The organism is Actinomadura sp. KC345, from assembly GCF_004348515.1.
Lineage (GTDB): Bacteria > Actinomycetota > Actinomycetes > Streptosporangiales > Streptosporangiaceae > Spirillospora.
Genome location: NZ_SMKH01000016.1, coordinates 1 through 50589, shown reverse-complemented (window position 1 = coordinate 50589; position 50589 = coordinate 1). Strand labels below are relative to the sequence as shown.

The 50589-nt window shown below is 73.1% G+C and carries 44 protein-coding genes; 21 read left to right on the top strand and 23 right to left on the bottom strand.

The annotated features are described in order from the left end of the window. Positions 1-1250: hypothetical protein (locus E1281_RS04770; protein ID WP_131875895.1), on the bottom strand; the 1250-nt coding region annotated here is incomplete at its 3' end. 22 nt (positions 1251-1272) lie between these two features. On the opposite strand from E1281_RS04770, the gene E1281_RS04765 reads away from it, so the two are divergent. Beyond that, entirely contained in the window at positions 1273-1851 is a 579-nt protein-coding gene (locus E1281_RS04765) for a hypothetical protein (protein WP_131875894.1), read from the top strand. A gap of 8 nt (positions 1852-1859) precedes the next feature. On the opposite strand, the gene E1281_RS04760 is transcribed toward E1281_RS04765, so the two are convergent. The 5 genes from E1281_RS04760 to E1281_RS42790 all read right to left on the bottom strand — a co-directional run bounded on the left by E1281_RS04760 (position 1860) and on the right by E1281_RS42790 (position 8029). Beyond that, complete coding sequence (locus E1281_RS04760; RefSeq protein WP_207943100.1) at positions 1860-3551, bottom strand: phospholipid carrier-dependent glycosyltransferase; 1692 nt, start codon at positions 3549-3551, stop codon at positions 1860-1862. 93 nt (positions 3552-3644) lie between these two features. Then, complete coding sequence (locus E1281_RS04755; protein ID WP_207943099.1) at positions 3645-4832, bottom strand: beta-1,3-glucanase family protein; 1188 nt, start codon at positions 4830-4832, stop codon at positions 3645-3647. A gap of 2 nt (positions 4833-4834) precedes the next feature. After that, positions 4835-5833, bottom strand: a complete 999-nt coding sequence (locus tag E1281_RS04750) for a glycoside hydrolase family 16 protein (protein WP_131875892.1) — start codon at positions 5831-5833, stop codon at positions 4835-4837. Between the two features lie 114 nt (positions 5834-5947). Then, positions 5948-7651, bottom strand: a complete 1704-nt coding sequence (locus tag E1281_RS04745) for a sulfatase (RefSeq protein WP_243716587.1) — start codon at positions 7649-7651, stop codon at positions 5948-5950. A 102-nt stretch (positions 7652-7753) separates the two neighbouring features. Next, a complete protein-coding gene (locus E1281_RS42790) occupies positions 7754-8029 on the bottom strand; it encodes a hypothetical protein (RefSeq protein ID WP_207943098.1) in 276 nt (91 codons plus the stop codon). A 98-nt stretch (positions 8030-8127) separates the two neighbouring features. Between E1281_RS42790 and E1281_RS04735 the strand changes: the two genes are divergently transcribed. After that, on the top strand, positions 8128-9216 hold the full coding sequence (locus E1281_RS04735) for a C45 family peptidase (RefSeq protein ID WP_207943097.1): 1089 nt from the start codon (positions 8128-8130) through the stop codon (positions 9214-9216). Between the two features lie 10 nt (positions 9217-9226). Here the strand turns inward: E1281_RS04735 and E1281_RS04730 are convergent, their stop codons facing one another. After that, on the bottom strand, positions 9227-9655 hold the full coding sequence (locus tag E1281_RS04730; RefSeq protein ID WP_131875890.1) for a hypothetical protein: 429 nt from the start codon (positions 9653-9655) through the stop codon (positions 9227-9229). A 146-nt stretch (positions 9656-9801) separates the two neighbouring features. On the opposite strand from E1281_RS04730, the gene pucL reads away from it, so the two are divergent. From pucL to alc, 4 genes are read left to right on the top strand one after another with little or no spacing between them, the layout of a single operon-like run. Continuing rightward, a complete protein-coding gene (gene pucL / locus E1281_RS04725) occupies positions 9802-10704 on the top strand; it encodes a factor-independent urate hydroxylase (RefSeq protein ID WP_131875889.1) in 903 nt (300 codons plus the stop codon). Between the two features lie 16 nt (positions 10705-10720). Next, positions 10721-11857: a glycerate kinase gene (locus E1281_RS04720; RefSeq protein WP_207943096.1), complete on the top strand. Its 1137-nt coding sequence runs from the start codon at positions 10721-10723 to the stop codon at positions 11855-11857. Continuing rightward, complete coding sequence (gene allB, locus E1281_RS04715; protein WP_131875887.1) at positions 11854-13194, top strand: allantoinase AllB; 1341 nt, start codon at positions 11854-11856, stop codon at positions 13192-13194. The genes E1281_RS04720 and allB overlap by 4 nt, the downstream gene beginning before the upstream one ends. Next, entirely contained in the window at positions 13191-14330 is a 1140-nt protein-coding gene (gene alc / locus E1281_RS04710; RefSeq protein WP_131875886.1) for an allantoicase, read from the top strand. The genes allB and alc overlap by 4 nt, the downstream gene beginning before the upstream one ends. Before the next feature lie 17 nt (positions 14331-14347). Here the strand turns inward: alc and sigJ are convergent, their stop codons facing one another. After that, positions 14348-15247, bottom strand: a complete 900-nt coding sequence (gene sigJ / locus E1281_RS04705; RefSeq protein WP_243716585.1) for an RNA polymerase sigma factor SigJ — start codon at positions 15245-15247, stop codon at positions 14348-14350. A 135-nt stretch (positions 15248-15382) separates the two neighbouring features. Here sigJ and E1281_RS04700 point away from each other — a divergent pair, with 135 nt between their 5' ends. Then, positions 15383-17554 carry an MMPL family transporter gene (locus tag E1281_RS04700; protein ID WP_207943095.1) on the top strand — a complete coding sequence of 724 codons (2172 nt, stop codon included), beginning with the start codon at positions 15383-15385 and terminating at the stop codon, positions 17552-17554. A gap of 33 nt (positions 17555-17587) precedes the next feature. Here E1281_RS04700 and E1281_RS04695 read toward each other — a convergent pair whose 3' ends face one another. Continuing rightward, positions 17588-18670, bottom strand: a complete 1083-nt coding sequence (locus E1281_RS04695) for a 3-oxoacyl-[acyl-carrier-protein] synthase III C-terminal domain-containing protein (protein ID WP_165958789.1) — start codon at positions 18668-18670, stop codon at positions 17588-17590. Between the two features lie 367 nt (positions 18671-19037). Between E1281_RS04695 and E1281_RS04690 the strand changes: the two genes are divergently transcribed. The 4 genes from E1281_RS04690 (at position 19038) to E1281_RS04680 (ending at position 22831) form a co-directional block, all read left to right on the top strand. Beyond that, positions 19038-20018: a helix-turn-helix domain-containing protein gene (locus tag E1281_RS04690; RefSeq protein ID WP_131875883.1), complete on the top strand. Its 981-nt coding sequence runs from the start codon at positions 19038-19040 to the stop codon at positions 20016-20018. 130 nt (positions 20019-20148) lie between these two features. Further along, positions 20149-20346 carry a hypothetical protein gene (locus tag E1281_RS39975; RefSeq protein ID WP_165958788.1) on the top strand — a complete coding sequence of 66 codons (198 nt, stop codon included), beginning with the start codon at positions 20149-20151 and terminating at the stop codon, positions 20344-20346. Positions 20347-20472: 126 nt separating this feature from the next. Then, positions 20473-21042, top strand: a complete 570-nt coding sequence (locus E1281_RS39970; protein WP_165958787.1) for a hypothetical protein — start codon at positions 20473-20475, stop codon at positions 21040-21042. A gap of 4 nt (positions 21043-21046) precedes the next feature. Then, entirely contained in the window at positions 21047-22831 is a 1785-nt protein-coding gene (locus E1281_RS04680; protein WP_131875882.1) for an ABC transporter ATP-binding protein, read from the top strand. Here E1281_RS04680 and E1281_RS04675 read toward each other — a convergent pair. Continuing rightward, positions 22819-23265 carry a S26 family signal peptidase gene (locus E1281_RS04675; protein WP_131875881.1) on the bottom strand — a complete coding sequence of 149 codons (447 nt, stop codon included), beginning with the start codon at positions 23263-23265 and terminating at the stop codon, positions 22819-22821. The two genes, E1281_RS04680 and E1281_RS04675, sit on opposite strands and share 13 nt — an antisense overlap. Positions 23266-23327: 62 nt before the next feature. Here E1281_RS04675 and E1281_RS04670 point away from each other — a divergent pair, with 62 nt between their 5' ends. From E1281_RS04670 to E1281_RS04625, 10 genes are all read left to right on the top strand, one after another. Next, entirely contained in the window at positions 23328-23909 is a 582-nt protein-coding gene (locus E1281_RS04670; protein ID WP_165958786.1) for a MauE/DoxX family redox-associated membrane protein, read from the top strand. A 260-nt stretch (positions 23910-24169) separates the two neighbouring features. Next, positions 24170-27070 (top strand): M36 family metallopeptidase, encoded by a 2901-nt coding sequence (locus E1281_RS04665; RefSeq protein WP_279433588.1) that lies wholly within the window; start codon positions 24170-24172, stop codon positions 27068-27070. Positions 27071-27637: 567 nt separating this feature from the next. Then, entirely contained in the window at positions 27638-28300 is a 663-nt protein-coding gene (locus E1281_RS04660) for a response regulator transcription factor (protein WP_243716584.1), read from the top strand. Positions 28301-28363: 63 nt separating this feature from the next. After that, positions 28364-29206, top strand: a complete 843-nt coding sequence (locus E1281_RS04655; RefSeq protein WP_279433587.1) for an SDR family oxidoreductase — start codon at positions 28364-28366, stop codon at positions 29204-29206. Between the two features lie 32 nt (positions 29207-29238). Continuing rightward, positions 29239-30690, top strand: a complete 1452-nt coding sequence (locus E1281_RS04650; protein ID WP_207943094.1) for an MFS transporter — start codon at positions 29239-29241, stop codon at positions 30688-30690. Then, a complete protein-coding gene (locus tag E1281_RS41695) occupies positions 30584-31840 on the top strand; it encodes a nucleotide disphospho-sugar-binding domain-containing protein (RefSeq protein WP_243716590.1) in 1257 nt (418 codons plus the stop codon). Before E1281_RS04650 ends, E1281_RS41695 begins: the two co-directional genes overlap by 107 nt. Positions 31841-31855: 15 nt before the next feature. Continuing rightward, on the top strand, positions 31856-34030 hold the full coding sequence (locus E1281_RS04640; RefSeq protein ID WP_131875877.1) for an MFS transporter: 2175 nt from the start codon (positions 31856-31858) through the stop codon (positions 34028-34030). Between the two features lie 30 nt (positions 34031-34060). Beyond that, the gene (gene rfbC / locus E1281_RS04635; protein WP_131875876.1) at positions 34061-34681 is read left to right on the top strand and encodes a dTDP-4-dehydrorhamnose 3,5-epimerase; all 621 of its coding nucleotides are present in this window, start codon (positions 34061-34063) and stop codon (positions 34679-34681) included. Positions 34682-34701: 20 nt separating this feature from the next. Continuing rightward, on the top strand, positions 34702-35853 hold the full coding sequence (locus E1281_RS04630; RefSeq protein ID WP_131875875.1) for a DegT/DnrJ/EryC1/StrS family aminotransferase: 1152 nt from the start codon (positions 34702-34704) through the stop codon (positions 35851-35853). A 31-nt stretch (positions 35854-35884) separates the two neighbouring features. Beyond that, complete coding sequence (locus E1281_RS04625; protein WP_131875874.1) at positions 35885-36457, top strand: NAD(P)H-dependent oxidoreductase; 573 nt, start codon at positions 35885-35887, stop codon at positions 36455-36457. A 67-nt stretch (positions 36458-36524) separates the two neighbouring features. Here E1281_RS04625 and E1281_RS04620 read toward each other — a convergent pair whose 3' ends face one another. The 13 genes from E1281_RS04620 to E1281_RS04560 form a co-directional block, all read right to left on the bottom strand. Next, positions 36525-38312, bottom strand: coding sequence for a biotin carboxylase N-terminal domain-containing protein (locus E1281_RS04620; RefSeq protein ID WP_131875896.1), 1788 nt, complete (start codon positions 38310-38312; stop codon positions 36525-36527). After that, positions 38281-38541, bottom strand: a complete 261-nt coding sequence (locus tag E1281_RS04615; protein ID WP_131875873.1) for an acyl-CoA carboxylase epsilon subunit — start codon at positions 38539-38541, stop codon at positions 38281-38283. The genes E1281_RS04620 and E1281_RS04615 overlap by 32 nt, the downstream gene beginning before the upstream one ends. A 31-nt stretch (positions 38542-38572) precedes the next feature. Then, positions 38573-40123 (bottom strand): acyl-CoA carboxylase subunit beta, encoded by a 1551-nt coding sequence (locus E1281_RS04610; RefSeq protein WP_131875872.1) that lies wholly within the window; start codon positions 40121-40123, stop codon positions 38573-38575. Then, complete coding sequence (gene rfbB / locus E1281_RS04605; protein WP_131875871.1) at positions 40110-41099, bottom strand: dTDP-glucose 4,6-dehydratase; 990 nt, start codon at positions 41097-41099, stop codon at positions 40110-40112. Before rfbB ends, E1281_RS04610 begins: the two co-directional genes overlap by 14 nt. Then, entirely contained in the window at positions 41096-42160 is a 1065-nt protein-coding gene (locus E1281_RS04600) for a glucose-1-phosphate thymidylyltransferase (protein ID WP_131875870.1), read from the bottom strand. Before E1281_RS04600 ends, rfbB begins: the two co-directional genes overlap by 4 nt. Before the next feature lie 28 nt (positions 42161-42188). After that, positions 42189-43691 (bottom strand): FAD-dependent monooxygenase, encoded by a 1503-nt coding sequence (locus E1281_RS04595; RefSeq protein ID WP_131875869.1) that lies wholly within the window; start codon positions 43689-43691, stop codon positions 42189-42191. A gap of 6 nt (positions 43692-43697) precedes the next feature. After that, a complete protein-coding gene (locus E1281_RS04590; protein ID WP_131875868.1) occupies positions 43698-44648 on the bottom strand; it encodes an aromatase/cyclase in 951 nt (316 codons plus the stop codon). A gap of 68 nt (positions 44649-44716) precedes the next feature. Next, positions 44717-45532: a 3-oxoacyl-ACP reductase FabG gene (gene fabG / locus E1281_RS04585; RefSeq protein ID WP_131875867.1), complete on the bottom strand. Its 816-nt coding sequence runs from the start codon at positions 45530-45532 to the stop codon at positions 44717-44719. A 29-nt stretch (positions 45533-45561) separates the two neighbouring features. Continuing rightward, on the bottom strand, positions 45562-45831 hold the full coding sequence (locus tag E1281_RS04580) for an acyl carrier protein (protein WP_131875866.1): 270 nt from the start codon (positions 45829-45831) through the stop codon (positions 45562-45564). Between the two features lie 58 nt (positions 45832-45889). Further along, entirely contained in the window at positions 45890-47158 is a 1269-nt protein-coding gene (locus E1281_RS04575; protein ID WP_131875865.1) for a ketosynthase chain-length factor, read from the bottom strand. Next, positions 47155-48423 carry a beta-ketoacyl-[acyl-carrier-protein] synthase family protein gene (locus E1281_RS04570; protein WP_279433586.1) on the bottom strand — a complete coding sequence of 423 codons (1269 nt, stop codon included), beginning with the start codon at positions 48421-48423 and terminating at the stop codon, positions 47155-47157. Before E1281_RS04570 ends, E1281_RS04575 begins: the two co-directional genes overlap by 4 nt. Then, on the bottom strand, positions 48420-48758 hold the full coding sequence (locus E1281_RS04565) for a TcmI family type II polyketide cyclase (protein WP_131875863.1): 339 nt from the start codon (positions 48756-48758) through the stop codon (positions 48420-48422). Before E1281_RS04565 ends, E1281_RS04570 begins: the two co-directional genes overlap by 4 nt. An 84-nt stretch (positions 48759-48842) precedes the next feature. Continuing rightward, on the bottom strand, positions 48843-50357 hold the full coding sequence (locus tag E1281_RS04560) for an FAD-dependent monooxygenase (RefSeq protein ID WP_131875862.1): 1515 nt from the start codon (positions 50355-50357) through the stop codon (positions 48843-48845). Positions 50358-50589: the final 232 nt, after the last annotated feature.

Below are 50589 nucleotides of genomic sequence, written 5' to 3'. Positions count from 1 at the left end.
GGGGAGTGGTCGCGGCCGGGGCGGGCGTCGAGCTGGGGGCCGGGTTCCGGTCCGCGCGGCTGGACGGGGCGCGCGGCGACCAGCGGGACGCGGTCCTGGCGGCCCTTCGGGTCGTGGGCCTGCGGGGCGCGCGGCGGCTGGGGGACCGGGCCGGGTTCCTGGTGGCGCTGTTCGGGCCCGCGGTCACCAGGCGGGTCGGCGCGGCGGCCGGAAAGGCCGTGGAGGAGGGGCGCTGGGCCGCGCTCCATCTGGCGGTGGCCGCCAGCGACGTGCTCGGGCCCGAGCAACTGGAACGGGTCCTCGCGCTGGACGAGCCCCCGGACGCCGACGTCGTCCCGGGCGGCCTGCCCTCGGTGCTGGGGCGGTACCTGGGGCAGGTCCTCGAAACCCTGCCGCGGCCTCGCAGGCTCGACCTGATCCTCGACCTGTGGGAGCGCGTCCTCGAACACCACGAGGGGATCGCGCGGCGCGCGCGGCGGCTGGCGACGCAGGGCCGCCGCGACCGGGTCCCGGACCTGCGCGAGCGGCGCCGCCATGACGACGACGAGCAGATCCTGCGGCTGCTGAGGCGGGCCTACGGCACGGCGGAGAACCCGTCCGTCGCCGACGCCGCCCGGTGGACGCCGCCCGAGGAGTACTGGCGCGACCGCCTCGACCGGCTCTTCCAGGACGCGCTCGGCGCCACCGCGCTGCTGCGGACCGCGACGGCGGTCGCCGACCACGGACCGAGGGACGGGCTGGAACGCTCGGCCCACCTCGTCCGGGCGGCGGCGGCACAGGTCGTCGACGGGGCCGCGACCGCTTCGGCGCGGCGCGTGCCCGGCCTCACCGGCCTTCCGGCGCGCCCGGCCGCGCACGTCCGCGGCATCGACCGCGGGCTCTCCGGAGGGCTGCCGGACGAGGCGAGGTTCGCCACCTACTTCAAGCCCCGCCTCACGTCCGCCCGCGCCTACGCCCTCCTGGTCATCGAGGACATCGAGCGCGTCATGGACGACATGCTCGGGAGCCGCGACGGGACGCTGCGCGAGTGGGCGGCGGCGGGACTGGCGGACTGGCGCGAGGCGGCCGGGTACGGACGGGTCCCTGACGAACGGACGGGCATCCCGCCCTGGTCGTCCACGCTCCTGGCGGGCGCCGCGCCGCTCCACGAGCGCCTCGCCCCCGGGGAGGACCCGGCCGCCGTGGAGACGGTGGGCGACCTGCTGTGGTACGCCGACCTGGCCGACGCGCTCGCCCGCCTGCACGGGCACGACCGGGCCAAGGGCACTCCCGGTGCTCGGCTCGGGCCCGGCCGACCTGGCCGGGCTCTGGGCGGCGACCGGGGTCCGCCCCCTCGGCGCGGCGCTGGAAGGTCTGGACCCGGCCCTGCGCGCCCGCTTCGACCAGCTCCCGCTCCTCCTGGAGGAACCGCCGCTCCCGAAGACCCTGCGCAGGCTCATCAGGCTTCCCGCCATCGCCGACGCCTACGACCTCGACCTGGCGGCTCGCCGGACGCGCCGGGCGATCGGGCGGCTCGCCGTCCAGGACGATCCGGCCATCGCCCGCGCCCTCGCCCGGCGCGCGACCGAGCCGCTCCTCTGCGCGCTCGCCATCACGGTGACCTGCGACGCCCCGGACATCGAGCTGGCCCCCGTGACGGCACCCGAGAAGACCGCGGTCCCCGGTTACCCGGCCACCGCGCTCGACGACGGCGCGTGGGGGAGCGCCATGCCCCTGGCCCGGGAACTCGGCGCCGACACCACCGCCTTCTGGGACCAGATCGCCGCGCACGGCTTGCGCGTACCGGCGTCCTGGCTAGCCGCCGGCGGCTGGACGGCGCTCTGGTCCCGGGCGCACTCCCACCGCCGCTGACCCGGGAGCTACGGGCGGCGGAAGATCGTGATGGAGTGGCCGACCTCGCCGACCCGCTCGCTGGTGGCGGTCAGCGGGGTCAGCCGCGGGTCCGCCTTGGCGATCCAGCTGTTCGACACCACCAGCAGCCCGTGGACCTCGCCCGGCGGCACGAGGAGAGGGTCGGACGCCTCGATGCCGTAGTAGGACGGGACGCCGCTGCCCTTGTAGGCGAGCCAGACCTTCTCGCCGGGGTACCGGTCCCGGAGCCGGTCGGCGAGGGCGCCGAGCTCCTGGCCCCAGTCCGCGTTGGAGTCGTGCAGGTGCAGGTGGGTCTTCGGCGGGCCGCCGAACGCCTCGTTGGAGTAGGGCAGGTAGTACGGGGCGGCCCGTAGCGAGCTCACCGCGACGAGGAGCACGAGCGCTCCGGCCGCGACCTGTGCCCACCGCCATCGGACGAGGGTCGCGCCGGCCGCGGCCACGGCCAGGAATATCGGGATGAACATGGCGTACCGGACGCCGAGGTCGCGGGCGCCCGTCATGGCCGCGGCCAGCAGCACGGCCCCGGGGGCGAGGACGTACGGCGCGGCGGGACGGAGCCGGGACAGGCCCAGGAGCGCGGTGATGCCCGCCGCCCACAGCGCGAGCATCCCGAGCGGCGTCTTCACCAGCAGTGCGGCGGGGAGGTAGTACCAGAGGGAGCCCAGGTAGACGCGGCCGAACAGGAAGCCCGTCCACTGCCTGTCCTCGAAAGCGAACTGGACGCGCATCCCGTCCCGGAACGCCTCCGGGAACGGCAGCCAGCCGGTCGCGAGGCCGCGCAGCCCGCCGACGGGCGGCACGTCCCCGGGAGCCGTCCAGCGCAGCCGCGGGTCGACGGCCAGGTAGCTCGCCCACACGACCGCGACGGCCACCACCGCGACGCCGGCCGCCGAGACTACGCAGAGGACGAGGAGACGTCTCGTGGGGACGGGGCCGCGTGCCCGCCCGGACGCCCACACGGACAGGGCCACCAGGCCCAACAGGACCGGGACCGCCGCCAGCGCGCTCATCTTGGTGGCCACCGCCGCGCCGAGCGCCGCCCCGGCCGGCGGCAGGTAGAGCCGTGGACGCCGCCGTGCCCGCCACAGCAGCCACACCGCCGTCAGCAGGAACCCGGCCATGGGGACGTCGAGCGTGGCCAGCGATCCGTGCGCGATGACGTCGGGGGAGAACGCGTACAGCGCGAGCGCCGCGACCCCGCCGAGGGGCCCGGCGAGGTCGCGGGCGAAGGCGAACACGACCAGCCCGAACAGCAGCGTCAGGATGATGACCGGGACCCGCGCCGCCAGCAGGACCCGCTGCGCGTCGTTGCCCGACGCGTACAGGAGATGCTGCCCGACCTCCTGCTGGTCGCCGGTGAAGGCGGTGTCGAGATGCGCGCCGGCGAGCGCGGGCCCTGCGCCGATGAGCAGCTTGCCCAGCGGGGGATGCTCGGGGTTGTGGCGCAGGTCGTGCTCGTACAGGTAGACGACGCCCGTCCCCACGTACACCGGTTCGTCGATGGTCGGGGACTGCCGGACGGCCGTCGCGAGCATGGCGGCCGCCATCTGGGCCAGCAGGGCCGCCGCGGCGAGGGCGGGCAGCCACCGCCGGGGCCGCCGCAGCGCCCGGAAACGGCCCGCCGGCGTCTCACGGGGTGACGCCGGCGGCCGTCCGGGCTCGGCGGACAGCGAGGTCACACCACCACCCTGGCACCGTGACGGGTCATGTCACCACGGTTCTGTTCACCACGGTTCTGTTCACCACGGTTCTGTTCACCACGGTGCTCGTCATCACGGGGTCAACCCGATCGCCGCGGAGGACGGATCGCCGTCGTGGACGAGGGACTCGAATCCGCCGACGTCGTCGAACGGGAACCCGTAGGCCCGGCCGTCGGCCATGTTCGCGTGGACGATCCGCGAGTAGTGGTTGGTGATGTCGCGCGTGTAGAACTGGCCCGCGTCATAGGTGGGCTGGGTGTGCAGGTATCCGAGCGTCGAGCGGTGGAGCGCCGCGCACAGCGTCCGCGCGATCGGGCCCACCACGGCGTCGTTGGGCGCGTGGAGCCTGCCGTCGCAGCCGAACACGTCCTTCGTCGTCGGTCTCTGGAACGAGGCCACGACGGCGCCCGTGCCGTCGGTGAACCGCATGACGCCGTCCGCGCCGGTCCGGCCGGAGAACCGCTTTCCCGGCTCGTGCTGGAACGGCACGACGGTCAGCGTCTGCGACCTGTACGCGTCCCACGCGCTGCCGATGTAGCCGTCGAGGTAGGCGGAGTCGAAGACGCCCGCGTCGATGCCCTTCGCCGGTGACAGAACGCGCAGCCGCAGCCCGTCCGGACGCGTGGTGATCAGGCCGGACCAGCCTCCTGCCTGGCCCTGCACCGCGTTGAAGACGCGTTCGCGCCCGTCCGGGACGAGCACGCCCGTCCGCGTCGTCGCCCCCGCCGCGTTCGTGACCGCGACGGAATGCGGGACGCTGAACATGTCGACCTGCGAGCTGTTGAGCCAGAGCCCGTCGTCGTTGTAAGTGAACTCGCTCCAGTCGAACAGGAGGTCGTGGTTGGCGTCGCTCGGGTTCCACGGTGCCGGCTGCACGAGCCCGTCCGGGGTGAGGAAGAAGTCGATCTTCTCCCCGAACGAGAAGTAGACGCGTCCCGAGATGCCGCGCGGGACGCGCAGCGTGGTGGTCGCGCCGTTCGCGGGGCCGCTGATCGAGACGTCCGGGGCGGGGCTCGGCGGGAGCGACCCGGCCGGCCACGGGGTGAACGTCCCGGACGCGTCGACGTACCCGAGCCGGCCCGTGTTGGTGTTCACGCCGACGACGTAGAGGTGCACCTGGCCGGGACGCCCCGAGTCGTTCGTGACGTTCAGCGGCAGCACGTCCGGCGCGGCGGCCCGCACCGGCGACAGCGGGGCGAGCGCGACGACGCCCGCCAGGACGACCGCGAGGAGGCGGAACGCCTTTCCTGATGCGCGCACCGTCATCGCCTCCCCGCCGTGGCGCCGCTCTGCCAGACGGCGACGTGGTCGACGAGCATGGAGCGGCCCGACACCGTGGTCGCGGTCGGCGTCGCGTGGCCGGCGACGCCGTTCGGGAACGCGCCGCCCATCGCGAGGTTCAGCAGCAGGAAGTAGCCCCCGTGGCCGGTCATGTCGTTCCACGCGGCGGCGCCGATCCGGTCCTCGCCGACTCTGTGGTACTGCTCGCCGTCGACGTACCAGCGCAGCCGGTTCGGGGACACGCTGCGGTCCCATTCGAACCGGTAGGTGTGCATCGCCGACTGGCACGCCGAGCCGGGGCAGGCGCGGCTCGCGCCGATCCCGCTGGTCTCGTTGCAGGGGCCGCCGGGATTCGTCCCGCAGTGCAGGACGCCCCAGACGGAATTGATCCCGTTGACGTTCTCCATGATGTCGAACTCACCGATGGACGGCCAGTTCTGGTAGTCGCCGCGGTAGGGGGAGCCGAGGGCCCAGAACGCGGGCCAGTAGCCGAGCGCCTCGGCTTCGGTGACGTTCGGCATCTGGAGCCGTCCCTCGATCCGCAGGACGCGGCCTTCGGCCGGTTTGAAGTCCGTTCGCCGCGTCTCGATCCGGGACGACGTCCATTCTCCGGACGCCCCCTTGATCGCGGTGATCTTCAGGTTCCCGGTGCCGTCCAGGCTCACGTTCGCGGGGTCGGCGGTGTACCGCTGGATCTCCCCGGTGCCCCAGTTCGGCGGGCCGCCGGGGTACCCGTGGCCGGTGTCGATGATCCAGTTCTGCGGGGACGGCGGCGAGCCGGCGGCGCCGTCGAAGTCGTCGCTCCAGACCAGGCTCCAGCCCGGCGGGGGCGGTGGCGGCGACGAGGCGGCGGTCGTGAGGAGCGCGCCCGTGGTGAGAGGGCCCGTGGTGAGAACGGCGGTGCACACCGCCGTGACGAGCGTGCGGCGGCGGGCTTTCCGGGGCATGCGGGAGCGCCGCCGCAGGGGTGGGTACGGCATTGTGAAGCCTCCACAGGAGTTGGCGGGGAGGTGGGTCGGCACCTGCGGAGCTGATCAGCACTGGCGGAGCTGATCAGCACTGTCCATTCCCGGAATGCCGTCCCGCCAATCGGGTCATCCGCCGAAAGCCGTGAGGAACCGGTCGCGGAAGGCGTTCATCGGCCAGACGGGGCCGTCCTTCGCGGGCTTGAGTCCGTCCTGCCAGCCCCACCCGGAGATCCGCTCCAGGACCGCCTCGTCCTTGGCGACGATCGTGACCGGCACGTCGCGCCCGGCGCCCGGACCGGTGAGGACCGGCGCGGGCTCGTGGTCGCCGAGGAAGACGAGCACGGTGTCCTCGTCGCCGTAGGTCTCCATGAAGGAGATGAGCGCGTTCAGCGAGTACTCGACGGACTTGCGGTACTCGGTGCGGATCCGCCCGGCCGGGGGCCAGGGCGCGTCGTAGCCCTTGCCCATGCCCTGGAAGACCGACCCGTCCCCGACCGCGTCCCACGGGATCATCTCGGGGATGGACGCCCACGGCGCGTGGCTCGACACGAGGGCCGTCTCCGCCATCACCGGGGCACGGTCGTCCGCGGCGAGCTCGGTGCGCTGGAGGACCGAGAGCGTGTACTGGTCGGGCATGGTGGCGAAGCTGAAGCGCGGCCCCCGGTAGCCGAGGTTGCGGTTGTCGTACACCTTGTCGTAGCCGTAGAACCCGCCCTCCGGCCACGCCCGGGTGATGGCCGGCATGAGCGCGACCGTCCGCGCGTCGGCGCGGCGGAACGCGTGGTTGAGGGTGAAGCGGTCGCTGTTGACGAGGGTGCGGTAGCGCTGCTCGTTGTCGACCCACAGGCCCGACAGCAGGGTGGCGTGCGCCAGCCAGCTCCCGCCGCCCGCCGTGGGGGAGGTGAGCCATCCGCTGCGCGCGGAGAACCCGGCCTCGCCGAGGTTCCGCGTGCCCGCGTCCAGCACGGAGCCGATGTGCGGCGCGTACTCGGGGGCCTCCACGGCCGAACGGCCGTAGCTCTCCACGAACGCCAGGACGACGTCCTTGCCGCGGAGCCCGGTCAGCAGCCGGTCGGGCGGCGTGTCCCGGAACGCGTCGACTGCGGCGGCCTTGGCGAACTCCTCCCCGTCGTTCAGGCTGGACCGCACCTGCAGCGTGTGGTCGTAGGCGAGGACGGCGGCGCTCCGGGACGCGACCGGCACCCCCTGGACGAACTGGAGACCCAGCGCGGCGCACACGACCCAGGCGATGCCCAGGACGGCGGCCGATCCGGCCGCCGTCCGGCGGTGGCGGGCGGCGGCGCCGGCGAGCCGCAGCGCCGACAGCGACATGAGCGCGACCACGGCGACGGCCAGCACGACCGCCAGGACCACCGCGCCGACCGCCCCGGCCCGCCCGGCCGACCCCTCGACGAACTCGACGGCGGGGCCGAGCAGCGGCCAGTCCAGGACGAGATCGAACCGCCTGAACATCACCGCCTCGAAACCGATGTCCATGACCTTCAGCACGGTCAGCACTCCCAGGACCGCCCCCGCGGCCCCGGCCGCGTACCGCCTGGCCCTCGCCGGCGCGGCGAGAATGAGGAGGACGCCGGCGACCCCCTCCACGGGGATCCGCGCGAACGCCTCCGGGACCAGATGGGAGGACTCGACCGGCGCGACGAGCGCGGCCAGCACGAACAGGAACGCCGCCGCGGTGACCGCCCGGCCCGCGACCGGCCGCCACCGCCGGCGCCCCGGCTCCGCGGCGGCTTCGCCCGCGAGGCCGGTCTCCTCTTCTTCCGGCGGCCTTTCTTCTGCCCGCTCCAGGCGGCTATCGGTGGTCAGCACGTCCTCCCAGGTCCGGTCCCCCGTCGCTGACGCGACACCCACAGCACGTCGAACCGGCGGCGTCCGGTTCAACGCCGCCACCCTTTCAGCCGGAGGCGGTCGTCACCGGGAGGCGGGGCGGTGCGGGAGGACCAGCGGCCGGCCGGTGCGCGGATGCGGGAGGACCCCGACGCCGTGCCGGTAGACGCCGGTGAGGAGATCGGCCGTGAGGACGTCGCCGGGCGGGCCGCAGGCGGCCACTTCGCCGTCGGCGAGCGTGGAGACGCCGCGCCCGACGAGCCGGTCGCCGAGGCCGAGCGAGTACACGATCGGCCCGGCGTTCGGCCGGTACACGGTCGTCGGCGAGCTCACCGGCATCGACCGTCCCGCACGGTTCACCGCCCACACCTCCGATGAACGAGATCGTCGCCGCGAACATCGGGCAGTGGCGGCGCGTCCGGGGGCATGATGAACGGAGGCCACCCGAGGAGAGAGACGTGACCTTCCCCGAATTCGTCTCAGCCCGATCCGGACCCGCCGAGCGCGGCCGGGAGTTCGGCGTGCGCTGGAGCACCGAGATCGCCGCCGCGCACACCGGCTACATGACGCTGTTCGAGACCCTCGGCGGCGGCACCGCACGGGTACGCGCCCTGAGCGAGGAGGCCCTCGCGCAGACGACCGCGTGGGCGCCGCCGCTCGGTGCCGAGATCCGCGCCATCGCCGCCGGTGCGGGCCTCGAACCCTGGCGGATCGCGTCCGTCAACGCCCGCACCGAGATCCTGGCCGCCCTGAACGCGCCGGTCCGGAGCGAATGCAGCACGGCGGTCGTCCTCCCGGACGGCGCGCCGCCCCGCACCGTCCAGACCTGGGACTGGCACGACGTGATGCGCGACGTCCCCGTCGTGTGGGCGTACGAGCCGCGCCCCGGCCACCGCGTGCGGACCTTCACGGAGTTCGGCGCCCTCGCCAAGGTGGGCGTCAACGGCGCCGGGCTCGGCGTGCACTTCAACATCCTGGGGCACGCCTCCGACGGCGGCGCGACCGGCGTTCCCGTCCACATGATCGCGCGCCGCGTCCTGGACGAGGCGGCGACGCTGGAGGACGCCGAGCGCATCGCCCGCTCGGCCCGTACCTCCGCGTCCACCGCGATCACCGTCGTCACCTACGACGGCCGGCGCGGCCGAGCCGCCACCCTGGAGATCTGCCCGGACGGCGTGGGCGTGGTCCCGCCGGACCGGGACGGAGTCCTCCTGCACACCAACCACTTCGAGGATCCGGGGCTCGCGGCGGGCGAAGCGGGCGGCGACGAACTCCCCGGCTCGCGTGCCCGCCTCGGCCACCTGCGCTCCCGCACGCGGGCGCTGACGGCGCCGACACCTCGGGAGCGGGCCGACGCCCTGATCGGTCACGCTCCCGGCGACGCGCCGGTGTGCGCGCATCCCACGTCCGCCGACCCGTCCCGGCCTCGCTGGGAGACCCTCGCGACGATCAGCCTCGACGTGGACGCGGGCGCCCTGGACATCCACAAGGGCGGACCGTGCCTCGCCACCCAGGCCTCCTGGCGGCGGTACCCGAGGGACGTGTGACCTCTGGGCGCTACCCGGTGGCGCCTTCGGCCGAGTGGGCGAAGGCGAAGCCCGCGGCGCGCAGCTTCGCGGAGGTGACGGGGACGGCCGGGGTCTTGATCTCGCCGCGGAAGGTGAGGCCGGGCAGGCCCGCGGCCGCGCAGATCTCCCCGAAGGCCTCCGCGTTCGTCGGCGGGACGGTCTCGTCCGGGACGGCGTTGTACACGCCCGTCAGGTCCCGGGCCACGACGAAGTCGAGCGCGGCGTCGGCGTCGGTGGTCGCCGGGGTCCCCTCGTCGATCAGGGCGCCCTCGCCCGCACCGTAGACCGAGGACGAGCCGGTGAACACCACCCGCGGATGCGCGGCGACGGCCGTCCGGGCGCTCGCGGTGAGCGTGTCGGCGCACCCGGTGACCGGCGGACGTCCAGCGCCGCGCCGGCTCCGTGCCGATATGGCCACAGCCGATGATCGGATACCGCACGGGCGACCTCCTGAGGGAAACGACGTTTCCATCCTCTCATGCCGGGGGAGCCGGTCAGGCGAGATCGCCGTGAGGCCGCCTGGGGCTAATCTGCCTGCATGCACCTACCGAGGGAGCTGGTGCCATGGGAATCGTGTTGGGCCCCAACCAGTACGGCAAGGCGCAGATCAGGGTGTTCCGCGTCCACCGCGAGACCGCCCGGCACGAGGTGCGCGACCTGAACGTGTCGACGTCGCTGCGCGGCGACTTCACCGCGGCGCACGATCCGGGCGACCAGTCCGGCGTGCTGCCGACCGACACGCAGAAGAACACGGTGTTCGCGTTCGCCAAGGAGGGCGTCGGCACGATCGAGGAGTTCGGCCTGAGGCTCGCCGACCACTTCGTCGCGCAGGTCCCGAGGGCCGACGGCGCCCGCATCGAGATCGAGGAGTACGCCTGGGACCGGATCCCGTCCGGCGGCGAGGGGCATGACCATTCGTTCGTCCGGCGCGGCGGCGAGACGCGGACCACGATCGTCACGGTCGCCGGCCAGGGCGCCGCCCGGCGGGCGTGGGTCGTCTCCGGCGTCCAGGACCTCGTCATCGCCAAGACGACCGGATCGGAGTTCTCGGGGTTCCTCAAGGACGGGTACACGACCCTCGCCGAGACCGGCGACCGCGTCCTCGCCACCTCGCTCGTGGCCCGCTGGCGCTACGACGGCACGGACGCCGACTTCGACGAGCGCCACGCGTCGATCCGCTCGGTGCTGCTGGAGCGGTTCGCCGAGGTGCGCAGCCTCGCCCTGCAGCAGTCGCTGTACGCCATGGGCGAAGCCGTCCTCGAACGGCATCCGGAGGTCGCCGAGATCCGCTTCTCCGCGCCGAACAAGCACCACTTCGAGGTGGACCTGTCGCCGTTCGGCCTGGACAACTGGGGCGAGGTGTTCATCGCCGCCGACCGGCCCTACGGCCTCATCGAGGCAGCCGTGACCCGCGACGACGCACCCGGCGCCGGGCAGGCCTGGCTCACCGTCCCCGGTTTCTGCTGAGGCTCCCGTGAGCCACGTGATCGTCGCACCGGACAAGTTCAAAGGCAGCCTGTCCGCCCGCCAGGCGGCCGCGCATGTCGCGGCGGGCCTGCGCGCCGCCGCGCCCGGCGTGGACGTCGTCGAGCTGCCGGTCGCCGACGGTGGGGACGGGACGCTCGAAGCCGCGCTCTCCGCGGGGTACGAGCGGGTGCCGGTGACCGCCGTCGGCCCCACCGGGGAGCCGGTCGCCACCGCGTTCGCCCGGCGCGGCGGGGTCGCCGTCGTCGAGATGGCCGACGTCTCCGGCCTGTCCCGGCTCCCCGGCGGGCGCCTTGACCCCCTCGGCGCCGGCACCTACGGCACCGGCCAGGTCATCCGGGCGGCACTGGACGCGGGAGTGCGCACGATCGTGCTGGGCGTGGGAGGCAGCGCGTCCACCGACGGGGGCGCCGGCCTCGCGCGGGCGCTCGGCGCCGGCGTCCGCCGGGGCGGCGGAGGCGATGCCGCGCCCGGGGGAGCGGGCCTGCTCGACGTCGCGGACGTCGACCTGCGCGGCCTGCACCCCAGGATCGCCGAGACCGAGTTCATCCTGGCCAGCGACGTGGACAACCCCCTCCTGGGCCCGCGTGGCGCCGCCGCGGTCTACGGCCCGCAGAAGGGGGCGGGCCCCGATGACGTGGCGCTCCTCGACCGCGCGCTGGCGCGCTGGGCGGCGCGGGTGGCCCTGGCCACCGGCACCGACCACTCCGCCACCCCGGGCGCGGGCGCCGCGGGAGGCGTGGGGTTCGCCGCCCTGGCCCTGCTGGACGCGGAACCGCGGCCCGGCATCGAGATCGTCCTCGAACTCGTCGGATACGCCGGCCTGCTCCGGGAGGCCAGGCTCGTGATCACCGGGGAGGGGTCGCTGGACGAGCAGACCCTCTGCGGCAAGGCCCCCGCCGGGGTCGCCGCCGCGGCCGCGGCCGCCGGCGTCCCCGTGGCGGCCGTCGCCGGGCGCGCCTCCCTGTCCGGCGCCGAGCTGGCCGCGGCGGGGATCGACCGCGTCTACACCATCACCGACCTCGAACCCGATCCGCTGCGGCGCATGAGCGAGGCCGGGCCGCTGCTGGAACGGCTGGCCGCGCGGCCGGCCGCCGACTTCGGCCTCTTCGCCGCCGAGAGGGGCGACGCATGACGGATCTCGATCTCCTCATCCGCGCACGGCGGGCGGTCACCGGCTCCGGCGAGGCGGCCCGCTGCGTCGGGGTCAGGGACGGACTGATCGTGGCGGTCGAGCCCCCGGACGCGCCGCTCCGCGCGGCTCGGGTCGTGGACCTCGGCGAGGACGAGGTGCTGCTGCCGGGGCTCGTCGACACCCACGTCCACGTGAACGACCCCGGCCGCGCGGAGTGGGAGGGATACGCCACCGCCACCCGCGCCGCCGCCGCCGGAGGCGTCACCACGATCGTCGACATGCCGCTCAACAGCGTGCCCCCGACCGTGAACGCCGCCGCGCTCGACGTCAAGCGCGGCACGGCCGCGGGCCGGGCCTGGGTGGACGTCGGGTTCTGGGGCGGCGCCGTTCCGGGCAACCTCCCGGACCTGCGCGAGCTCCATGCCGCCGGGGTGCTCGGCTTCAAGTCCTTCCTGCTGCACTCGGGCGTCGACGAGTTCCCGCCCCTCACCGCCGGCGAACTCCAGCGCGCCCTGCGGGAACTGCGCGACCTCGACGCGCCGATGATCGTCCACGCCGAGGACGCCGGCGCCGTCGAGCGGGCGCCCGCCGCGCACGGCCCCCGGTACCGCGACTTCCTGGCGTCCCGTCCCCGCGCCGCGGAGAACCTCGCGATCGCCCAGGTCATCGGGCTCGCCCGCTCGACCGGCGCGCGTGCGCACATCCTGCACCTGTCCAGCTCGCACGCCCTTCCCATGATCCGCTCGGCCCGGCGCGACGGCGTCCGGCTCACCGTGGAGACCTGCCCCCACTACCTGGTGTTCGCGGCGGAGGAGATCGCCGACGGCGCCACCCAGTTCAAGTGCTGCCCGCCGATCCGCGAGGCGGCCAACCGCGAGCCGCTGTGGCGGGGCCTGGCCGACGGGACGATCGACATGGTCGTCTCCGACCATTCGCCGTGCACGCCCGAGCTGAAGTGCCTTGACACCGGCGACTTCGGCCAGGCCTGGGGCGGCGTCGCGTCCCTCCAGGTCGCCCTGCCCGCCGTCTGGACGGAGGCGCGCCGCCGCGGCCACACGCTCACCGATATGGCCCGCTGGATGGCCGCGCACCCCGCCCGGCAGGCCGGCCTCCGCCGCAAGGGGCGCATCGAGGTGGGCCGCCACGCCGACTTCTGCGTCTTCGCCCCCGACGACACCTTCACCGTGGACGTCCGGCGCCTGCACCACCGCAACCGGATCTCCCCGTACGACGCCCGCGAGCTGACCGGCGCCGTGCGCGCCGCCTGGCTGCGCGGCGCACCGGTCGACATCGCCGGGGAACCGCGCGGCCGGCTTCTGACGAGAGGAGAAGCATGACGTCCGGCTTCACCGCCCTGCCCGACCTCGCCTGCCGCGACCTCGCCGCCGGAGTCGTCTCCGCCAACGACGAGTTCTTCGCCGAACGCGAGAACCTCATCAAGCCCGGACCCGCCGCCTTCTCCGCCGCGGACTTCGGGCACAAGGGCAAGACCTACGACGGCTGGGAGACCCGCCGCCGCCGCGAACCGGGCGCCGACCACGCGATCGTGCGCCTCGGGGTCCCCGGCGTGGTCCGCGGCGTGGTCATCGACACCGCGTGGTTCACGGGCAACCACCCGCCCCACGCGTCGGTGGAGGCGACCGGCGTCGAGGGCTACCCCTCGCCCGAGGAGCTGCAACGGGCGACCTGGGAGACCCTGGTGCACAAGTCGCCCATCGAGGGCGACATGCGGAACGCCTTTTCCGTCACCGACCCGCGCCGCTTCACCCACGTCCGGCTCACCATCTACCCGGACGGCGGCGTGGCGCGGTTCCGCGTGCACGGCGAGCCGGTGCCCGACCCCCGCCTCATGGACGGCACCGTCGACCTCGCCGCGCTGGAGTCCGGCGGGGACGTCGTGGCCTGCTCCGACATGTTCTACAGCTCACCGCGCAACATCCTGCTGCCCGGCCGCTCACGGCTCATGGGCGACGGCTGGGAGAACGCCCGCCGCCGCGACGACGGCAACGACCACGTCACCGTCGCCCTCGCCGGCCGCGCCCGGGTCCACCGCGTCGAGATCGACACGTCCTACTACCTGGGCAACGCCCCAGGCTGGGCGTCCCTGACCGGCATGGACGGCGACGCCCGGGTGGATCTCCTGCCGAAGACCCGCCTGCAGCCGGACACCCGGCACCACTTCCGCGCGGCGGCCGCGAGCCCGGTCACCCGCGTCCGCCTGGACGTCTACCCCGACGGCGGCGTAGCGCGGCTCCGCGTCCACGGCAGCCTGACCCGCGAAGCCCGCGCCGCCGCCATGGTCCGCTTCCTGGACCTCCTCCCCGAAGACCAGGCCGCCGCCGTCCTCAGCCTCTCCGGAGGAGCCGCCCCCGACGAGGCCCGGGCCCTCCTGGGCGCCCGCCCCTTCGGCGCCGCCGACGCACTGCCCGCCCGCGTCCTGGAACGGCTGCTCGGAAACCCGTCCGGGGGCTGACCTGCGGCGCCGCGGCCTCAGAGCAGGTCCGGGACCATCGCGAGCTTGTCCGGGTTGCGCACGATGTTGATCGCGGTGATGCGCCCGGCGTCCACGGTGAACGCCATGACGCCCAGCCCGCCTCCGGCGTCCCGGACCAGCAGCCCCGGCGCACCGTTGACCTCGGTGGGCAGGGTGTCCAGCGGGCCCGCCATGCGCGCGTAGGCGGCGAGCACCATGGAGGCCACCCGCGCCGCCCCCCGCTCGATGTGCTGGAGCGTGCGGACCTTGCCGCCGCCGTCGCCGCGGATCACGACGTCCGGGTCGAGCAGCGCGATGAGCCCCGGCAGGTCGCCGTTCCGGCAGGCGGCCGTGAACGCCCCGACCAGCTCCCGCTGCTCGGCCTCCGTGGCCGGCGTCCGCGGCCGCCCGTCCTGGACGTGCCGGCGCGCCCGCGAGGCGAGCTGGCGCACCGCCGCCGGTGAACGGCCGACGACCTCGGCGACCTCGGGGAAGGGCACGCCGAAGACGTCGTGCAGCACGAACGCCGTGCGCTCGGCGGGGGAGAGGCGCTCCAGGACGACGAGCAGCGCCATGCTCACCGACTCGTCCAGCGTGATCCGGTCGGCGGGGTCGGCGGAGGGTGTCTCGACCAGCGGCTCGGGCAGCCAGGTGCCGACGTACTTCTCGCGGCGGGCCCTCGCGCTGGTCAGGGTGTCGAGCGCCAGCCTGCTGACGGTGGTCGTCAGCCAGGCGCCGAGTTCGCGGATGGACGCCGGGTCGTCGACCCCGCGCAGCCGCAGCCACGCCTCCTGGACGCAGTCCTCGGCCTCGACCAGCGAGCCCGTCATCGTGTACGCCACCCTCAGCAGCCTCGGCCGGTCGTCCTCGAAGGCCCGCGCGAGCAGCTCCTCGGCGTTCGGATCAGTCGTTTCCACGTCATGGAGACGACACGGCGGGCCCGGATGTGACACGGCCGGCGCCATGTCACACCTCGGCGGGCCGGGTCGTCACATGGGCGCAGAGGCCCAGGACGACCTGCGGCACCAGAGGACACCTCCGGGAAAGAGATCATGACACTTGCCGAGCTGAACCGAGACGAGGACATCCGGCCGCCCGCGCGGGGCGGGGTGTTCGCGCGCGTCGCGAGCTTCGCCCATCGCCGCAGATGGCTCGCCCTGCTGCTGTGGGTGGCGGTCCTGGCCGGCGTCTGGACCGCGGCGGCGGCCGCGGGCGACGACTACCGCAACGACTACTCCCTGCCCGGCACCGAGTCGCAGCAGGCGGCCGACCTGCTGGCCGAGCACGGCGCCGCCCACGCCGGGGACACCATCGAGATCGTCCTGCACGCCGAGGGCGGACTGCGCGAACCCGGCGTCCAGCGGCGCGTGGGCGCCATGCTCCGCGACGTCGCCGGGCTGACCAACGTGGGCCAGGTCCAGAGCCTGTACGAGGGCGGGGGCGCCATCTCCCAGGACGGCACGGTCGGCTACGCGTCCGTGACGCTGGAGGTCCCGTCGCAGGACATGCCGAAGGCCGACACCCAGCGCATCTACGACACCGCCCAGAAGGCCGCGGGCCCCGGGCTCCAGGTCGAGCTGGGAGGCGACGCGGCCCGGTTGCTGGCGGAGGGCGGGACCAGCGCCGCGGAGGGCGCGGGCATCCTGGCCGCGCTGGTCATCCTGGTCCTGATGTTCGGCTCGTTCATCGCGGCCGGGCTGCCCATCGTGATCGCCCTGTTCGCCGTGGGCTCCACCGTCGGGTGCATCATCGTGGCCTCGCACGTCTTCACGATCGCCGAGTGGACCCCGCCGGTGATGATCCTGGTCGGCCTCGGCGTCGGCATCGACTACGCGCTGCTGATCTTCGCGCGGTACCGCGCCGAGCTGGTGCGCGGCTCGGACCCGGAGCGGGCCGCCGTGACCGCGATGGACGCCGCAGGCCGTTCGGTGTTCTTCGCCGGCTGCACCGTCCTGCTGGCCCTGCTCGGCCTCGTCGCCCTGGGCATCGGCTCGATCCAGGGCATGGCGCTCTCGGTCGCGCTGACCGTGCTGGTGACCATGCTCGCCTCCCTGACCATGCTGCCCGCGCTGCTCGGGATCTTCGGCCCCCGCTTCGCCCGCCAGTTCACCCGGCGCGCCGAGCGGCGCAGGGCCAAGGGCAGGACCGATGACGGCGCCGGCTGGCGGCGGCTCGGCGCCGGTGTGCAGCGGCGTCCGCTGGCCGCCCTGCTGGCGGGCGCGGTGATCCTCGGCGCCCTCGCCCTTCCGGCGCTGGGGATACGGCTCGGATTCTCCGACGCGGGCGGCGACCCTGCCGGCAGCACCAGCCGGCAGGCGTACGATCTGCTGTCCGAAGGCTTCGGCCCCGGGTTCAACGGCCCGCTGCTGGTGGTGACCGACGGCGGCCCGCAGGCCGCGGCGGCGGCGGCCACGGCGCTGAACGACACCCCCGGAGTCCAGGCCGCCGCGAAGCCGATCCCCACACCGGACGGCGAGGCCGCGACCATCCTGGCGTTTCCCGCCTACTCGCCGCAGGACGAGAGGACCTCCGAACTCGTCGGCACCCTGCGGGACGACGTTCTGCCGGAGGTGTCCGCGCAGAGCGGCGCGCAGTACATGGTCGGCGGGGCCACGGCCACGCTCGAGGACTACTCGGCCATGCTCGGTGACCGGATGCCGCTGTTCATGGCCATCGTCGTCGGCCTCTCGATCCTCCTGCTGACGGCGGTGTTCCGCTCGGTGCTCATCCCGCTGAAGGCCGCGGTGCTGAACCTGCTCAGCATCGGCGCCGCGCTGGGTGCGATGAAGCTCGTCTACCAGGACGGCATGTTCGGTATCGAGGGCGGCCCGATCGAGGCCTACCTGCCGGTGATGCTCTTCGCCATCGTCTTCGGGCTCTCCATGGACTACGAGATCTTCCTGATCTCCCGGATGCACGAGGAGTGGACGCGCTCGGGGCGCAAGGACCCCTCCCACGCCGTGCGGGAGGGCCTGGCCCACACCGGCTCGGTGATCACGGCGGCCGGCGCCATCATGGTCGTGATCTTCGCCGCCTTCATGCTCAGCTCCGACCGGATGCTCCAGCAGTCCGGGTTCGGCTTCGCGGTGGCGATCTTCGTGGACGCGGTCATCATCCGCTGCCTGATCGTTCCGGCGGCGATGGAACTGATGGGCCGCCGCGCCTGGTGGCTGCCGGCGCCACTGGCCCGCCTGCTGCCGAAGGTCGAACTGGAACGCCACTGAGCACGCCCGGGCCGGGGCCGGTCCCGGCGGAGCCTAGTCCCACTGGAGCAGGGCCAGCTCGCAGCTCAGCCCCGGCCCGAACGCCATGAGAACGCCCAGCGTGCCTTCGGGGGGCGGGGTGGCGTTCACCTCCTGAAGAATGTGCACGACCGTGGCGCCGACCATGTTCCCCCTCTGCGCGAGGACGTCGTATGAGACCTGGAAGGCGCCGCGGTCGACACCGAGACCGCGTGCGACGTGGTCCAGAACCTTCGCGCTGCCCGGATGGCATATCCAGGCCCCGATGTCACCGGCCTTCACGCCGTGGCGCCCCAGCAGGCTCCCGACCGCCGGCGGCGCCGCCGCTTCGAAGATCTCCGCGGTGCCCGGCTCCAGGAAGGTGCGCAGGCCCTGCTCCCCGACGCTCCAGCCGGCCATGTGCCTGGTTCCCGGGATGAAGGCGCTGTGGGCGTCCACGACCCACGGGCCCGGTGCCGGGGCGCCGGTCCTTCCCGCACCCGCCATGACGATCACGCCGCAGCCGTCACCGAACAGCGCGGATTCGACGAGCCGGGTCATCGTCATCGGCCCGGTGCCGAACAGGAAGTACGGCAGGTCGCAGACGACCCCGACCGCCAGCTGATCGGGATGGGCCAGGAGGTGGTCGTGCATCCGCCCGGTCATCGCGCCGCCACCCGAGCAGCCGGCGGCCGGCATCGAGACGCGCCGGACGTCGGTGCGCAGCCCCAGGGCCGTGGCGATCTCCACGTCCAGGGAGGGCGCGCCCAGCGCCGTGTACGACGTCGTCGCCAGCATGTCGACCCGCTCGGGCGCCAGCTCCAGCTCGTCCATGACCTCTCGGACCGCCGTGACGCTCTGCTCGACCACCTCTTCCCGCTGCCGCGCCAGCGCCTGCTCGACGGGCCGCGGCGAAAGGGCTTCCAACGGCACGCTGGTATACCGGGTGCGCACTCCCGAGTTACCGAAGACCCGGCCGATCACCTCGTCCCCGAACGGCACGGATTCCGAGTCCGGGAACAACCCTCTGACGGCCGCCATGATCTCGGCGTTGTCGTACCGGTGGGCGGGCACGTGCCCGCGGGCGGCGATGATGCGGTTCCGGCCGAACGTATCCACAGAAGACCCCACTTCACCTGGTGCCGGGTGACCGAATAACGTGCCAGAAAAGAAAGCCTTGCATTCCTGCTTCGGCCGCGCAATACCGCACGGGGAGCATGCGCCTGTACCTCTGGAGGCGTACGTCAGTGGCCACTGAAAATGGCTCGTCATTGGACGGTATTAGACGTGGTCAGACGCAAATGGACAAAACTAGACGTGCCCGATGGGTGCGGTACTCCCGAATGCGTACAGCTGAATACGACGTGATGGTGACGCCCGCCCGGCGCATTCCAGGGATCATGGCGTCACAGGGCCGCGCCGGACCGCTTCTCGGGTGACGCGCGCTCCGGCCTCGTGGCGGCGACGTTTCGTCATGGTGGGTTTCATGGACGTGATCAGTACCGCCGAAGTCCCGGCGAAGGAGCGGTTCGCCTTCTGGCGCGAGGTGAGTGCGGAGGCCTGGGTGCCCCTGGAAGTGCGCTGCGAACCGCACCTGGAGGGCGGGTTCGGGGCGCGGGCCGGATTCGCCGGGCTCGGCCCCGTGCGGATGACGTTGCTGACCACGACCCCGATCTCGGTCCACCGCACGCCCAGCTTGATCCGCCGGTCCGATCCCGAGGCGTTCCTGGTGACCTGCGCCCTACGCGGTTCCGTGACCGGGGAGCAGGACGGTCGGCGGGCGGATCTGCGGACCGGGGATCTGGTCCTGCGCGACAGTTCCCGTCCCTACACGACGAGGTTCGCGCCGGGAGACTCCGCGGCCCGGTCGCTGGTGCTGCGGTTCCCGCGCTCGTCGCTTCCGCTGCCCGAGCGGGGCCTGCGTGATCTGACCGGGGGCCGTGTCCGGGGCGACCACGGCGTGGGTGCGCTGGCCTCGCAGTTCCTCCTGCGGCTGGTCAGGCACATGGAGGAGCTCGGCCCGGCCGACACCGCCAGGCTGTCCACGCTGACGCTCGACCTTCTGACCGCCGTGTTCGCCCATGAACTGGACGTTCACGGCGCGCTGCCGCCCCAGAGCAGGCGCGGAGCGCTGCTGGCCCAGATCTACGCCTTCGTCGAGGACAACCTCGGCGATTCCCAGCTGACCCCGGGCGCCATCGCCGCGGCCCACCACATCTCACCGCGCTACCTGCACCGGCTCTTCCAGGACGAAGGCCGGACCGTCGGCGGCTGGATCCGTGGTCGCCGGCTGGACCGGTGCCGGCGCGACCTGGCCGACCCCTGGCTGGCCGCGCACAGCATCAGCGCGATCGCCGCCCGGTGGGGGTTCTCCAGCCCCGCGCATTTCAGCCAGGCGTTCCGCGCCGCCTACGATCTGTCACCCGCCCAGTTCCGGCGCCGGCACACGACAGGGCACGCACGCTGAAGACCTGTGCGCTCACCCGCAAGACAGGCCCGGCCGCGGTCCCGCATCCTGGCTCTGACCGGCCATGGACCATTGGCGATGCCATTCGGAACAGAACGGATCCTCGGTTCGGCCGGAGGAGGGAAGCGTCATGGCGAAATCTCTGAAGGGGCTCGCAGACCGCATCGTCGAGCGAATCGTGCCCTCGGCCGACGCGCACGCCGCCTGCCTGAGCTGCGGGGGGCAGACCTGCGTCTACAAGTGCTGCGTCCAGGGCTCGCGGATCGACATGTACCGCTGCTGTCACGAGCTTTCCGGCTGTGTATGCAGGCAGATCGGACCCTGCTGAGCGGTCGGGCGCCGCGTGGTTCGCGGATGAGCGGCAGCGGACGAGAAGAATCGTCCGCTGCCGAACCGCAGAAGGCCGCCACGCGTTCATCGCGCGGAGAGGTGAAAGGGAGAGGTGAAAGGGCCCATGACGGTTCTCATCGCGGCCGTGGTGATTCTCGCGTGCCTCGGCCTGCTGATTCTTCTGGTCCTGCTGGGAGTGACCCGCCGATTGCGTGATCATACGGAACGCCTGCACCGCCTGGAACGCGGCCGTCCGCTCGCGGGCCCGTCGCCCGCGGACTTCGACGTCGGCGAATTCTCCGCCACGTCGCTGGACGGCGAACCGATGTCGGCCGACTGGCTGGTCGGCGAGGAGTCGGTGGTGGCCTTCCTCACCTATGGATGCTCCGCCTGCAGCCTCCAGCTGCCCGCGCTGCGGCGCCACACGGCGGAGACGGGCGGGAAGGTACTGATCGTGGCGGCCCTGGTGCCGGGCGAGGAGGCGGATCCCGCCGCGCTCCGCGCCGAGGTCGGGGACGGCGCGGTGATCGTGGAAGAGCGGTTCGCGGGCCCGATCCAGCGCGCCTTCCAGGTGGAGGAGTATCCGACCTTCCACCTCGTCGGCGCGGACGGCGCGCCCAGAGCGCTCTCCGCCGGCCTGCGCGACCTGCTGGATGCCAGGGAGGATCTCCCGGCCGGCGTCCCGGCCGGCTGAGGGAGTGCGCGATCTCGGCACGGCCGTCCGGCTGATCTGGCGGGGTCATCGGGCCGGTGCGCTCGTGACCCTCACCGGTTCGCTCGTTCTCGGCGTCGTCCCCGTCACGGCCGCGTGGCTGACCAAGCTGATCGTCGACGGCCTGGCGGGGCGGCCTTCCCAGGGCGACGTTCCGCGGGTCCTGCTCATCGGCGGGCTGGTGGCCGCGTTCCTGTTCGGGCAGCTCGGGCAGGGCTGGCTCCGGTACCTGCAGGAGCTCGTCAGCCGGCGGATCGAGTTCGTGGTGCAGAGCGAGCTGTTCGCCGCGCTGAACCGGCATCCCGGCCTGGCGGTGTTCGAGCGGCCCGGCTTCCACGACCGCCTCGAACTCGCGCAGCGGGCAGGACAGGTCGCGCCGCACCAGCTGGTGACGGCGGCCGGCGGACTCCTGCAGGCCGCCGGCTCCCTGGCGGGCTTCGTCGCGGCGTTGATCGCGGTCAGTCCCGCCGTCGCGGGGCTGGCGGGCGCGGCGGTCGCTCCGCAGCTGGTCGCCGATCTGCGGTTGGCCCGCCGCCGGGTCGCCACGCAGGTCGAGCTGAGCCCGGCGCAGCGCCGCACCCTGTTCTACGCCCGGTTGCAGGCCGAGCCCCAGGCCGCCAAGGAGTCCCGGATATTCGGTCTCGGCGACTTCTTCCACGGCCGGATGGTCCGCGAGCTGGACGCCATCATCCGCACCGAGCGGGCCCTGGAGTGGCGGGTGTTCCGGGTCCAGGCCGGGCTCGACGCCCTGTCCGCCGCGGCGATCGGCGTGGGCATGGCGCTGATCGTACGAAGCGCGATGAACGGGACGCTGACACCGGGCGACACCGTCGTGGCGCTCGCCGCCCTGCCCGCCATGGCGCTGGCGATGGCCGGCACGGTGCAGCAGCTCGCGGTCGGCAAGGAGGCACTGCTCGTGGTCGGGCACTACCGGGCCCTGGTGGCCTCCGGTCCGGCCGCCGCGGCGGAAGGCGCGGCGGCACCGCCCCTGCGTGACGGCATCACCTTCGAGGACGTCTGGTTCCGGTACGGCGACGACCTGCCCTGGGTGCTGCGCGGAGTGAACCTGCGGATCCGGTGCCGCCACTCCGTCGCCGTGGTCGGCCTCAACGGCGCCGGCAAGAGCACCCTGGTCAAGCTGCTCACCCGCCTGTACGAGCCGACCAAGGGCCGGATCCTGTGGGACGGCACCGACATCGCCGGGCTCGACCCGGACTCGCTGCGGCAGCGGATCGGCGTCGTGTTCCAGGACTTCATGACCTACGACCTGACCGCGGTGGAGAACATCGGCCTCGGCGATCTGCGTCACCTCGGCGACCCGGCCAGGGTCGGGGAGGCCGCGAAGCTGGCCGGGATCCACGGCGCCATCGAAGAACTCCCCGACGGCTATGGCACCATGCTCAGCCGCACCCATGGACCGGAGCACGGCGGCGGCCGCACCGGGGTGATGCCGTCCGGCGGGCAGTGGCAGCGGCTGGCGCTGGCGCGGATGCTCATGCGCGCCGACCGGGACCTGCTGATCCTCGACGAGCCGAGCGCGGGTCTCGACGCCGAGGCCGAGTACGAGGTGCACCGGGTGATCCACCGGCGTACCGAGGGCCGCACGCGGCTGCTCGTCTCCCACCGGCTGAACGCGGTCCGGATGGCGGAGCTGATCGTGGTGCTCGACGGCGGCGTCGTCAGCGAGGCCGGCACCCACCAGGAGCTGATCGGCGAACGCGGCAGGTACGCCGGGCTGTTCCACCGGCAGGCGCACGGCTACCGGGACTGAGGCGCCCGTGTTACTCCCGTCATGCGGCGCAAGACCACACCGACGACGAGCGCCTCGGGCAGCGCGCCGAACACGTTCGAGTCGAGGCTGTGATCGGCCGAGTCGCCGACGACATGGACCATGCCGTCACGCACCCGGCCCTCGTCGGCGGCCGGGTGCGGCTCTCCGCCGACGGCCGCGACCCGCTTCACCAGCAACGGGTCGTCCCCGCCGCCCGGCACGTGGAATCCCTCGGGAACCCGGCAGACGACCACGTCGCCCGCGCGGAGCCGCCGGAACAGGCTGCGCCGGACGGCGAGCAGGACGTCGCCGTCCCGGTAGGCCGGCAGCATGCTCCCCCCGCGCACCCTGCTCACGAGCAGCCCCCGGCGGAGAAGGAGCACCAGAGCGCTCACCACCGCGAGCACACCCAGGCTGATCAGCGAGATCCGCATAAAAGCATTGTAGCCATTTGTGAACGCATTACGGGAACCTGTGGTGGAAAGGGGTCACTGCTTTGGCTCATTACCTGTTGTTCTGCCGGGTGGTACTGGCCGGCATATTCGTGGTGTCGCTCATATCCAAAACCCGTGGCCGAAACGCGTACCGCGAATTCGTGGACGCGACCCGCGCGCTGCTGGAGGTGCCGTCACGGCGGGCTCGGCCGCTCGCGGGGGCGGCCGTCGCCGCCGAGGCCGGGACCGTGGTCCTGCTGACCGTGCCGGGGATGTCGCCGACCGGGTTCGCGGTCGCCGCCGGCCTGCTGTCGTGCTTCACGGTCGCGCTGGTGAGGGCGGTCCGGCGCGGCACCGGGGCGTCGTGCGGCTGCTTCGGCGCGACCGCCGCACCGGCCGCACCCCGCCATGTGATCCGCAACCTCCTTTTGATCGCGCTGGCGTGCGGCGCGCTGGCGACACTCCTCCTGGAGACCCGGCCGGCCCCCGGGATGGCCGGTGGTGCCCTCACGGCCCTTGTGGCGGTCACGCTGACCGCGCTGATTCTGCGTCTCGACGACCTCGTCGACCTCTTCCGGAAACCGCCCGTTCTCGAAGCGGCCGCCGGTCAGCGGCGGGCGGGCGGCGGGAAGCACCAGGCGTGATCGCGTCCGTTCCCCTTCGGAGCGCCGGGCGCCCCGGAACGGGGGAGTGCCGGCCTGCTGAGCATCGGCTCCCCGGGCCGTCCATCACGGCATCCATGGGAAGCCGCCACTGTCAACGGCGATGATCGCCGCTGACCCATGCGTACTTCGTGTCTTAAATCGCCATAGTTGCAGTTCTGGTGGGGTGCTTTTCTCAAGTCGGCCGGGCGATCGGCCGGCCGCCACCCCATGGGGCATCCGCCCGCCTCCAGGAGGCAAAGGTGTCCAGGACACGCTGGATCGCCGCGACCGCCGTCGCCGTCACCGGAACGCTCCTCGCCTCGGGACTCACCGTCCCCGGGCAGGCCGGAACACTCCCTCCCCGCTCGCAGCCCCCGGGCGAGCACACCGACCTGCCCGACAAGGACGCCCGCACCGGCGGCCTGGCCCCCACCACCCGGCAGCGGGGTGCCGCCCGAGACGTGACCGTCCGGTGGAACAGGCTCGGCACGCCTGCGTCGGTGACCGACGCCGAACCCCTGGCCGGCGGGCTGGCCGACGACCCCGAGAAGGCGGCCCGCGCCTACCTCGCCGGCCACCGGGACCTGTTCGGCCTGGACGCCGCCGCCGTCGCCCGCCTGGAGAAGGTCGCCGTCAACCCCATCGGCAAGGGCGCGGCCGTGCTGCTGCGCCAGCGCTTCGGTGACCTGCCCGCCGGTCACGACGGGCTGGTGGCGGTCGGCGTGAGCGGCGGCGAGATCGTCTCGGTCACCTCCACCCTGGCCCGCGACGACGAGCCTCCGCCGTCCGCCACGCTCTCCCGGGACGACGCGGTGGCCGCGGCCGGACGGGACGCCGGTATCACCGGCGCCGCCGACGCGGCGCGCAGGGTGCGGCTCGTCGCCGTCCCCACCGCCGAGGGCGCCCGCAGCGCCTACCAGGTCGTCCTCATGGACTCCTCCGGTGCGGAGCCCAAGGCCGTCGCCTCCTACGTCGACGCCCGCACCGGCGCGGTCCTCGTGCGGGAGAACCTCGTCGACCGGCACCGGCATGGCGACGACCCGCGCTGGTCGGTGTTCCCGGCCACCCCGCGCGGCGACTACTCGTCCCGCGACACCCGCGAGACCTGGTGCTACGCGCCGGCGCGCGGCTGCCGGTTCGTGGTCGGCGGCGACCCCTCCACCGGCAGGCCGTGGGACGCCGACCCCGGAACGGGAGCCTCGACGACGACCAGCCTGGGCAACGCGGCCCGCACCTACGAGAACCGCGCGAGCGACGACCCCTTCACCGTCGGCACCCGCACCGGCGCGCCGAGGCCGGACCGCGACTACGACCACCCCTGGGCCAACCAGTGGTACACGAGCAAGTGCGACCCGGCGACGCTGGACAGCCCGCAGGAGGCCGACGTCGAAGCGGCCATCTCCAACCTCTTCGTCCAGCACAACCGGCTGCACGACTGGTCCTACCGGCTCGGCTTCACCGAGTCGGCCTGGAACATGCAGGTCGACAACGGCGACCGCGGCGGTCTCGGCGGCGACCCCGAGCAGGGCAACGCGCAGGCCGGCGCCAGGTTCCCCGCCATCCGCGACAACGCGAACCAGATAACTCCGCCCGACGGCGTCCCCGCCATCACCAACATGTACCTGTGGCAGCCGATCGCGGGCGCATTCTACGCCCCGTGCGTCGACGGCGACTTCGACATGAGCGTGATCGGGCACGAGTACGCCCACGCCATCTCCGGCCGCATGGTCGCCGGGCCGGACTCCGGGTGGAACGGCCCGCAGGCGGGCGCGATGAACGAGAGCACCTCCGACCTGCTCGCCATGGAGTACCTGCGCGAGTACGGACTGCGCGCACCCGGCCGGACGCCGTACGTCATCGGCGGCTACGTCACCGGCGAGCCGCGCACCGGGATCCGCAACTACGACATGAGCCGCAGCCCGCTGAACTACAGCGATCTCGGCTACGACCTGACCGGCCCCCAGGTCCACGCCGACGGTGAGATCTGGACCGCCACCCAGTTCGACCTCCGCCAGGCGTTCGTCCGCCGCCACGGCGACGGCAGCGCCTCGCTCCAGCGCGCGTGCGCCGACGGGAAGGTGCCGGTGGCCAGGTGCCCGGGCAACCGGCGGTGGGCGCAGTTGTCCTTCGACGCGCTGCTGCTCATGGCCACCGGAGCGGTCAGCTACGTCGACCACCGCAACGCCCTGCTCGCCGCCGACGTGATCCGCTTCGGCGGCGAGAACCAAGACCTGATCTGGAAGGCGTTCGCCCGGCACGGCCTGGGAGAGGACGCGGCCAGCGACGGCCCCGCCGACGCCGACCCGACCCCGAGCTTCGCCTCCCCGGTCTCACGCAACGCCGAGGTCACGCTCGACCCCCGCGGCGACGCCGAGGACGGGAAGGTCCGCCTCTACGTGGGCGACTACGAGGCCCGCGCGGTCCCGGTGGCCGACACCGACCCGGCGACCCCGCTGGATGCCACGTTCGCCATGACACCCGGCCGCTACTCCTTCGTCGCGGTCGGCGAGGGCTTCGGCCACAGGAAGTTCACCGCCACCATCGGCGGGTCGCGGCGGACCCTGCCGGTCACGATGCACCGCAACCAGGCCGCGGCCGCCAACGGCGCCACCGCCACCGGCGACGGCCTGTCGCACAAGGCGCTGCTGGACGAGACCGAGGCGACCAACTGGCAGTCGGTGAACGCCCCCGTGGCCGACCGCCGGGTGACCGTCGACCTGGCCGGCGACCGCCCGGTCAGGATCGGCCGGGTGCAGGTCAGCGCGATGCTGCGCCCCACGGTCGCCGACGACCCGGAGGGGCCCGGCACGTCCCAGAACCGGTTCACCGCGCTGCGCTCCTTCCGCCTGCTGGCCTGCGACGCCACCAAGGCCGACTGCTCGCGGGACGGCGGATACCGCGCCGTCTACACCAGCCCGGACGACGCCTTCCCCGCCGACCGGCCACGGCCGACGGCACCCGACATCACCCTGCGTTCCTTCGACCCACGGAACTTCACCGCGACCCACCTGCGCCTGCAGGTGCTCTCCAGCCAGTGCACCGGAGCCCCGGCCTACGCGGGAGAGCAGGACAACGACCCGCGCTCCGGCACCGACTGCGCCACCGCTTCGCCCCGCGCCGGCATCGTCCGGGCCGCCGAACTCCAGGCCTTCGCCCGCTGACCGGCACCCGGCCGACGAGGCGGGAGCCCCCCGGCGGCTCCCGCCTCCGGCCTCGCCCGCCGGGTCGCACTCCCCGGGGTGACGAATCACGGTGAGACCGGTGCCCGTGTGTGGACGGGGTGATCCGGTGTGCTCACGTTGTTGCTGAAGAAATGCCGTATTGGCACGGTCCAATTCCGGAGGGCGAGTGGCCGTGCCGCCTATATCGCCGGTGGTCGGAGCCCAATTCGGCGTGGTGGCGCATCGTGGCGAGTTTGCGCCTGTGTCGTCATGTGTTTAAATCGGAATGCGCGGGGAACCCTGCTCGACCGTATCGACCGACGGGAAGTCAAGCGGGCCGTTCGAGGCACGGAACCGCGACCTGTGCTCCTGTACCCAGGGAGCCCGGCCGGATGCTGACTTCCTCTGAGGCGTCCATGGCCCGTCGCCCCGGAGGAAGAGCCATTCAGCGGTCCGGACTGGAGATCACCGGAGTCACTTCCAGTGAACGGCTGATCGTGTTCATCCGGTGCAGACGGGTCACCATCACAGGGAAATCACGGCTGGAAGACCATGCGTGTACTAGTGGTGAACGAGGAACCCGCCGTCGCGGAATCCATCACCGCGGGCCTGCGGCGGCACGGCTACGACGCCGAGAGCGTCGACACGGGAACCGAGGCGTTGCGGAGCCACGACCAGGTCGACCTCGTCCTCCTGGACCTGGAGCTGCCCGACCTGGACGGCCTTGAGGTGTGCCGGGCCATCCGGAACGAGGGGGACACCCCGATCATCGTCGTCACCGACCGTGACGACCGGATCCACCGGGTCCTCGTCCTGCAGGCCGGGTCGGACGACTGCCTGGACAAGCGCGACTGCCTGGAGATCCCGCTCGGGTTCCGCGAACTCATCGCCCGCATCGAGGCGGTCATGCGGCGCGCCCGGCCGGACCGCCACCGCAGGCGCCAGATCTCGCGCGGCTCCCTGCACATCGACACGGATCTGCGCGAGGTGCGGGTGGACGGGCGCCCGGTCGCCCTGACCCGCAAGGAGTTCGATCTCCTTCATCTGCTCGCCAGGCATCCCGAGAAGATCCTCCCGCGGAGGCAGATCATGGCCGAGGTCTGGGACGACCACCATGTGGGGTCGAGCCGGACGCTCGACATGCACGTCAGCAGCCTGCGCGGCAAACTCGGCGCGGGCTCGTGGATCAGGACGGCCCGCGGCGTCGGATTCGGGATCGGCCACGGCTGAATGCCGGACGAGCGGCCTCTCGATCATCTTACGTAATCTTACGCGGATCTTACAGTTCGCCCATTGACGGTCCAGGCCGGTCTATTGATTGACTTGTGTGGGCTTCTCCTTAACGTGCACCCGAAACGAGGACAAGGAGCGACCATGGCGGATCTCACGGACAAGACCGCGCTGGTGACCGGCGCCAGCCGGGGAATCGGGAAGGCCGTCGCCGAACGTCTGGCCCGCGATGGAGCGACGGTGGCCGTCCATTACTCGGCCAATAAGGATGCTGCGGAGGAAACGGTTTCCGCGGTGCGAAGGGCGGGTGGCCGGGCCTTTCCGGTCCAGGCCGAATTCGGAACTCCGGGGGATGTGGACGACCTGTTCGCGCGCCTGACCGACGAGCTGGAAAGATCCACCGGACAGGCGCGGCTGGACATTCTGGTCAACAACGCCGGCATCATGGGCGGGGTTCCGCCCGAGGAGATCACGCCGGAACTCTTCGACCGGCTGGTCGCCGTCAACGCCAGGGCCCCGCTGTTCATCGTGCAGCGCGCGCTGGAGATCATGCCCGACGGCGGCCGCATCATCAACATCTCCTCCGGCCTGACCCGCGTCGCCAACCCCGACGAGGTCGCGTACGCGATGACCAAGGGCGCGGTCGAGATGATCAGCCTGCACTACGCCCGCCACCTGGGCCCGCGGAACATCACCGTCAACAGCGTCGCTCCCGGTCTGACCGACAACGGGGGCCCGGTCTTCCAGATGCCCGAGGCCGTCGAGCAGATGGCCCGGATGTCGGCGTTCGGCCGCGTGGGACGTCCGGAGGACGTCGCCGACGTGGTCGGCTTCCTCGCCTCTCCAGACGGGCGCTGGGTCACCGGAGCCTTCCTCGACGCCACCGGTGGCACCCTGCTGGGCTAGGGGCCGCCTCGTCACGAGAGCACGCCTGAATCATGCCGACTGCCAGGACGGAACCGTCCACCACGATGTCGCACCCGGCCGGCCGGGCGCTGCTGTTCGTCCTGTCGGGCACCATGCTGCTCGACGCGCTCGAAGTGTCGACGGCGGCCGTGACGCTGCCCGCGATAGGCGACGACCTCGGGCTGCCGCCGGCCTCCTCCCACTGGCTCGTCACCGGCTTCGCCCTCGCGTTCGGAGGACTGATCCTGGTCGCGGGCAAGGTCGTCGCCCGGGTGGGCGCCCGCCGCCCGTACCTGGTGGCGTTGCTGGTGTTCGCGGTGGCCTCGGTGGCCGGTGGCCTGGCGGGCGACGGCCCGCTGCTGATGGCCACCCGCGCCGTCAAGGGAGCCTGCGCCGCCTTCACCGCGCCGGTCGGGCTGGCCATCATCGCGGCCGCCTTCCCGGAGGGAGCCGCCCGGACCCGGGCCATGTCCGTCTACGCGCTGTTCGGGGCCGGCGGGTTCACCTGCGGGCTGGTGGTGTCCGGCGTGCTCACCACCGCGCTCGGCTGGCGGTGGACGCTCGCGGCGCCGGCGCCCGTGGCGCTCGCGCTGTTCCTGGCCGGCCTCCGCCTCGTCCCCCGTGGCGGAGGCGCTCCCGGTGGCGTGAACGAAGCGAAGACCGATGAGGCGGCGAAGACCGATGAGGCACAGCGTGGGCAGGGGCGCGCGGGCGTGCTCGCGTGGGGCCCGCTAATCCGGTCGTGCCTGGGGGCCGCCACGCTCAACGGGTCGTTCTGGGGCCTGCTGCTCGTGGTGAGCCTGCACCTGCAGGCGGTCGCGGGCTGGAGCGCGCTTCGGACGGCGCTGGCGTTCGTGCCCGCCACCGTGCTCCTGCTTCTGTCGGTCCCCTACAGCGGGCGGCTGGCGGAGCGGTACGGGCCGGCGCGGCTCATCGCCCTCGGGGCCGCGGCTCCTCCCGCCGGATACGCCCTGCTCCTGCGGCTGGACGGGGCCCCTTCGTACACCGTGGACATCCTGCCCACCGCGTTACTGGTGGGGGCCGGATACGTGCTGTGTTTCGCCGCACTGCACATCCAGGCCACCGCGGGAGTGCCCGAGTCCCGCAAGGGACTGGTCAGCGGCGTCTACCAGAGCTCGGTCCAGCTCGGGGGCGCGCTGGCCGTCTGGCTGACCGCCCTGGCGCTCCCCGCGGCCTCCGCCCCCGGCCCCCACGCGGCGATCGGCCTCGTCACCGCCGTCGGGGCGCTGGGGCTCCTCGTCGCGCTCGCCGGCGTCATCGGCGGCCGCCCCGACCGACCTGTAAGGAGTGCACGAAACGATGAAGGTTCTGATCACGACGATGCCGGCGGCGGCTCACCTCTACCCCTACGTCCCGCTGGCGTGGGCGCTGCAGAGCGCGGGGCACGACGTCCGGGTCGCCAGCCATCCCGACATGGCGGACACGATCGTCAAGGCCGGGCTCACCGCGGTGGCCGTGGGTGAGAAGGAGGATCTGGCCGGGGCGGTACGCGCCGCCGGCGAGGACGAGCGGCTGCGGCGCATCGTCGACGCGCTGCCGTTCGGCCCCGGAGACGCCAACTTCAGGACGGCGATCGGCCACTACGTGCTGGGCGCGTTCGGGCTCTACTACCCCGAGCACCCGCCCGGTCCGGACCGCAGGCCCATGGTGGACGATCTGATCGGATTCGCCCGATCGTGGCGGCCCGACCTGGTGCTCTGGGATCCGCTCTCCTTCCCCTCGCCCATCGCGGCCCGCGCGTGCGGGGCGGCCCATGCCCGCGTGCTGTGGGCCATCGACCACATGGGCTGGACGAGGAGCAGGCTCCTCGGGCGCCTCGAAGGACTCGACCGGCTCGACAGCCTGCGAAGCCGGCCGCCCGAGGACCCCCTGGACCCGATGGCGAGCATGATGAAGCCGACCCTGCGGCGGCTGGGCCACGACTTCGACGAGGAACTGATCGTGGGCCAGTGGACCGTCGACCTGATGCCGCCGCGGATGCGGCTGCCCGTCGATCTGCGCTACGTCCCCGTCCAGATGGTTCCCTACACGGGTGCGGACGTCCTCCCGGAGTGGCTGTACGAGCGGCCGAGCCGACCCCGGGTCTGCCTCACGCTGGGCCTGAGCTCGCGGCACTTCTTCGCGAAGAACTACGGGATTCCCGTCGGAGACCTGCTGGACATGGTGGCCGACCTCGACATCGAGCTGGTGGCCACGCTGAACGACGCGCAGCTCGCCTCGGTGGACCGCGTCCCGCCCAACGTCAGAGTGGTGGACTACGTACCGCTCACCCAGCTCCTGCCGACCTGCTCGGCGATCGTCCATCACGGCGGCGCCGGCACGTTCGCCGCGGCCGTGTCCGCACGGGTGCCGCAGCTCGTCGTCCCGACCGAGGGCGCGGAGCGGGTCGAGGTGGGGGCCCATGTCGCGCTCCGCGGCGCCGGGCTGTCCATGCCGACCGTGGAGAGCGGCCTGCTCACCGTCGACGACGTGAAGAAGTCGCTGGTACGCATCCTGAACGAGCCGTCCTTCCGGACGGGGGCCGGGGAGCTGTACGCGGATCTGGCGGCCGTCCCGTCACCGCGCGACGCCGTCCCGGTCCTGGAGGACCTCACCGCTGAGTACCGCCGGTAAGGGAACGCCGTGAGCATGGACACCTCCGAAGGCGCGAAGGCGGGAACCGGGCGTGCCGGAGCGCGCGAGTGGGCGGGGCTCGCCGTCGTCGCGCTGCTCATCCTGGTCGTCTCCGCCGACCTGAACGTGCTGCACCTGGCCGTGCCGAAGCTGAGCGCGGACCTGCGTCCGGGCGCCGCGCAGCTGCTCTGGATCACCGACGTCTACGGATTCGTGATCGCCGGGTTCCTGATCACCATGGGCACCCTGGGCGACCGGATCGGCAGGCGCCGGCTGCTGCTGTGGGGCGCGGCGGCCTTCGGCGCCGCGTCCGTGCTCGCCGCGCTGGCACCGAGCGCGGAGCTGCTGATCGCCGCGCGGGCACTGCTGGGAGTCGCCGGGGCGATGGTGCTGCCGTCCGCGCTGTCGCTGATCAGGGCCGCGTTCCACGATCCGGGGCAGCGGAAGATCGCCATCGCGGTGTGGATCACCGCGTTCTCCGTGGGCAGCGCGCTGGGTCCGCTGCTGGGCGGGGTCCTGCTCCAGCACTTCTGGTGGGGCTCGGTGTTCCTGCCCGGTGTGGCGGCCATCGTGCCGCTGCTGGCCACCGGTCCCGCCCTGCTGCCGGAGTACCGGGATCCGGCCGGGGGCCGGCTCGACCTGCCGAGCGCGGCCCTGTCGCTGGGCGCGGTGCTGGCGGTCGTGTACGGCCTCAAGCAGATCGCCGAGTACGGAGCGGGATCCGCCGCGGTCGCGGCCGTCCTGGCCGGCGTCACGGTGGGCGCGGTCTTCCTGCGCCGCCAGGTCCGGCTGGCCGATCCGCTCATCGACGTGCGGCTGTTCGCCGGCCGCGTCTTCAGCGGCGCGCTGGCCGCGCAGGCGCTGGGCGTCTTCGTCATGGGCGGGACGTTCTTCCTCGTCGCCCAGTACCTGCAACTCGTGCTGGCCCTGTCGCCCCTGGAGGCGGCGCTGTGGCTGGTGCCGACGGCCCTCGCCCTGGTCGCCGGCTCCATGACGGCGCCGCTGCTGGCGCAGCGGATCCGCCCGGCGCACGTGATGGGCGGGGGCCTGCTGCTGGCCGCGGGCGGCTTCGCGGTCCTGAGCCTGGCGGACGGCTCCGGCCTGGCCCACGTCGTGGCCGGCTTCGTGATCGTCGGCCTGGGCCTCAGCCCGGTGGTGGCGCTCAGCACCGACATGATCGTCGCGGCGGCGCCGCCCGAACGTGCCGGGTCCGCCTCGGGGATCTCCGAGTCCGGCAACGAGCTCGGCCAGGCCCTCGGTATCGCGGTCCTGGGCGGTGCCGGCACCGCCGTCTACCGCGGCCGGGTGGAGTCCTCCCTGCCCGCCGGTGTTCCGGCCGAGAGCGCACGGGCCGCGCAGGACACGCTCGGCGCCGCGGTCTCGGTGGCCGAGGGGCTGCCCGCTCGCCTCTCGACCCAGCTGGCGGACGTCTCCCGCGCCGCGTTCACCGACGGCCTGCAGGTGGTGGCCCTGGTCTGCGCGGCGATCGCGGCGGCGCTGGCCCTGCTCACCGTCATGCTGCTGCGCGCGGTGCCTCCCGGCGCGGGGCAGTCTCCCGAGCGGACCGAGGAGCCCTCCGAGAAGGCCCCCGCCGGGCCCGCCATGAGGAGCGTGTCCGGGGACCTTCCCGACGTCATGCGCGACGACGCCGGTGCCGTGCTCGTCGGGGAGCCGGCCTCCGGCGACACCGCGGTCGGCGACGAGCTCCGGGAGCGGACTCCCGGCCTGCTCTCGCTCAGCCGGTTCGTGAGCGCCGACGGCGAGAGCGTCCTCCTCTACGCGCAGACGACGGGGGACGAGCGCGCGGCCGGGCGGCTCCGGTCGCGCGGAGTCGAGTGCACCGAGTACGTCCTGTACCGCAGCCACGCGCCGGAGACCTCGCGCGTCCCGGGGTGCGTGGTGGCGGTCAGCGTCGAGACCCGGGACGCGGCGGTGGCGCGGCAGTGGTCCGACGCCGTCATCGCGGCGCTGGAGAGCGAGGGGCACACCGGCGGGCTGTCGGCCCATCTGCACATCAGCACGGACGGGACACGCGTCCTCAACTACGCCGAGTGGGCCGACGAACAGGCCCACCGCGCGGCCATGGACGACACCCACCCCGGGAGCCCGCAGTGGCGCCTGGTTCAGGAGATGCCCGGCGTGAAGCCGCTCGGGTTCCGGCGGTACCGCCTCGACCGCACGGTCCAGTGACGAACGGCCATCACGAAGGGAGGTCGGCGGATGCGGCCGCTCGGCCCGGAGGGCGCCTGGCTCCAGGAGCCCGACATCCACACCGACGAACGCGGCGCCTTCCACGAGTGGTTCCGCGACGAGCGGTTCACGGAGGCGACCGGCCGGCCGCTGCGGGTCGCGCAGGCGAACCGCTCGGTCTCGCGCCGCGGTGTGCTGCGCGGCGTCCACTACGCCGACGTGCCCCCCGGACAGGCGAAGTACGTGATGTGCGTGAGCGGGGCGGTCTTGGACGCCGTCGTCGACATCCGCACGGGCTCGCCGTGGTTCGGCCGCGCCGAGACCGTGCGGCTGGACTCCGCGTCGGGACGCGCGGTCTACCTGGCCGAGGGCTTCGGCCACGCCTTCATGGCGCTCACCGGCGAGGCCACCGTCGTCTATCTGTGCTCGGAGGGCTACGCGCCGCGGCGCGAGCACGCGATCCACCCGCTCGACCCCGACCTGGCGATCGACTGGCCGCGCGGCACCGAGCCGATCCTGTCCGACAAGGACGCCGCCGCGCCGACCCTGAAAGCCGCCGAACAGGCCGGCGAGCTGCCCTCCTACGCGGACTGCCGGGCGCTCTACCGGCGGCTGCGCGAGGGGGCACCGGACCCCGGACATTCCCCGTGAGAGACCCCGAGGAGAGGTCGATGATCAACGTATTCCAGCCCAGCCTGGGCGAGGAGGAACTGGCCGCCGTCGCGGAGGTCTTCAAGAGCGACTGGCTGGGACACGGACCGCGCACCAAGGACTTCGAGGCGGCGTTCGCCCGCCACATCGGCGTCCCGGCGGACAACGTGGTCTTCATCAGCTCGGCCACCGACGGGCTGTTCCTGACCACGGAGCTGCTCGGGCTCGGCCCGCAGGACGACGTCGTCCTGCCGTCCATCAGCTTCGTCGGCGCCGCGAACGCGGTGGCCGCCACCGGCGCCCGGCCGGTGTTCTGCGACGTGGACCGGCACACCCTCAACCCGTCCGCCGAGGACGTCGAGCGCAGCCTGACACCGCGGACCAGGGCGGTCCTGCCGCTTCACTACGGCGGGCATCCCGGCGCCATCGACGACATCGCGCGGCTGTGCCGGGAGCGCGGTATCACGCTGATCGAGGACGCGGCCTGCGCCGTGACCTCCGCCGTCGACGGCCGGGCGTGCGGCACCTTCGGCGATCTGGCGGTGTGGAGCTTCGACGCGATGAAGATCCTGGTCACCGGAGACGGCGGGATGCTGTACGCGCGCGACCCCGGTGCGGCCCAGCGGGTCCGCGCGCTGGCGTACCACGGCCTGGACCAGTTCAGCGGCCGGTCGAGGTCGGCCAAGGTGCCCCGCCGGTGGTGGGAGCTGAGCGTGCGCGACTTCGGGCACCGGATGATCGGCAACGACCTCACGGCCGCCATCGGCGGTGTGCAGCTGCGCAGGCTGCCCGAGTTCCAGCGCAGGCGCCAGGCCGTGGTCGAGGCCTACGACGAGCTGCTGGCCGGGATCCCCGGGGTGCGGCTGCCGCCGCGCCCGCCCGCGGGGCACACCACGTCCGGCTACTTCTACTGGGTGCAGCTGCCCCCGGCGATCAGGGACCGGGTCGCGGCGGACCTTCTCGACCGCGGCGTCTACACCACGTTCCGCTACCCGCCGCTGCACAGGGTGCCCGCGTACCGGGCCGAGACCGACCTGCCCGGTGCCGACCGGGCGGCCGAGAGCACCCTGCTGCTCCCGGTGCACCAGAGCCTGGACGACGCGGACGTGCGCACGGTGGCGACCGGGTTCCGCGACGCCGTCGAGCGCGCCGCCGCCGCGGCGCGCACGTGACGACCGACCGAAGCGATGGAGGAGGCAGATCATGAACGGAGGCAGGCTGCGGCTCGCCGTGATCGTCGGGAGCACGCGGGAAGGACGGTTCGGCCCGACCGCGGCCCGCTGGTTCCTCGGCCGGGCCCGGCAGCGGCGGGACATGGACGTCGACGTCCTCGACCTCGCCGAGGACCGGCTCCCTGCGGTGCTCACCGCGGACCGCCCCCCGGAAGTGGAGGCCGTCGGCCGCCGGCTGGAGGCCGCCGACGCGTACGTGGTGGTGACCGCCGAGTACAACCACAGTTTCCCGGCGAGCCTCAAGAACGCGATCGACTGGTTCCTCACCGAATGGCAGGCGAAGCCGGTCGGATTCGTCTCCTACGGGGGCGTGGCCGGCGGACTGCGCGCGGTGGAGCAGCTCCGCCTGGTCTTCGCCGAGCTGCACGCGGTCACCGTCAGGGACTCGGTGAGCTTCTCCAACTACCCCGGCCTGTTCGACGGCGCCGGCGATCCCGTCGACCCCGAGACGTGCGACGGCGCCGCGAAGATCATGCTCGACCAGCTCGCCTGGTGGGCCGGCGCCCTCCGGGAGGCGCGGGCACGCACGCCCTACGGGTCCTGACGACACGGGTCCTGACGACGGGTCCTGAACCTCGCGGGGTCCTGGCGGCAGCGCCGGATCGAGCGGATCACGAATCCCGGATCTGGCAGACGACGTCGCCGGCCGAGACGGCCGCCCCGGGTTCGGCCGTCAGGCCGGCGACGGTCCCCGCCCGGTGGGCGTACAGGGGCTGCTCCATCTTCATGGCTTCGAGCACGGCGATGAGGTCGCCCTCGTCGACGCGGTCGCCGTTCTCGGCCGCGACCTTGGCCACGGTTCCCTGAAGCGGCGCGGTGAGCGCCTCGCCGGACACCGCCCCGCCCGTCCCCTGACCCGGGGGCGAGGCGGGCCGGGGCCGCGCCGCTCCGCTCCCCGGATGAGACGCCTCCCCTGCGGACGGCCCCAGGTACGAGGGCACGGAGACCTCCAGCCGCCTGCCGTCGACCTCGACCACGATCGTCTCGCGGGGCTCGTCAGCGGTGTCCGGTCCACCGCCGGGTGACGCCGCGTGCGGCGCGATCTCGGTGTCGAACTCGGTCTCGATCCACCGCGTGTGGACGCCGAACGGGCCACCGGAACCATGCAGTTCCGGGGCGAAGACGGGATCGCGTACCACCGCGCGGTGGAACGGGATGACCGTGGGCAGGCCCTCCACCTCGAACTCGTCCAGCGCGCGGGCCGCGCGGCGCAGCGCCTCCTCGCGGGTCGCGCCGGTGACGATCAGCTTGGCCAGCAGCGGGTCCCAGGCCGGTCCGATCACCGACCCCGCCTCGACGCCGCTGTCGAGCCGCACCCCCGGGCCGGCGGGCGGCCGCAGGGCGGTGACGGTGCCCGGCGCGGGCAGGAAGCCGCGGCCGGGGTCCTCTCCGTTGACGCGGAACTCGATGGAGTGCCCCCGCACCGGCGGGCTGCCGTACCCGAGGCGCTCGCCCTCGGCGATGCGGAACATCTCGCGGACGAGGTCGATGCCGGTGACCTCCTCGGTGACCGGGTGCTCGACCTGCAGCCGGGTGTTGACCTCGAGGAACGAGATCGTCCCGTCCGCCACGAGGAACTCGCAGGTGCCCGCTCCCACGTACCCGGCCTCGCGCAGGATCGCCTCGGACGAGGCGTGCAGCAGGCCGTTCTCCTCCTCGCTCAGGAACGGCGCGGGGGCCTCCTCGATCAGCTTCTGATGGCGGCGCTGCAGCGAGCAGTCGCGGGTGGAGACCACCACGACCCCGCCGTGCGCGTCGGCCAGGCACTGGGTCTCCACGTGCCGGGGCCGGTCCAGGTAGCGCTCGACGAAGCACTCGCCGCGGCCGAAGGCGCCGGTGGCCTCCCGCACCGCCGACTCGTACAGCTCGGGGATCTCCGCCAGGGTACGGGCGACGCGCAGGCCCCGCCCCCCGCCGCCGTACGCCGCCTTGATCGCGACCGGCGTCCCGTGCCGCTCGGCGAACGCGAGCACCTCGTCCACGCCCGACACCGGGCCGGGCGTACCGGGCACGAGCGGGGCGCCGGCCCGCTCGGCGATCCGGCGGGCCGACACCTTGTCGCCGAGCGCGCTGATGGCCCCCGGCGGCGGGCCGATCCAGGTCAGGCCGGCGTCCAGGACCGCCTGGGCGAAACCGGCGTTCTCCGACAGGAAGCCGTAGCCGGGGTGGACCGCGGCGGCGCCGGCGGCCGACGCTGCCTCGATCACCTTGGCGCCGTCGAGGTAGCTCGTCGCGGGGGTGTCGCCGCCGAGCGCGTACGCCTCGTCGGCGGCGCGCGCGTGCGGCGCCCCGCGGTCCGGGCCGGCGTAGACGGCGGCGCTCGCGATACCGGCGTCCTTGCATGCCCGCGCGATGCGCACCGCGATCTCACCGCGGTTGGCGATCAGGACCTTGTGCAGTGTCATGGCGTACCTCTCTCGCCTGCCGCCCGTCCCGCCAGCTGTGCGGCGGCAGGAACGCGGGGGACCGCCACGCGGCCTTCGCCGGGCGGTCCCGCCCGCGCCCGGCCGCGGCGCGGCGGGCGCGCAGCAGCAGTACCGCGGTGATCGCGGCCACGTCCTCGGGCCGGGCATCGCCCCTCTCGATCCGTACGAGAGGGGCCGGACGGGCGGTGTCTGGACGGGTCACGGGGGCTTTCCTTCGTGCACGGCGCGGACGTTCACTGCGGCGGGTCGCCGTGCTTGCGCTGCGGCAGGTCGGCGTGCTTGGCGCGGAGCATCTCCAGCGACCGGATCAGCACCCGCCGGGTGTCGCGCGGGTCGATGACGTCGTCGATCAGGCCGCGCTCGGCCGCGTGGTACGGATGGACCAGTTCGGCCCGGTACTCCTTGGTCTTCTGCTCCCGCATGGCCGCGGGGTCGCCGGCCGCGGCGATCTCCTTGCGGAAGACGACGTCGGCGGCCCCTTCGGCGCCCATCACCGCGATCTCGTTGGTCGGCCAGGCGAAGGCCAGGTCGGCGCCGATCGAACGGGAGTCCATGACGATGTAGGCGCCGCCGTAGGCCTTGCGCAGCACGACCGAGACCCGCGGGACGGTCGCGTTGCAGTACGCGTACAGCAGCTTGGCGCCGTGCCGGATGATGCCGCCGTGCTCCTGGTCGATGCCGGGCAGGAAGCCGGGGACGTCGACCAGGGAGACCAGCGGGATGTTGAACGCGTCGCAGAAGGAGACGAACCTGGCGCCCTTCTCGCTGGCGGGGATGTCCAGCACCCCGGCCAGGTGCGCGGGCTGGTTCGCGACCACGCCCGCCACCTGGCCGCCGAGCCGGGTCAGCGCGCAGACCAGGTTCGCCGCCCAGGTGGGCTGCACCTCGAAGAACTCGCCGTCGTCGGCCAGCTCCGCGAGCACGCGGCGGACGTCGTAGGTGCGGGAGGAGTCGGCCGGGACGAGGTCGATCAGGGCGTCGCCGCCCCGGTCCGGCGGATCGGAGGACGGCCGGGCGGGCGGCAGCTCGCGGTTGTTGGCGGGCAGCAGGGACAGCAGGAACCGGACGTCCTGGAGGCACGACTCCTCGTCCTCGTAGCTCAGGGTGGCGACACCGGAGGTGGCCGCGTGCACGTCGGCGCCGCCGAGGCCGTCGTGGGAGACCCGTTCGCCGGTGACGGCCTGCACCACGTCCGGCCCGGTGACGAACATCTGCGCGATCCCGCCGACCATGAACACGAAGTCCGACAGCGCGGGGGAGTACGCCGCGCCGCCGGCGCACGGCCCGAGCATCACGCTGATCTGCGGGACCACCCCGGACAGGCGGGTGTTGCGGCGGAAGATCCCGCCGTAGCCGGCCAGCGCCGCCACCCCTTCCTGGATCCGCGCGCCGGCGCCGTCGTTGAGCCCGACCACCGGCGCTCCGGCCGCCTCCGCCAGGTCCATCAGCTTGTGGATCTTCGCGGCGTGCGCCTCGCCCAGCGCCCCGCCGAAGATCCGGAAGTCCTGCGCGTAGACGAACACCGTGCGGCCGTGCACCTCGCCCCAGCCGGTCACCACCCCGTCGGAGTGCGGGCGGCGGTCCTCCAGCCCGAAGCCGGTGGCGCGGTGCCGGCGGAACGTCTCGACCTCGGCGAAGGTGCCCTCGTCCAGCAGCAGCTCCAGCCGCTCGTGCGCGGTCAGCTTGCCCTTCCGGTGCTGGCGGCCGGTGGCCGCGGGATCCGGGCCCCGGCGGGCCGCCTCCCGCGTGTCACGCAGCTCGGCCAGGCGCTCACGCGGGTGCATGCGCCGCACCTCCGGATCTGGCCGGCCGCCACCAGCCCGCGTTGTCCCGGTACCACCGCACGACCTCGCGCAGTCCCTCCTCGAACGACCGGCGCGGCGCGTAGCCGAGCTCGCGGCGGATCCTGGAGTCGTCGATCGCGTACCGCAGGTCGTGCCCCTTGCGGTCGGGCACCTGGCGGACCAGGGACCAGTCCGCGCCGCACAGCTCCAGCAGCCGGGCGGTGATCTCCCGGTTGGTCAGCGCCGTGCCGCCGCCGATGTTGTAGATCTGGCCCTCGGCGCCGTGGGTGAGGACCCGCTGGACGCCCCGGCAGTGGTCCTCCACATGCACCCACTCCCGCACGTTGCGGCCGTCCCCGTACAGCGGCACCGGCTCGCCTTCGAGCAGGCTCGTGGTGAACAGCGGGATCAGCTTCTCCGGATGCTGGTACGGGCCGTAGTTGTTCGTGCAGCGGGTGATCCGCACGTCCAGGCCGTGGGTCCGCCAGTAGGCGTGGGCGACCAGGTCGGCGCCCGCCTTGGACGCGGCGTAGGGCGAGTTGGGCCGCAGCGGTTCCTGCTCGGTCCACGAGCCGGTCTCGATCGACCCGTACACCTCGTCGGTGGAGACGTGCAGCACCCTCGGCACTCCGGCGGACAGGCAGGCGTCGAGCAGGATCTGCGTGCCCTGGACGTTGGTGCTGGTGAACTCGCCCGGGTCGGTCAGCGACCGGTCGACGTGCGAGGCCGCCGCGAAGTGGACGACGGCGTGGTGCCCGGGGAGCAGCAGCCTGAGCAGCTCGTGGTCGCGGATGTCGCCCTTGACCATGGTGAGCCGGGGGTCGTCGAGGGGCAGGTTGCCGGGGTTGCCGGCATAGGTGAGGCTGTCGAGCACGGTGACCTCGGCGCCGCGGAACCCCGGGTAGCCGTCGGCCAGCAGCGTGCGGACGTAGCAGGAGCCGACGAACCCGGCGCCTCCGGTGACCAGGACCCTCATGCCGCCACCTCCGCCCGCGAGTGGTCGCCGATGACCAGGCGTGTGCCCCGCCCGCCGCGCGGGGCCGTCACCTCCGCGCCGCGGCCGATGATGGAGCCGCTCAGCCCGCGGACACCGCGCACGTTCCCCCCGTCGAGCAGGAGGGACTCCTCCAGCGCGGCGTCCTGCACGGCGCAGCCGCGGCCCACCACCACGTTCGGCCCGATGGTGCTGTCGCTGACGACCGTTCCCGACCCGACGATGAGCGGGCCCCGGAGGCGGGAGCGGGTGACCTCGGCCCCCGCCTCGACCACCACCGGCCCGTCCACGCCGCTCGCCGCGTCGATCCGCCCCCGGACCTCGGGAACCAGGCGTTCCAGCAGCGTCCGGTTGCAGTCCAGCAGGACGTCGATGCTGCCGACGTCGGCCCAGTAGCCGGCGTACTCCTGGACGCTGACCGGCCTGCCCTCGTCGACCATGTGCTGCAGCGCGTCGGTGATCTCCAGCTCGCCGCGCCGGCTCGGCCGGATCGCCCGGACGGCGTCGTGCACGGCCGCGGTCAGGAAGTAGACCCCGATGATCGCCAGGTCGCTGCGCGGCCGGGCGGGCTTCTCCACCAGGGCCCGCACGGAGCCGTCCGCGCCGAGCTCGGCGATGCCGTACTGCGAGGGGTCGGCCACCTTGGTGACCAGAACGAGCCCGTCGGGCCTGCGCTCGGCGAAGTCGCGGGCGGCGGTCTCGATGCCGTCCGGCAGGACGTTGTCGCCGAGGTACATGACGAAGTCGTCGTCGCCGAGGAAGTCGGCCGCGACGGCCACGCAGTGCGCCAGGCCGAGCGGGGCCTCCTGGTGGAGGTAGGCGATGTCCAGGCCCATGGCGGACCCGTCGCCGAGCAGCTCCCTGATCTCTTCGGCGTTGTCGCCGACGATGATGCCGACCTCCCGGACGCCGATGTCCCGGATCCTCTCCAGGACGTGGACCAGGACCGGCTTGCCGGCGACCGGCACGAGCTGCTTGGCCAGGGAATGGGAGAAGGGGCGCAGCCGCGTTCCCTTCCCCCCGGACAGTACAAGTGCCTTCATTGGTGAACTCCGGTGTCTCATCGGGGGGTCATGGCGTCGAGGGCGGCCCGAACCAGCGGTTCAGCGCGGCGCGCAGGCCGTCTCCGCCCGGTGCCGTCCAGGCGACGTGCCCGTCCGGGCGCAGCAGCACGGCGCCGACATCGCCCAGCGGCCCGTCCGGACCGGCCTTGGCGTGCACGATCCGGACGCGATCACTCCACGGCGCCGCCACCGCCCCCGGCGAGTCCGGGGCGCCCGGGGACGCGCCCCCGCCGCCCAGGTCGAGCAGGACGCCCTTGGCGGGATGCAGCAGCCGGGTGGTGCTGGTGTGCTCCGGACCGGCCACGAGATCGCAGTGCGGCATGCGCTCGCCGCCGAGGCGGTGGCCGCCGTCCTCGTAGCGGACGTCCAGCCCGCCGACCATGGCGGCCAGCCGGTCGTTGCACTCCGGGAGCGCCAGCATCTCGCGCATCACCGCGCGCACGGGCTCCACCTCCGGGCCGCCGAGCAGCAGGTGCGCCTGCGCGCGGACGTTGGCCAGCACCCGCTCGCCCACCGGGTGGCGCTCGTCGTGGTAGGTGTCCAGCAGGCCGGCCGGGGCCCGGCCGCGGGCCTGCGCGGCCAGCTTCCAGCCGAGGTTGGCGGCGTCCTGGAGCCCCAGGTTGAGCGCCTGGCCGCCGGCCGGAAGCTGGATGTGCGCGGAGTCCCCGGTGAGCAGGACCCTTCCCTCGCGGTAGCGCGCGGCCTGGAGGCTGGCGTCGTCGAACGCGTCCACCCAGATCGGCGTGCCGGTGGAGATGTCCTCGCCGGTGATCCGCGCCCAGCCGGACACGACCTCGGCGAATTCCGGGGAGCCGTCGCGGCGGGCGGCCGGGCGGCCGAACTCGTGCAGCATCACCCGGGTGACGCCGTCGCCGCGGCGCGCGGCGATGGCCAGGCCGTTCTCGAAGCGTTCGAAGCGCCGGTCGGGTATCTCCAGGCCGGCCACGTCCGCGCGCAGCAGTTCGCGGGAGGCGGCGGTGCCCCGCATCCCCATCCCGGCCAGCCGCCGCACGGTGCTGTCCGCTCCGTCGCAGCCGGCCAGGTAGGCCCCGGACACCCGCAGCGGGCCGCCGGCGCCGTCGGCGGTGACCTCGACCCCGTCGTCGCCGGACGCGAGCTCCCGCACCTCCTGGCCGAACCGGATGTCGGCGCCCAGCCCGGACGCCCACGCCCGGAGCGTCGCCTCGGTGCGGAACTGCGGGATCTTCCAGTAGCCGGGGTACCGGCCGGGCAGCCGGCTCGCGTCCAGCGCGAGACCGCCGAAGTGCCCCCGGCCGGTGGGCTCCGTCCCGCCCAGCGCCTCGACCAGCCCTCGCTGGTCGAGGACCTCCATCGTGCGGGAGTTGAGCTGCGAGGCCCTCGACTCCCCGGTCGGTTCCCGCAGCCGTTCCAGGACCACGACCTCGGCGCCACCGAGCCGGAGCTCTCCGGCCAGCATCAGCCCGACCGGTCCCGCACCGACGACGATGACCCGGGTGGCCGGATCCGTCCCTGACGCCTTCTCGGGCATGGCCGGTCAGCTCCGCCGCTCCGCGTGGTCCTTGGCGTGCCGCAGCGTGGTCAGGCTGTTGGCGCTGAGAGCGCCGCGGACGTAGTCGCGGGCGTCGGGCAGGCCCGCCCCGCCGCCGAGGACCGTCGTGATGTTCGCCTCGTTGATCTTCACGGTGTGCCAGGAGACGACCCGCACACCGCCGTCGTCCGGGATCAGCTCCCATTCCCCGGTGTGCAGCGTCATCAGCGGGGGAACGTGGATCTGCTTGTAGACGATCCGGGTGTAGGGCATGCACACCCGGACGGAGGTGGTCGAGTGCACCGAGCCGTCCTTGGTCCTGGTGTCCATCGTGAGCAGCTGCTGGCCCGGAGTCTCCTCCTCCAGGGACACGTCCTCCACGTGCGGCAGCCGCCGAGGCCAGTGCTGCGCCTCGTTGAGGAAGTCGTAGACGTCCGCGGCCCGCCCGTCGACCCAGACGTCGTCGCTGAAGGTCAGCAGCCCGCCTCCTTCCGGCTCCAGTTCGGCGTGGGCCTTGAGGGCGGAGAGCTCGGCGTGGCTGTTGCCGTCCACCGCCCGGTCGATCCACGCGAGCTTCTCGGGGTCGTCGTCCTCGGCGCGGTAGTCGTGCAGCAGCCGTACCCGGGTCTCCGGCGCGCCGCCGCCGGAGGACGGCTCGACCACCCAGGAGCCCCCCATCGCCGCGACCGGCGGCCTGGAGACCTCCTGGCGGAAGTCGATGCGCAGCGCGTCCGGGTCGAGCCGCCGGCGGGAGGTCCAGTTCTTGGCCTCCCCGTTGGCGGTGGCCCAGATCCGGATCCGCTCGTCCCGGCCGTCGCGCTCCTCGGGGTCGACGTAGACGGTCGGGGGGAAGATGCGCGGCCAGTTCTCCACCTCGGCGATCAGCCGGTAGACCTCCGAGGCCGGCGCGCGCACCGTGATCTCGTGCTCCACCTCGCGCGTGTCCGGTGGTGCCATGACTGTCGTCTCCCTTCCTGCGTACGGTTGCGTGGGGGCCGCGGGCCGCTGCCGGGCCCGCCGCCCGTTCAGAAGTTGCCGAGCCCGCCGCAGACGTTGATGGCCTGCGCGGTGACCGCGTCGGTGCCGTCGGAGACCAGGTAGCCGACCATGCCGGCGACCTCCTCGGGCGTGGAGTACCGGCCCAGCGGGATCTTGGCCTGGAACTTCTCCAGGACCTCCTCCTCGGAGGCGCCCCAGGCGGCGGCGTAGCCGCGGCGGACGCCCTCCGCCAGCGGTGTCTCGACGTAGCCGGGGCAGACCGCGTTGACGGTGATGCCGGTCTTGGCGAGCTCGTTGCCGAGCGCCTTGGTGAAGCCGACGACGCCGTGCTTGGACGCCGAGTACGGGGCGCCCAGGACCACGCCCTGCTTCCCGGCGGTCGAGGCGATGTTGACGATGCGCCCGCGGTCGCCGTTCCGCATGCCGCCCTGGTTCAGCACCGCCCTCGTCATGAGGAACACGCTGTTGAGGTTGGTGTCGATGACGTCCTCCCAGAGCTCGTCGGTGAGGTCGGCGGTGGGCCCGCCGCCGCTGCGGCCGGCGTTGTTGACCAGCACGTCGACCGGTCCGAACCGCTCCACGGCGGCCCGCGCGAACGCCTCGGCGTCGTCGCGGGAGCGCACGTCGCACGCCGCCCCGTCCACCTCGTGGCCCTCGTCCCGCAGGAGCTTGACCGTCGCCTCGACGTTCTCGGGGGTCCGCGAGCAGATGAACACCCGGTGCCCGGCCGCCCCCAGGGTCCGCGCGATCGCGAGCCCGATTCCGCTGGTGGCCCCGGTGACCAGGGCGACCCGCTTGCCGTTGCCCGACTTGCCGTTGCCTGACTTGCCGTTGTCCGACATTGCCCTCTCTCCAATCGGTGGGCCGGTCGCTAGCCCGCGTCCATGTCCGCGAGCCGCGTGTTGACCGTCGACAGGAACTCGCGGGGAGTCCTGGCGTCGACGATCGCCTCGTCCTCCAGCTCGATGCCGTACGCGCGCTCGACGCGGCTGCCCGTCTCCTGGAGGGCCAGCGAGTCGTAGCCGAGGACGTCGAACTCCATGTCGAGAATGTCGCCCTCCAGATCCACCTCCTCGGGAATGCCGGCGGCCTCGGTCAGCACGCGCCGGAGATCGTCGATCTTGAATTCCGCCTGGTTCATCTCCGCCTTCTCCTTTCGGTGAGGGGTCATGGTGAGCAGGGGAGCCGTGGTGAACGGGTCACGGCGGGCCGGCCGGTTCCCCTGGCGGGGCCGGCGGGCGCGCGTGGCCCGGCTCAGGTGCGCGGACGACCACGGCGGAGTTGAACCCGCCGTGTCCGCGCGCCAGCACCAGCGCGGTGCGCAGGGCCTGCCGCCGCGGCTCGCCGACGACCAGGTCGATCGGGTATCCGGGATCCGGTGCGACGTTGGCGGTCGGGGGGACCAGCCCGTCGCGGATCGCCAGCAGCGCGGTGACCAGGTCCAGGGGGCCGGCGCCCGAGTTGAGCCGCCCGGTCATCGTCTTGGGCGCGGTGACCGGCACCGCGCGCGGTCCCAGGACCGCGGCGATCGCCTCGGCCTCGACGCGGTCGAGCTCCGGCGTCGCGGCGGCGTCGGCGAACACCACGTCGATCTCGCCGGGTTCGGTCCGCGCGTCCTCCAGCGCCAGCCGGATGGCATTGCGCAGGCCGGGCTCCCGGTCGCTGCCGGGCCGCGGGTCGAACGTGGCCCCGTACCCCGCGATCTCGCCGTACCAGCCGGACACACCGCGCTCGCGTGCCGAAGCGGCGTCCTCAAGGACGAGCAGGGCCCCTCCCTCGCCCGGCACATGGCCGCACGCCCGGGGATCGAAGGGCAGGTAGGCGCGCTCGGGGTCGTCGGCGGCGCTGAGCCGCCCGCAGGTCAGCAGGGCCGCCCAGCCCCAGGAGCAGAGCGAGGCGTCGACGCCGCCCGAGACGATCAGCCTGGCCCCCTTGCGGATCCTCCGCCGGGCCTGGGCGACGGCGTCCAGCCCGCCGGCCTGGTCGCTCACCAGCACGCCGCCCGGTCCGCGCAGGCCGTGGCGGATGGAGATCTGGCCGGTGTTGACCGCGTAGAACCAGGCGTAAGACTGGTACGCGCTGACGTACTGGCCCCCCTTGCTCCACAGGTTCCGCAGCTCGCCCTCGCCGAACTCGAAGCCGCCCGACGAACTCGCCGTGACCACGCCGACGTCGAACTCGCCCAGCCGCTCCCGGGACACCTCCGCGTCGGCCAGCGCCCAGTCCGCGGCCACGAGCGCGAGCCGGGTCATGTGGTCGGTCTGCGGGATCAGCCTGCTCGGCAGGTGCTCCTCGGCCGTGAAGCCGGGCACCTCGCCGGCCAGCCGCGCCGGGTACCGCTCCGGATCGAACCTGGTGACGCGGTCGATGGCGGCACGTCCCCGGCAGGTCGCGGTCCAGTGGTCCGCCGTGCCGAGGCCCGTGGGCGCGGTCACCCCGACGCCGGTCACGAGTGTCGTCCCGGTCATGCGCCGTCCCTCCCGCGTGGCGCCCGCAGCACCATGGCGCTCTGGAAGCCGCCGAACCCGCTTCCCACGGTGAGCACCGTGCCGGTGGGCACGTCGCGGGCGGTCAGCGGCACGTAATCCAGGTCGCACTCGGGGTCGGGATGGTGCAGGTTCGCCGTCGGCGGCACCACGTCGTGCTCGATGGCCAGCGCCGACGCGGCGATCTCCAGCGACCCGATCGCGCCCAGCGAATGGCCGATCATCGACTTGATGGAGCTGATCGGGACACGGCGGGCGCGGTCGCCGAGGGCGCGCTTGAACGCCGCGGTCTCGTGCCTGTCGTTCTGCTTGGTGCCCGAGCCGTGCGCGTTGACGTAGTCGACGTCCTCCGGGGCGACCCGCGCCTCGTCCATCGCGACGCGGATGGCCTCGGCCATCTCCCGCCCGTCCGGGCGCAGGCCCGTCATGTGGAAGGCGTTGCAGCGGGTCGCGAAACCCGCGACCTCCGCGATCACCGGCGCGCCGCGCCGCCGGGCCCGCTCCCTCTCCTCCAGCACGAACACGGCGGCGCCCTCACCCAGCACGAAGCCGTTGCGGGTCCGGTCGAACGGCCGCGAGGCCCGCCCGGCGTCGTCGTTGCGCGGTGAGGTCGCCTTGATCGCGTCGAAGCAGGCCATGGTGATCGGCGAGATCGGCGCGTCCGTGGCGCCGCAGACCATCGCGTCCACCGAGCCCTCGGCGATGAGCTCCTCGGCGTGGCCCACCGCGTCGATACCGGAGGTGCAGCCGGTCGACACGACCGTGGCCGGCCCTTCCGCGCCGACCGCCCAGGCGACCTCGGCGGCGAACGAGCTCGGCACGAAGTAGTCGTACAGGTGCGTTGGCGCGTAGCGGTGATCGACCGGATCCAGCCGGCCGCCGTCGCTGACCACGCAGTACTCCCGGTCGAGTCCCATGGTGGCGCCGACCGCGCTGCCGATCGACACACCGGTGCGGCAGGGATCGTCCCGGGGATCCAGGCCGGCGTGCGCCACGGCCTCCCGCGTGGCCACCACGGCGAGTTGCGCCGCGCGGTCCATCCGGCGGATCTCCTGGGGACGCAGCCCGTGCGCCGCGGGATCGAAATCGATCTCGGCCGCGATCCGCGACCGGTACGGCTCCGGGTCGAAGAACGTGATGCCGCGGGTCGCCGTCCGCCCCTCGGTCAGCAGGCTCCAGAAGTCCTTGACGCCGGTTCCGCCGGGCGCCAGCACTCCCATGCCGGTGATGACAGCCCGTCTGGTCACGACCTCGGCCTCCGATCGGTCCATTCGTAGAACCGTGTCGCCATCGCGTCCTTCGGGGACCGCCATGTTTCGGGGTCGTAGGGGTCGATGTAGGACTTGAGGGCGTCACTGATCTCCTGGAAGAGCGGGTGCGAACTCGCCTTCTGGATCGCGGCGCCGCCGTCGTCGGAGTCGAAATCCTGAAGGTGGAAGTACAGGTCGTGGAAACTGAAGAGCTGGCGTCGCCTCGTTCCCATGATGTCGGGCATCTCGGTGGTATCGAAATCGCGGAAAAGCCGCGCGACATCGTTTTCCGAAGCCGGTTTCATCCGGGCCACGATCAAGGTGCTGTGCACGCTGAATCACTCCCTTTCGCAAGGTGCCGGCGCGCCGCCGGACGTTGGGCCGTGACTGGGGCTCGCCTGGGCTGGGCGCGAGGGTCAGCCCTGGGCGAGGGCGTCCGCGGTGGCGCGGCCGGCGGCGCGGCCCGCGTCGGGCGCGCCGAACCAGCGCCGCAGCGCGCGGTCCACCGGGCCGCACCCCGGCGCCGCCCACGCGACATAGCCGTCGGGACGGACGAGGACGGCATCGGTGCCCGCCAGATCGCCCCCGGCCTGGGAACCGCCCGTCACGACGTCCACCCGGTCGGCCCAGCCGGCGGCGTCGCGGAGCAGGGCGGCGTCTCCGGTCAGGTCGAGCAGCACGCCGCGGCCGGCGTGCAGCAGATCGCCCACCCTCGTCCGCCCGCCGTCGGCGTGGATCTCTTCGCCGGGGCGCATCCGCGCGCCGAGCAGCGGGTGGTCGCCCGGCCCCATGTCGTAGCGGATGTCGATCCCGCTGACGCTTCCCACCAGATGGCGGCTGACCTCGGGGTACTGGATGAGCTCGGTCAGGACGTCCCGCAGGGGCTGCATCTCGTCCCCGTTGAGGAAGAGAAGGCCCTGTGCCCGCGTGTTGGTGAGCACCCGCTCCGCCACTCGGTGGCGCTCGGTGTGGTAGGAGTCCAGCAGCCCGTCGGGCGCGGTGCCGTGCACCTGGGCGGCGAGCTTCCAGCCCAGGTTCATCGCGTCCTGGATGCCGGTGTTCATGCCCTGGCCGCCGGCCGGCAGGTGGATGTGGGCGGCGTCGCCTGCCAGCAGGACGCGCCCTCGGCGGTACTCGGTCACCTGCCGGGTGGCGTTGCCGAACGAGGTGACCCAGGCGGCGGTGCCGTGGCTGATGTCCTGGCCGGTGAGGCGCTCCCAGCCGCCGGCCACCTCCGCGAAGCTCGGGGGCTCGGTCCGGCGTTCGGCGGGCGGCGGATGGTCCTTCTCGCAGACGACGATCCTGGTGATCTCGTCGCTCAGCGGGCCCGCCATGACCATTCCGTTGGGCCTGGTCTCACCGGTCCAGCGCGGCTCGATGTCGGCGCCCTTGACATCGGCGATGAACATCTCCAGCGTCGCGGGCAGGCCGGGGAAGTCGAAGCCCGCCAGCTTGCGCACGGTGCTGCGGCCGCCGTCGCATCCCACCAGGTACCGGGCGGAGAACCGGCTCCGCCCGCCCGGCCCGTCGACCTCCGCGGTCACGCCCTGGTCGTCCTGGGTCAGCGCCACGACCTCGTGGCCCCGCCTGATGTCGGCGCCGAGGCCCACGGCCCATTCGGTCAGCATCTCCTCGGTGCGCGCCTGCGGCAGGTCCTTGCCCACCCAGTGGGCGCCTTCGATCACGCTGAAGTCGAGGCCCAGGCCGCCGTAATGCCCGACATTGCTGGTTTCGAGGTCGGGAAGCAGCGGCAGGAGCCCGCGCTGGTCGAACACCTCCATGGTCCGGCCGGTGAAACCCAGGCCGCGGGACTGCCCGGTCGGCTCCCGTAGTTTCTCCAGAACAATGACGTCCACTCCGGCCAGTCGCAACTCGGCGGACAGGGTGAGCCCTGCGGGGCCGGCACCGGCAATGATCACGGACGTGTCCATCTCGCTCTCCCATGCTCGATCTGCGGGACATCTCGGGGTGAATGCATTGGAGCCATTCACCAAAATCCACAATTCGGCGGGGCAGGGTCAAGTCGGCTGTGCAAGATCTATGTATATCTTCGTCACGGGACCGTTAATTGTAAGAGGGGGGTAAATCGGAGCGGCCGGAAGCCGGTGTGTTCGAGTCCGGTCCCTTTCACCCGCCCGTTCCCGGAACACCGTGTGCGGGCAG

What these genes read in the sequence shown, in the direction of transcription:
- E1281_RS04750 (WP_131875892.1), bottom strand. Translation starts at nt 5,833, where the DNA reads ATGCCGTACCCACCCCTGCGGCGGCGCTCCCGCATGCCCCGGAAAGCC.
- pucL (WP_131875889.1), top strand. Translation starts at nt 9,802, where the DNA reads ATGGGAATCGTGTTGGGCCCCAACCAGTACGGCAAGGCGCAGATCAGG.
- allB (WP_131875887.1), top strand. Translation starts at nt 11,854, where the DNA reads ATGACGGATCTCGATCTCCTCATCCGCGCACGGCGGGCGGTCACCGGC.
- alc (WP_131875886.1), top strand. Translation starts at nt 13,191, where the DNA reads ATGACGTCCGGCTTCACCGCCCTGCCCGACCTCGCCTGCCGCGACCTC.
- E1281_RS04700 (WP_207943095.1), top strand. Translation starts at nt 15,383, where the DNA reads ATGACACTTGCCGAGCTGAACCGAGACGAGGACATCCGGCCGCCCGCG.
- E1281_RS04690 (WP_131875883.1), top strand. Translation starts at nt 19,038, where the DNA reads ATGGACGTGATCAGTACCGCCGAAGTCCCGGCGAAGGAGCGGTTCGCC.
- E1281_RS39975 (WP_165958788.1), top strand. Translation starts at nt 20,149, where the DNA reads ATGGCGAAATCTCTGAAGGGGCTCGCAGACCGCATCGTCGAGCGAATC.
- E1281_RS39970 (WP_165958787.1), top strand. Translation starts at nt 20,473, where the DNA reads ATGACGGTTCTCATCGCGGCCGTGGTGATTCTCGCGTGCCTCGGCCTG.
- E1281_RS04675 (WP_131875881.1), bottom strand. Translation starts at nt 23,265, where the DNA reads ATGCGGATCTCGCTGATCAGCCTGGGTGTGCTCGCGGTGGTGAGCGCT.
- E1281_RS04650 (WP_207943094.1), top strand. Translation starts at nt 29,239, where the DNA reads ATGCCGACTGCCAGGACGGAACCGTCCACCACGATGTCGCACCCGGCC.
- E1281_RS04640 (WP_131875877.1), top strand. Translation starts at nt 31,856, where the DNA reads ATGGACACCTCCGAAGGCGCGAAGGCGGGAACCGGGCGTGCCGGAGCG.
- rfbC (WP_131875876.1), top strand. Translation starts at nt 34,061, where the DNA reads ATGCGGCCGCTCGGCCCGGAGGGCGCCTGGCTCCAGGAGCCCGACATC.
- E1281_RS04630 (WP_131875875.1), top strand. Translation starts at nt 34,702, where the DNA reads ATGATCAACGTATTCCAGCCCAGCCTGGGCGAGGAGGAACTGGCCGCC.
- E1281_RS04625 (WP_131875874.1), top strand. Translation starts at nt 35,885, where the DNA reads ATGAACGGAGGCAGGCTGCGGCTCGCCGTGATCGTCGGGAGCACGCGG.
- E1281_RS04610 (WP_131875872.1), bottom strand. Translation starts at nt 40,123, where the DNA reads ATGCACCCGCGTGAGCGCCTGGCCGAGCTGCGTGACACGCGGGAGGCG.
- rfbB (WP_131875871.1), bottom strand. Translation starts at nt 41,099, where the DNA reads ATGAGGGTCCTGGTCACCGGAGGCGCCGGGTTCGTCGGCTCCTGCTAC.
- E1281_RS04600 (WP_131875870.1), bottom strand. Translation starts at nt 42,160, where the DNA reads ATGAAGGCACTTGTACTGTCCGGGGGGAAGGGAACGCGGCTGCGCCCC.
- E1281_RS04595 (WP_131875869.1), bottom strand. Translation starts at nt 43,691, where the DNA reads ATGCCCGAGAAGGCGTCAGGGACGGATCCGGCCACCCGGGTCATCGTC.
- E1281_RS04590 (WP_131875868.1), bottom strand. Translation starts at nt 44,648, where the DNA reads ATGGCACCACCGGACACGCGCGAGGTGGAGCACGAGATCACGGTGCGC.
- fabG (WP_131875867.1), bottom strand. Translation starts at nt 45,532, where the DNA reads ATGTCGGACAACGGCAAGTCAGGCAACGGCAAGTCGGGCAACGGCAAG.
- E1281_RS04580 (WP_131875866.1), bottom strand. Translation starts at nt 45,831, where the DNA reads ATGAACCAGGCGGAATTCAAGATCGACGATCTCCGGCGCGTGCTGACC.
- E1281_RS04575 (WP_131875865.1), bottom strand. Translation starts at nt 47,158, where the DNA reads ATGACCGGGACGACACTCGTGACCGGCGTCGGGGTGACCGCGCCCACG.
- E1281_RS04560 (WP_131875862.1), bottom strand. Translation starts at nt 50,357, where the DNA reads ATGGACACGTCCGTGATCATTGCCGGTGCCGGCCCCGCAGGGCTCACC.